Annotated in this window: 54 protein-coding genes and 1 other RNA gene (2 of these 55 running past the window's edge); 36 read left to right on the forward strand and 19 right to left on the reverse strand. The window is 65.1% G+C overall.

Going from position 1 to position 56,358, the window contains the following annotated elements; all coding sequences use genetic code 11:
- Positions 1-292, forward strand: partial view of an alpha/beta fold hydrolase gene (locus AC07PZ_RS10030; RefSeq protein WP_495294908.1) — the final stretch only. 518 nt of this gene lie to the left of the window's left edge; 292 of the gene's 810 nt are visible here — the last part of the coding sequence; its start codon lies off the left edge, out of view; its stop codon occupies positions 290-292.
- Positions 293-324: 32 nt separating this feature from the next.
- Here AC07PZ_RS10030 and AC07PZ_RS10035 read toward each other — a convergent pair whose 3' ends face one another.
- Both AC07PZ_RS10035 and AC07PZ_RS10040 read right to left on the reverse strand, forming a co-directional pair.
- Positions 325-987, reverse strand: a complete 663-nt coding sequence (locus AC07PZ_RS10035; RefSeq protein WP_495294909.1) for an NAD-dependent epimerase/dehydratase family protein — start codon at positions 985-987, stop codon at positions 325-327.
- Positions 984-1,382, reverse strand: a complete 399-nt coding sequence (locus AC07PZ_RS10040) for a thioredoxin family protein (protein ID WP_495294910.1) — start codon at positions 1,380-1,382, stop codon at positions 984-986. Before AC07PZ_RS10040 ends, AC07PZ_RS10035 begins: the two co-directional genes overlap by 4 nt.
- 111 nt (positions 1,383-1,493) lie before the next feature.
- Between AC07PZ_RS10040 and AC07PZ_RS10045 the strand changes: the two genes are divergently transcribed.
- Positions 1,494-1,838, forward strand: coding sequence for an Mpo1-like protein (locus tag AC07PZ_RS10045; protein ID WP_495294911.1), 345 nt, complete (start codon positions 1,494-1,496; stop codon positions 1,836-1,838).
- A 214-nt stretch (positions 1,839-2,052) separates the two neighbouring features.
- On the opposite strand, the gene AC07PZ_RS10050 is transcribed toward AC07PZ_RS10045, so the two are convergent.
- Complete coding sequence (locus AC07PZ_RS10050) at positions 2,053-3,282, reverse strand: YihY family inner membrane protein (protein ID WP_495294912.1); 1,230 nt, start codon at positions 3,280-3,282, stop codon at positions 2,053-2,055.
- Positions 3,283-3,445: 163 nt separating this feature from the next.
- Here AC07PZ_RS10050 and AC07PZ_RS10055 point away from each other — a divergent pair, with 163 nt between their 5' ends.
- The 8 genes from AC07PZ_RS10055 to AC07PZ_RS10090 all read left to right on the forward strand — a co-directional run bounded on the left by AC07PZ_RS10055 (position 3,446) and on the right by AC07PZ_RS10090 (position 9,040).
- Positions 3,446-3,853 (forward strand): DUF2069 domain-containing protein, encoded by a 408-nt coding sequence (locus tag AC07PZ_RS10055; RefSeq protein ID WP_495294913.1) that lies wholly within the window; start codon positions 3,446-3,448, stop codon positions 3,851-3,853.
- Positions 3,850-5,268 (forward strand): FAD-binding oxidoreductase, encoded by a 1,419-nt coding sequence (locus AC07PZ_RS10060; RefSeq protein ID WP_495294914.1) that lies wholly within the window; start codon positions 3,850-3,852, stop codon positions 5,266-5,268. Before AC07PZ_RS10055 ends, AC07PZ_RS10060 begins: the two co-directional genes overlap by 4 nt.
- Positions 5,269-5,325: 57 nt before the next feature.
- Positions 5,326-5,595, forward strand: a complete 270-nt coding sequence (locus AC07PZ_RS10065) for a type II toxin-antitoxin system CcdA family antitoxin (RefSeq protein WP_495294915.1) — start codon at positions 5,326-5,328, stop codon at positions 5,593-5,595.
- A gap of 1 nt (position 5,596) precedes the next feature.
- The gene (locus tag AC07PZ_RS10070; RefSeq protein ID WP_495294916.1) at positions 5,597-5,911 is read left to right on the forward strand and encodes a CcdB family protein; all 315 of its coding nucleotides are present in this window, start codon (positions 5,597-5,599) and stop codon (positions 5,909-5,911) included.
- A gap of 1 nt (position 5,912) precedes the next feature.
- The gene (locus AC07PZ_RS10075) at positions 5,913-6,746 is read left to right on the forward strand and encodes a thymidylate synthase (protein ID WP_495294917.1); all 834 of its coding nucleotides are present in this window, start codon (positions 5,913-5,915) and stop codon (positions 6,744-6,746) included.
- Between the two features lie 88 nt (positions 6,747-6,834).
- A complete protein-coding gene (locus AC07PZ_RS10080) occupies positions 6,835-7,320 on the forward strand; it encodes a dihydrofolate reductase (RefSeq protein WP_495294918.1) in 486 nt (161 codons plus the stop codon).
- Between the two features lie 50 nt (positions 7,321-7,370).
- Complete coding sequence (locus AC07PZ_RS10085; protein ID WP_495294919.1) at positions 7,371-7,973, forward strand: DUF4337 domain-containing protein; 603 nt, start codon at positions 7,371-7,373, stop codon at positions 7,971-7,973.
- A 32-nt stretch (positions 7,974-8,005) separates the two neighbouring features.
- Positions 8,006-9,040, forward strand: a complete 1,035-nt coding sequence (locus tag AC07PZ_RS10090) for an NAD(P)H-dependent flavin oxidoreductase (RefSeq protein WP_495294920.1) — start codon at positions 8,006-8,008, stop codon at positions 9,038-9,040.
- Positions 9,041-9,117: 77 nt separating this feature from the next.
- On the opposite strand, the gene AC07PZ_RS10095 is transcribed toward AC07PZ_RS10090, so the two are convergent.
- Positions 9,118-10,038, reverse strand: a complete 921-nt coding sequence (locus tag AC07PZ_RS10095; protein WP_495294921.1) for a PAS domain-containing protein — start codon at positions 10,036-10,038, stop codon at positions 9,118-9,120.
- 253 nt (positions 10,039-10,291) lie between these two features.
- Here AC07PZ_RS10095 and AC07PZ_RS10100 point away from each other — a divergent pair, with 253 nt between their 5' ends.
- Entirely contained in the window at positions 10,292-11,680 is a 1,389-nt protein-coding gene (locus AC07PZ_RS10100) for a GntP family permease (RefSeq protein WP_495294922.1), read from the forward strand.
- Positions 11,681-11,825: 145 nt separating this feature from the next.
- Positions 11,826-12,611, forward strand: a complete 786-nt coding sequence (gene xth, locus AC07PZ_RS10105; RefSeq protein WP_495294923.1) for an exodeoxyribonuclease III — start codon at positions 11,826-11,828, stop codon at positions 12,609-12,611.
- Positions 12,612-12,693: 82 nt separating this feature from the next.
- Here xth and ntrC read toward each other — a convergent pair whose 3' ends face one another.
- The 11 genes from ntrC to ggt all read right to left on the reverse strand — a co-directional run bounded on the left by ntrC (position 12,694) and on the right by ggt (position 24,659).
- Positions 12,694-14,256, reverse strand: coding sequence for a nitrogen regulation protein NR(I) (gene ntrC / locus AC07PZ_RS10110; RefSeq protein ID WP_495294924.1), 1,563 nt, complete (start codon positions 14,254-14,256; stop codon positions 12,694-12,696).
- A gap of 22 nt (positions 14,257-14,278) precedes the next feature.
- Complete coding sequence (gene glnL / locus AC07PZ_RS10115) at positions 14,279-15,355, reverse strand: nitrogen regulation protein NR(II) (RefSeq protein WP_495295163.1); 1,077 nt, start codon at positions 15,353-15,355, stop codon at positions 14,279-14,281.
- Between the two features lie 2 nt (positions 15,356-15,357).
- A complete protein-coding gene (locus tag AC07PZ_RS10120) occupies positions 15,358-15,861 on the reverse strand; it encodes a hypothetical protein (RefSeq protein WP_495294925.1) in 504 nt (167 codons plus the stop codon).
- Positions 15,862-16,003: 142 nt separating this feature from the next.
- Positions 16,004-17,419 (reverse strand): type I glutamate--ammonia ligase, encoded by a 1,416-nt coding sequence (glnA, locus tag AC07PZ_RS10125; protein WP_495294926.1) that lies wholly within the window; start codon positions 17,417-17,419, stop codon positions 16,004-16,006.
- A gap of 146 nt (positions 17,420-17,565) precedes the next feature.
- Positions 17,566-18,366, reverse strand: a complete 801-nt coding sequence (locus AC07PZ_RS10130) for a competence/damage-inducible protein A (RefSeq protein ID WP_495294927.1) — start codon at positions 18,364-18,366, stop codon at positions 17,566-17,568.
- The gene (locus AC07PZ_RS10135; protein ID WP_495294928.1) at positions 18,363-19,244 is read right to left on the reverse strand and encodes an EI24 domain-containing protein; all 882 of its coding nucleotides are present in this window, start codon (positions 19,242-19,244) and stop codon (positions 18,363-18,365) included. The genes AC07PZ_RS10130 and AC07PZ_RS10135 overlap by 4 nt, the downstream gene beginning before the upstream one ends.
- Positions 19,245-19,271: 27 nt before the next feature.
- Entirely contained in the window at positions 19,272-20,243 is a 972-nt protein-coding gene (locus AC07PZ_RS10140) for a sterol desaturase family protein (protein WP_495294929.1), read from the reverse strand.
- 30 nt (positions 20,244-20,273) lie between these two features.
- The gene (locus AC07PZ_RS10145; protein ID WP_495294930.1) at positions 20,274-21,104 is read right to left on the reverse strand and encodes a polysaccharide deacetylase family protein; all 831 of its coding nucleotides are present in this window, start codon (positions 21,102-21,104) and stop codon (positions 20,274-20,276) included.
- Positions 21,091-22,095 (reverse strand): YncE family protein, encoded by a 1,005-nt coding sequence (locus AC07PZ_RS10150; protein WP_495294931.1) that lies wholly within the window; start codon positions 22,093-22,095, stop codon positions 21,091-21,093. Before AC07PZ_RS10150 ends, AC07PZ_RS10145 begins: the two co-directional genes overlap by 14 nt.
- 64 nt (positions 22,096-22,159) lie before the next feature.
- The gene (locus tag AC07PZ_RS10155; RefSeq protein WP_495294932.1) at positions 22,160-22,891 is read right to left on the reverse strand and encodes a pseudouridine synthase; all 732 of its coding nucleotides are present in this window, start codon (positions 22,889-22,891) and stop codon (positions 22,160-22,162) included.
- Between the two features lie 52 nt (positions 22,892-22,943).
- Complete coding sequence (ggt, locus tag AC07PZ_RS10160; protein WP_495295164.1) at positions 22,944-24,659, reverse strand: gamma-glutamyltransferase; 1,716 nt, start codon at positions 24,657-24,659, stop codon at positions 22,944-22,946.
- A gap of 323 nt (positions 24,660-24,982) precedes the next feature.
- On the opposite strand from ggt, the gene AC07PZ_RS10165 reads away from it, so the two are divergent.
- The gene (locus AC07PZ_RS10165; RefSeq protein WP_495294933.1) at positions 24,983-25,204 is read left to right on the forward strand and encodes a hypothetical protein; all 222 of its coding nucleotides are present in this window, start codon (positions 24,983-24,985) and stop codon (positions 25,202-25,204) included.
- 168 nt (positions 25,205-25,372) lie between these two features.
- On the opposite strand, the gene ssrA is transcribed toward AC07PZ_RS10165, so the two are convergent.
- The 4 genes from ssrA to ompA form a co-directional block, all read right to left on the reverse strand.
- Positions 25,373-25,759: a transfer-messenger RNA gene (ssrA, locus tag AC07PZ_RS10170) on the reverse strand.
- 12 nt (positions 25,760-25,771) lie between these two features.
- Positions 25,772-26,446, reverse strand: coding sequence for an HAD family hydrolase (locus AC07PZ_RS10175; protein ID WP_495294934.1), 675 nt, complete (start codon positions 26,444-26,446; stop codon positions 25,772-25,774).
- Positions 26,443-27,153 carry a bifunctional 2-polyprenyl-6-hydroxyphenol methylase/3-demethylubiquinol 3-O-methyltransferase UbiG gene (ubiG, locus tag AC07PZ_RS10180; protein WP_495295165.1) on the reverse strand — a complete coding sequence of 237 codons (711 nt, stop codon included), beginning with the start codon at positions 27,151-27,153 and terminating at the stop codon, positions 26,443-26,445. The genes AC07PZ_RS10175 and ubiG overlap by 4 nt, the downstream gene beginning before the upstream one ends.
- A 120-nt stretch (positions 27,154-27,273) precedes the next feature.
- Positions 27,274-27,939, reverse strand: coding sequence for an outer membrane protein OmpA (gene ompA, locus AC07PZ_RS10185; RefSeq protein WP_495294935.1), 666 nt, complete (start codon positions 27,937-27,939; stop codon positions 27,274-27,276).
- A 224-nt stretch (positions 27,940-28,163) separates the two neighbouring features.
- Here ompA and gyrA point away from each other — a divergent pair, with 224 nt between their 5' ends.
- The 23 genes from gyrA to AC07PZ_RS10300 all read left to right on the forward strand — a co-directional run.
- A complete protein-coding gene (gene gyrA, locus AC07PZ_RS10190; RefSeq protein ID WP_495294936.1) occupies positions 28,164-30,809 on the forward strand; it encodes a DNA gyrase subunit A in 2,646 nt (881 codons plus the stop codon).
- Positions 30,802-31,392 (forward strand): DUF2059 domain-containing protein, encoded by a 591-nt coding sequence (locus AC07PZ_RS10195; RefSeq protein WP_495294937.1) that lies wholly within the window; start codon positions 30,802-30,804, stop codon positions 31,390-31,392. The genes gyrA and AC07PZ_RS10195 overlap by 8 nt, the downstream gene beginning before the upstream one ends.
- Positions 31,389-32,510 carry a 3-phosphoserine/phosphohydroxythreonine transaminase gene (serC, locus tag AC07PZ_RS10200; protein WP_495294938.1) on the forward strand — a complete coding sequence of 374 codons (1,122 nt, stop codon included), beginning with the start codon at positions 31,389-31,391 and terminating at the stop codon, positions 32,508-32,510. Before AC07PZ_RS10195 ends, serC begins: the two co-directional genes overlap by 4 nt.
- 15 nt (positions 32,511-32,525) lie before the next feature.
- Positions 32,526-33,641: a prephenate dehydratase gene (gene pheA, locus AC07PZ_RS10205; protein WP_495294939.1), complete on the forward strand. Its 1,116-nt coding sequence runs from the start codon at positions 32,526-32,528 to the stop codon at positions 33,639-33,641.
- Between the two features lie 5 nt (positions 33,642-33,646).
- Positions 33,647-34,525: a prephenate dehydrogenase gene (locus AC07PZ_RS10210; RefSeq protein ID WP_495294940.1), complete on the forward strand. Its 879-nt coding sequence runs from the start codon at positions 33,647-33,649 to the stop codon at positions 34,523-34,525.
- 4 nt (positions 34,526-34,529) lie between these two features.
- On the forward strand, positions 34,530-36,533 hold the full coding sequence (locus AC07PZ_RS10215; RefSeq protein WP_495294941.1) for a bifunctional 3-phosphoshikimate 1-carboxyvinyltransferase/cytidylate kinase: 2,004 nt from the start codon (positions 34,530-34,532) through the stop codon (positions 36,531-36,533).
- Positions 36,534-36,692: 159 nt separating this feature from the next.
- Complete coding sequence (gene rpsA / locus AC07PZ_RS10220; RefSeq protein ID WP_495294942.1) at positions 36,693-38,378, forward strand: 30S ribosomal protein S1; 1,686 nt, start codon at positions 36,693-36,695, stop codon at positions 38,376-38,378.
- Between the two features lie 71 nt (positions 38,379-38,449).
- A complete protein-coding gene (locus AC07PZ_RS10225) occupies positions 38,450-38,767 on the forward strand; it encodes an integration host factor subunit beta (RefSeq protein ID WP_495294943.1) in 318 nt (105 codons plus the stop codon).
- Between the two features lie 44 nt (positions 38,768-38,811).
- On the forward strand, positions 38,812-39,138 hold the full coding sequence (locus AC07PZ_RS10230; RefSeq protein ID WP_495294944.1) for a LapA family protein: 327 nt from the start codon (positions 38,812-38,814) through the stop codon (positions 39,136-39,138).
- The gene (lapB, locus tag AC07PZ_RS10235) at positions 39,128-40,306 is read left to right on the forward strand and encodes a lipopolysaccharide assembly protein LapB (RefSeq protein ID WP_495295166.1); all 1,179 of its coding nucleotides are present in this window, start codon (positions 39,128-39,130) and stop codon (positions 40,304-40,306) included. The genes AC07PZ_RS10230 and lapB overlap by 11 nt, the downstream gene beginning before the upstream one ends.
- A 112-nt stretch (positions 40,307-40,418) precedes the next feature.
- On the forward strand, positions 40,419-40,766 hold the full coding sequence (locus AC07PZ_RS10240; RefSeq protein ID WP_495294945.1) for a ComEA family DNA-binding protein: 348 nt from the start codon (positions 40,419-40,421) through the stop codon (positions 40,764-40,766).
- A 166-nt stretch (positions 40,767-40,932) separates the two neighbouring features.
- Positions 40,933-41,901, forward strand: a complete 969-nt coding sequence (locus AC07PZ_RS10245) for a TRAP transporter substrate-binding protein (RefSeq protein ID WP_495294946.1) — start codon at positions 40,933-40,935, stop codon at positions 41,899-41,901.
- An 88-nt stretch (positions 41,902-41,989) separates the two neighbouring features.
- Entirely contained in the window at positions 41,990-42,523 is a 534-nt protein-coding gene (locus AC07PZ_RS10250) for a TRAP transporter small permease (RefSeq protein ID WP_495295167.1), read from the forward strand.
- A gap of 73 nt (positions 42,524-42,596) precedes the next feature.
- The gene (locus tag AC07PZ_RS10255; RefSeq protein WP_495294947.1) at positions 42,597-43,910 is read left to right on the forward strand and encodes a TRAP transporter large permease; all 1,314 of its coding nucleotides are present in this window, start codon (positions 42,597-42,599) and stop codon (positions 43,908-43,910) included.
- Between the two features lie 58 nt (positions 43,911-43,968).
- The gene (gene crcB / locus AC07PZ_RS10260) at positions 43,969-44,346 is read left to right on the forward strand and encodes a fluoride efflux transporter CrcB (RefSeq protein WP_495294948.1); all 378 of its coding nucleotides are present in this window, start codon (positions 43,969-43,971) and stop codon (positions 44,344-44,346) included.
- A gap of 129 nt (positions 44,347-44,475) precedes the next feature.
- The gene (locus AC07PZ_RS10265; RefSeq protein WP_495294949.1) at positions 44,476-47,430 is read left to right on the forward strand and encodes a monovalent cation/H+ antiporter subunit A; all 2,955 of its coding nucleotides are present in this window, start codon (positions 44,476-44,478) and stop codon (positions 47,428-47,430) included.
- Positions 47,430-47,789 (forward strand): Na+/H+ antiporter subunit C, encoded by a 360-nt coding sequence (locus AC07PZ_RS10270; RefSeq protein WP_495294950.1) that lies wholly within the window; start codon positions 47,430-47,432, stop codon positions 47,787-47,789. Before AC07PZ_RS10265 ends, AC07PZ_RS10270 begins: the two co-directional genes overlap by 1 nt.
- Positions 47,786-49,468 (forward strand): monovalent cation/H+ antiporter subunit D, encoded by a 1,683-nt coding sequence (locus tag AC07PZ_RS10275; RefSeq protein WP_495294951.1) that lies wholly within the window; start codon positions 47,786-47,788, stop codon positions 49,466-49,468. The genes AC07PZ_RS10270 and AC07PZ_RS10275 overlap by 4 nt, the downstream gene beginning before the upstream one ends.
- Positions 49,468-49,959, forward strand: coding sequence for a Na+/H+ antiporter subunit E (locus AC07PZ_RS10280; protein ID WP_495295168.1), 492 nt, complete (start codon positions 49,468-49,470; stop codon positions 49,957-49,959). Before AC07PZ_RS10275 ends, AC07PZ_RS10280 begins: the two co-directional genes overlap by 1 nt.
- Positions 49,956-50,234, forward strand: coding sequence for a K+/H+ antiporter subunit F (locus AC07PZ_RS10285; protein ID WP_495294952.1), 279 nt, complete (start codon positions 49,956-49,958; stop codon positions 50,232-50,234). The genes AC07PZ_RS10280 and AC07PZ_RS10285 overlap by 4 nt, the downstream gene beginning before the upstream one ends.
- A complete protein-coding gene (gene mnhG / locus AC07PZ_RS10290; protein WP_495294953.1) occupies positions 50,231-50,608 on the forward strand; it encodes a monovalent cation/H(+) antiporter subunit G in 378 nt (125 codons plus the stop codon). The genes AC07PZ_RS10285 and mnhG overlap by 4 nt, the downstream gene beginning before the upstream one ends.
- A gap of 119 nt (positions 50,609-50,727) precedes the next feature.
- Positions 50,728-53,415: an alpha-ketoglutarate dehydrogenase gene (mdeB, locus tag AC07PZ_RS10295; RefSeq protein WP_495294954.1), complete on the forward strand. Its 2,688-nt coding sequence runs from the start codon at positions 50,728-50,730 to the stop codon at positions 53,413-53,415.
- A gap of 287 nt (positions 53,416-53,702) precedes the next feature.
- Positions 53,703-56,358 carry the 5' portion of a hypothetical protein gene (locus tag AC07PZ_RS10300; RefSeq protein ID WP_495294955.1) on the forward strand. 512 nt of this gene lie beyond the right edge of the window, so the window shows 2,656 of its 3,168 coding nt (coding positions 1-2,656); its start codon is at positions 53,703-53,705; the stop codon falls past the right edge of the window.

Consider the following 56,358-nt stretch of genomic DNA (forward strand, 5'->3'; position numbering starts at 1 on the left):
TGCGCTGATGCGGCGCGTGCTCGCCAGCAACCGCGAAGTCAACGTGTTCCACGTCGGCTTCAAGGCCTGCAACGACTATGCGAATGGCGAGGCCGCGATGGCCGCCGTGCAGTGCCCGGTGCTGTTCCTGCTCGGTGATTCCGACCAGATGACACCGCCACGCGCCGCGAAGACGCTGGTGGCGAAGGCACCCGCCTCGCGCCAGATCGTGACGGTGCCCGCCGGCCACGCGCTCATGACCGAAGCGCCCGACGCGGTGCTGTTCACGCTGCGGGATTTCCTGACGGCCTGAGGCCTGATCCCCGGGCCGATGCCCGGCGCGCGCTAACGCAGCGCGTTGATGTCGACCATTTCGACGAACGGGCTCGGCGCGCCGCGCCGTGCGATCGCGAGCATCGCCTTGCCGATCTGCTCGCTGGTCGTCAGGCCGTTGGGCGACAGCAGTCGCCACAGGCCGAGCACCGGCGCCAGCGCTACATAAGCCGCCTGGTACAGCGGCGTCTTCGAGCGCACGCCGTGCAGCGGCTGGATGATGCCGGGCCGGAACATGTAGGCCGCCTTGAAAGGCAGCTTGAGCAAGGCGTTCTCGGTCGCGCCCTTCACGCGCGCCCACATGATCGGACCGCGCTCGGTGCTGTCGCAGCCACGGCCCGTGACGAAGACGAAGGTCATCTGCGGATTGAGCCGTGCCAGCACCGTCGCCGCGGCCAGCGGCAGGTCGTACGACACGCGCTTGTAGTCGGCCTCGCTCATGCCGACCGACGACACGCCGAGGCAGAAGAAGCAGGCGTCGAAGCCGCCGAGTTGCGCCTCGACCGCGCTGTAGTCGAACATGTCCTTGACGATCAGATCCTGCAGCTTGGCATGCTGCTGGCCGCTCGCGCTGCGGCCGACGCAGAGCACGCGCTCCACGCCGGGATCGAGCAGGCATTCACGCAATACACCCTGGCCGACCATGCCGGTGGCGCCGAACAGCAGAACCTTCATCGTGGAACCTCACTGGGATCGATGGAGAAAACCTCGGGCGCACGCACGATGGCGTCGCGCAGCGCATCGACCATGTCCACAGGCGGCTGCGGCGCCGGCAGTGCTGTCAGCAGGCGCGTGAGCGTCTCGGCATGCGGCAGCAGCGGGCCGAGGAAGTGCGTGCCGGCCTCGCCGACGATCAGCAGCGTGGGAAAGGTCTCGACATCGAAGTCGTCGGCCAACGCCGCATGGTCCTCGATGTCGACCCATGCGAAGCGCAGTGCCGGATGCGCGCGCGCAATCTGCTGGAACAACGGGCGGTATTCGCGGCAGGCGCCGCACCACTCGGCGCACAGGCAGACCACCCAGGTGGCGCCGGCCGGGGCGGCGGACAGTTCAGCGGATGAAACGCGCATGGCGAAAGGTGGGATGGATGGGTGAAAACCGGGCTGGCGCCGTCGGCGGGCCGCACCTATTATGAGTCGCGCCCCGCCATCCTGCGCCGCCGGCGCCAGCAAGGAGACACGATGAACACACAGCCCCTGCACGCAGCGAATGCCGCGGTCGATCCGCGCCGTTTCACCAGCTTCGCCGAGTTCTATCCGTTCTACCTGACGGAGCATTCCAACCTCACCTGCCGACGGCTGCACTTCGTCGGCTCGACGCTGTCGCTCGCGTGCCTGGTGGCGCTGGCCGTGACCGGCCGCCCGCTGTGGCTGCTGGCGGCGCTCGTTGCCGGCTACGGCTTCGCGTGGATCGGGCACTTCGGCTTCGAGAAAAACAAGCCGGCCTCTTTCAAGCGGCCGCTCTACAGCTTCATGGGCGACTGGACGATGTACCGCGACATCTGGCTCGGCCGCGTGAAGATTTGAGTCCCCCGGCTTTTCACGCGCCTTGCGCGTGTAATTCGCCACCCCCCGAGGGGGAGGTGCGGCCGCCTTGGGGCGGCCCGGCGGCGACCGCGGAAGATTTGAGCCCCCCGGCTTTTCACGCGCCTTGCGCGTGTAATTCGCCACCCCCCGAGGGGGAGGCGCGGCCGCCTTGGGGCGGCCCGGCGGCGACCGCCTTCTGAGCGCCGTGCTGCAGCTAACGAACAGCCGGCGCGCCGAGCGCGTCGCGCAGCGAGAGCGTGTCGAGCGGGCCACGGCTCCAGATCGGCTGCAGGGCTCTGGCCCGGGGCAGCATCAGTTGCGTCATCAATGGTTCCAGCGCCGTCGTGTCGGGGTCGGCGAGCAGCACATAGCGCGGCTCGTCGCCTTCGGTCTCGGTGGCCAGCGGGGCGATCCAGTCGAGCCCGACCAGGGTGTCGAGCACGGGCGCGAGTTGCAGCGTGTCGATGCGCAGCCGCTGCACCAGCATGTCGGCCGACAAGCCGCGTGCCGGCGTGGCACGCGCCCGATGCAGGAGTTGCAGCGTCTCGATCGCCAGTTGGAAGGGCCAGCCGGCCGCGTCGCCGACGCGTGCCACGCCGGCCATCAGGCTCGGCAGGTACGCCGCGATGACGGCACCCAGCAGCACGATCACCCAGGCGACGTAGATCCATACGAGCAGGATCGGAACGGTGGCGAAGGCGCCGTAGACCACCGAATAGGTCGGCACCAGGCTGAGGTAGTAACCCAGCACGCGCTTGGCGATCTCGATGGCCGCGGCCACGAAGAACCCGCCCGCCCAGGCATGAGCCCAGCGCACCGCGGTATTCGGCACGTAGTGATACAGCGCGGCCATGCCGCCGGCCAGCAGGACGAATTCGAAGCCGTCGAACAGCGGCTTCAGGAGACTGTCGGCATCGATCACGCCGCGCGACGCGCCGAACAGGTACGACGTGGTGCTCAGGCTGACCGCGAGGATCAACGGCCCGAGCGTGATGGCAGCCCAGTAGATCAGCACGCGCTGCGCGAGCGGCCTCGGCTTGCGCACGCGCCAGATGTTGTTGAGCGTCTTGTCGATGGTCAGGATCAGCGTGATGGCCGTGACCAGCAGCACCACGAGCCCGGCGATGCCGAGCCCGCTGGCCTTGCTGGCGAACTGGTTCAGGTAGCCGAGCACCTGGCGCGCGATGTTGTCGGGGATCAGGCTGTCGATCAACCAGCGCTGCAACCGACCCTGCATCTTCGAGAACATCGGGAACACCGTGAACAGCGCCAGCGCGACGGTGAAGAAGGGCACCATCGCGATCGTGGTCGTGAAGGTCAGGCTGCTGGCCGTGAGGCCGAGCCGGTCGGCCTTGAAGCGCTCGCCGAGCACCACCGCGGTGTTGCGCCACGGGAAGCGCGAGAGGTCCTTCCACAGTTGCTGGCGATTCATGGCAAGTATCATATTGCTCCCCCCAGTCTTCGCGCACTTCGTGTCGCTTCGCCAACCCCCCTCGCCGGGGGGCGACACCGGCGGACCGGCGGAGCCGGATCCGCGGTGTCTCTGGTATTTGGCCGTGACTGTTTCATCGGTTGTCGACGGTTTGATCTGATGGGGAAAAACTGACATGACGACCTCGAACTCATCGGCCTTTTCTTCCGTTGCCACCACCCGCTGGCTTGCCGTCGGCAGCCTGGTCGGGCTGATCGTGCTCGGGCTGGCCTGGGAGATGTGGCTCGCGCCGTTGCGGCCTGGTGGCTCGTGGCTGGCGCTCAAGGTACTGCCGCTGGTCGTGCCGCTGGCCGGCCTGATGAAGAACCGGATGTACACCTACCGCTGGGTCAGCCTGATGATCTGGCTCTATTTCACCGAAGGCGTGGTGCGCGCCTGGAGCGACACCGCGGGCATCAGCCGTGCGCTGGCGCTGGCCGAGGTCGCGCTGTGCCTGCTGCTCTTCGCGGCCTGTGCCTGGCATGTGCGCCTGCGCCTGCACCTGGCCGCCGCGCAACGCCCCCTGGAGATTCCCGTACCGTGACCACACTGATCGAACAACTGCGCGCCATCGTCGGCGATGCCAATGCTCTGACCGAGGGCGACCTCACCGCCTGGGAACAGGACTGGCGCAAGCGCGCGCGCGGCAAGGCGCTGGCCGTGGTGCGGCCGGCCAACACGCAGCAGGTGGCCGACGTGGTCAAGGCCTGCGCGGCAGCAGGCGCCGCGATCGTGCCGCAGGGCGGCAACACCGGGCTCGCGGTCGGCGCGATTCCGGACGCGAGCGGCACGCAGGTGCTGCTGAGCCTGCAGCGCATGAACGCCATCCGTGCGATCGACGCCGCCAACCTCACCGTGACGGTCGAGGCCGGCTGCATCCTCCAGACGCTGCAGGAAGCGGCCGAGAAGGCCGGCTTCCTGTTCCCGCTGAGCCTGGCGGCCGAAGGCAGCTGCACGATCGGCGGCAACCTCGCAACCAACGCGGGCGGCACGCAGGTCGTGCGCTACGGCAACACACGCGATCTCTGCCTCGGCCTGGAAGTCGTCACGCCGCACGGCGAGATCTGGGAAGGCACCAGCGGCCTGCGCAAGGACAACACCGGCTACGACCTGCGCGACCTGCTGATCGGCAGCGAAGGCACGCTGGGCATCATCACCGCCGCCACGATGAAGCTTTATCCGCTGCCGGCCGCCAGGCTGACGGCCTGGGCGGCCGTGCCGTCGCTCGACCACGCGGTCACGCTGCTGGGCATGGCGCACAAGCAGCTCGGCTCGGGCCTCACCGGCTTCGAGGTGATGGGCAAGTTCGCGCTGAGCCTGGTCGCCAAGCACATGCCGCAGCTGCGCGTGCCCTTCATCGACGACGAGGCAACGCCATGGTGTGTGCTGCTCGAGAATTCCGACAGCGAGTCCGAAGACCACGCCCGGTCGCGCTTCGAGGCGCTGCTCGAAGCCGCGTTCGAAGACGGCTGCGTGACCGACGCCGTGGTGGCGGAGAACCTCACGCAGGCGAACCAGCTCTGGCATGTGCGCGAGAACATCCCGCTCGCGCAGGCCGAGGAAGGCCTGAACATCAAGCACGACATCTCGATCGCGGTGTCGCGCATTCCGGCCTTCGTCGCCGAGACCGATGCGCTGCTGCAGCGCGAGATCCCCGGCGTGCGGCTGGTCAACTTCGGCCACCTGGGCGACGGCAACCTGCACTACAACGTGCAGGCACCGGCCGAGGGCGACGCCCGTGCCTTCCTGCGCGACCAGGAAGAGCGCGTGAACACGCTGGTGTACGACGCGGTCGAGCAGTTCAACGGATCGTTCTCCGCGGAGCACGGCATCGGCGAGCTGAAGGTGCACAAGCTCGAGAAGCACAAGTCGCCGGTGGCGCTCGGCATGATGCGCGCCATCAAGCGCGGGCTCGATCCGCAGAACACCATGAATCCGGGACGCGTGCTGCGGGCGTGATGTGCACGTTGGCGTGCGCGTAAAATATGCGCACACACCATGCCCATGGAGAACGACATGCTCCGTTTTGACAACGCCCCCAAGAAAGCCACCAATCTCTCCCTCAACAGCAAGGTGCTGGAGATGGCGCGAGAGCTGGGCATGAACGTCTCGCAGACGGTCGACGGCCTGCTCGCCGAGGAAGTCAAGCGCCGTTACTGGGAGAAATGGGCAGAAGAGAACAAGGAAGGTATGGCCGCTTACAACGCACGCATCGCCAAGGATGGGTTGCCGCTGGCCAAGTACCGCAGTTTCGGACGCAGCCTGGGCGACGGCAAAAAGGATTGAAATGGCGCGCTTCGATGTGTATGCCAATCCCGACCCTGAAGAGCGCGCTGCCATCCCGTACATGCTCGATGTTCAGAGCGACTATCTCCAGGTTCTGGAGACACGTGTGGTCATCCCGCTGTTTGCCGGCGGACGTCTGAAGACGCTCGTTCGCACCTTGAATCCCGTGCTGGAGGTCGCCGGCAAGGACGTAGTCATGGACACGGCGTCCATCGGTGCCGTCCCGATTGGCGAGCTGCGCCGACCGGTCGTCAATCTGGCTCATCGACAACTCGAAATCCAGGATGCGCTCGACGCGCTTTTCGCAGGCTACTGACATGACCACCCACCCCATCCGTTCCCAGTACGAAGACTTCATGCGCCATGTCGACACGCACGGCGTGTACAAGGGCGACCGAACCGGCACCGGCACGAAGAGCGTGTTCGGCCATCAGATGCGCTTCGACCTGAACGAAGGCTTCCCGCTGGTCACGACCAAGAAGGTCCACGTGAAGTCCATCATCCAGGAGCTGCTGTGGTTCCTGACCGGCTCCAGCAACAACAACTGGCTGAAGGAGCGCGGCGTCACGATCTGGGACGAATGGGCACGCGAGGATGGCGACTTGGGCCCGGTGTACGGCGTGCAGTGGCGCAGCTGGCCGACGCCCGACGGCGGCCACATCGACCAGATCGCCGACGTGATCAAGACGCTGAAGAGCAACCCCGATTCGCGCCGCATCATCGTGAGCGCCTGGAACGTGGCGGAGCTCTCGAAGATGGCACTGATGCCTTGCCATGCCTTCTTCCAGTTCTATGTGGCGCCGCCGCAGGCCGCCGGCGAACGCGGCAAGCTGAGCTGCCAGCTGTACCAGCGCAGCGCGGACATCTTTCTGGGCGTGCCCTTCAACATCGCGAGCTATGCGCTGCTCACGCACATGGTGGCGCAGCAGTGCGATCTCGACGTCGGCGACTTCATCTGGACCGGCGGCGACTGCCACATCTACAGCAACCACGTCGAACAGGTCGCGCTGCAACTGAGCCGCGAACCGCGCCCGTACCCGACGCTGCGCATCCTGCGCCGGCCGGACTCGATCTTCGACTACGCGTACGAGGACTTCGTGTTCGATGGCTACGAGCCGCATCCCGCGATCAAGGCACCGGTGGCGGTCTGAGCATGGCCCCCGCACTCGTCACTGGCGTGTACTCGCTGACCCCCGGGTGGGCATCATTCGCCTTGGGGCGACCCTGCGGCGAACGACCATGCGCCTGAACCTGATCTACGCCCGCGCCGCCAACGGCGTGATCGGCAAGAACAACGCGCTGCCCTGGCATCTGCCGGAAGACATGGCGCACTTCAAGCGCATGACAGCCGGCTGCCCCGTGATCATGGGCCGCAAGACCTGGGATTCGCTGCCGCCGAAGTTCCGCCCGCTGCCGGGCCGAACCAACATCGTCGTCACGCGGCAAGCGGGCTGGTCGGCCGACGGCGCGCAGGTCGCGCACAGCCTGCCGGAGGCGATCACGCTCGCGCGCGATGCCGCCGAGGTATGGGTGATCGGCGGCGCGCAGATCTACGCCGAAGCGCTGCCGCACGCGCAGCGCGTGGTCGTGACCGAGATCGCACGCGATTACGAGGGCGACGCGCACGCCCCGATACTCGACGGCACCTGGCACGAGACCACCCGCGAATCGCACGTGGCGGCGTCCGGCCTGGCCTTCGGCTTCGTGACGCTCGAGCGGATTTGAATGCGGGCGGGCTTTCCGCCAGAACAAGCACAACAACAGAAGAAATCCCCATGTCAGACCACGGCTTCCACGTGCACGGCCCGCACGACCACGAACTGGAGCATGCCGCCCAAGGCGGCCACGGCAGCGAGCACCACGGCATCGCCGGCAAGAGCATGACGAACCAGATCGCCGTCTGCACCGCGATCATCGCGACGGTCGGCGCGCTCTTCTCGTACATGGGCGGCGCCACGCAAGCGAACGCCGGGCTCTACAAGAACAACGCGGCCATCAAGAAGACCGAGGCCTCGAACCAGTGGAACTACTTCCAGGCGAAGAGCACGAAACAGGCGCTGACGGAGTTCGCACGCGACGCCGCACCGGATGACCGCAAGCCCGCCTTGCAGACCAAGCTCGACCGCTACGAAAAAGAGAAGAACGAGATCCAGCTCGCCGCACAGAAGCTCGAGGCCGAAGCCACGGACTGGGACCACCAGTCCGACGCGCAGATGCACCAGCATCACCGGTGGGCACAGGCCACGACCGTGCTGCAGGTCTCGATTGCGCTGGCGGCCATTGCCCTGTTGACCAAGAAGAAGTGGCTGGAGTACGGCATGCTGGCCCTGGCCGGCGTCGGTGTGCTGGTCGGTGCGGCCGCCGCCTTCCACCTCTGACCCGGCGCCTCGTGCGCCCACTGGAGCCTTCAATGAACATCTCCGAACTCCTCGGCATCGAACTGCCGATCATCCAGGCGCCGATGGCCGGCGTGCAGGGCAGCGCGATGGCGATCGCTGTGTCCAACGCGGGCGGACTCGGTTCACTGCCCTGCGCGATGCTCACGCCCGAGTCGATGCGCGCCGAGTTGCAGGCCATCACGGCGGGGACCGCACGGCCCTACAACGTTAATTTCTTCTGCCACGTGCCGCCGACACCCGATGCTGCGCGTGACCGTCGATGGCATGACGCGCTCGCGCCCTACTACGCGGAATTCGGCATCGACGCATCGGCGATCGCGTCCGGCGCCGGACGCGCGCCGTTCAGCGATGCGGTGGCCGACGTGCTCGCCGAGTTCAAGCCGCCGGTCGTGAGCTTTCACTTCGGACTGCCCTCCCCCGCACTGCTGCAACGCGTGAAGTCGTGGGGCGCGAAGGTGCTGGCTTCGGCCACCACGGTTGCGGAGGCGCGCTGGCTTGAGGCGAACGGTGCCGACGCCATCATTGCGCAGGGCCTGGAGGCCGGCGGCCATCGGGGCATCTTCCTCAGCGACGATCTGACGACCCAGATCGGCACGATGGCGCTGCTGCCGCAGGTGCTGCGCGCCGTGCAGGTGCCGGTGATCGCGGCCGGCGGCATTGCCGACGCTCAGGGCGTCAAGGCCGCGCTGGCGCTGGGCGCGGCCGGCGTGCAGATCGGTACGAGCTACCTGCTCTGCCCGGAAGCCACCACCACCGCGCTGCATCGGGCGGCACTGAAGAGCCCGCGCGCGGAGCACACCGTGCTGACCAACCTGATCACCGGACGGCCTGCACGCGGCATCCCCAATCGCCTGATGAACGAGCTCGGACCGATCGGCGAGGCCGCACCGGCGTTTCCGCTCGCCACAGCCGCGCTCGTGCCGCTGAAGGCCGCTGCCGAAAAGCAGGGCCGCGACGATTTCTCGACGCTGTGGTCGGGCCAGAACGCATCCGGCTGCCGCGAGATCCCGGCCGCCGAACTGACGCGCCTTCTCGCAAACGCCTGAAGGTGCGACGCCAAGCCGCGGCCCGATGCCGCGCGCATCCGCTGGCGCACCGATCCGTCAGCGGATGAGTGGGTGCCTCAGCGCACCAGGTCGCGCTGCGCCAATGCGGCTTCCAGGCTGCCGATGCGCGCACGGGCCGCCGACAGACGGGCCTCCAGTTCAGCGATCCGGCTCGCCTGTTTTTCTGCGCTGCTCGCGAGCCTCCGTTTGGAGATTTCCTGCGCCGTACCGTGCAGCGCCACGACCGCGCCATGCGCGTCCCGCAACGCCGCGCCGCGCGCCTCGAGCCATCCCCGCCGCCCACTGGCATGGATGTACTCGAGCTCCAGCGTGTAGGCCTCGCCGAGGCGGATGGCGCGGCCGACCGTGCGCTCGAACCGGAGCCAGCTTTCGGGGCTGAAGCACGACGCATGCTCGCCCAGGCTGGGTGGGGCGAGCGCCGGATTGCGGCCGAAAAGCTCATAGAGCTGCATCGACCAGGTCGTCGTGTCGCTCGCCACATCGAATTCCCAGCTGCCGATCTGTCCCAGCGTCTGGGCCTGCTGCAGATCGGCTTCGCTCTGACGCAGCAAGGCGCAGGCCTTTTCGGTCTCGAGCGCCTGTTGCTGAAGCTGCGCCTTCATCTCGTGAAGGCGGCTCACATCCGTCACCTGGACGATGAAGCCGAGCACCTTGCCGTTCACGACATGCGGCAGATAGTTCACGAGACCGGGTCTTTCCGGGCGCCGCGAATCGACCGGCATGCGATCGAACTCCTGCGGAATACCCTGCAGCACACCGCGGATGTAGGGCTCGCTGCGAGCGAAGAGTTCGGGACCGAGCAGGTCGCGCAGCGAACTGTCGAACAGCTGCGAGGCCCGCACATCGAACCATCGCTCGTAGGCCTGGTTGGCAAACCGGCACTGCAGGTCGCGGCCCCAATACGACAGCATGGACGGCAGGCTCTGCACGATGGCCCACACGGGATCGTTGAAATCGATCGGCGAGTCATCGTCCATGGCAGGTTCTCCCGGTCATCTCGGTGTGGCGACGAAATCACCGCCATCGCCGGCATGCATCAGCGCTCGTTGAAATGCTACGGTAAATTTCGGCGCCGACGAAGAGCGTCCGTCACGCGCTGAAGATCGGGCACGGCGGCGCCCGGCCTGCGGCCAGCACAGGCGCATTCTTCAGATGCTATGGTGTGCGGCCGCCACGAATGAGCCCTCAGGGCCTCGTGCGGCGTTTCAAGCAACATTCGAACTGCCAAACATGAATTCAGGGGATATCGAACTGCTGGTCATTGCACTCGTCAGCGTGCTGGGACTGGTCGCACTCATCGTGTCCAAGCCCAAACTGCATCCGCTGCTGGCCCTTCTGGTCGTCTCGGCGGCCGTGGGCCTGACCACCGGCATGCCGCTGGACCGGCTCGTGCGCGCCATCTCCGACGGTGCCGGCAAGACGCTGGGAGCGGTCGGCCTGGTCGTGGCACTGGGCGCCATGCTGGGGAAGATCCTGGCGGACTCCGGCGTCACGGACAGCGTGGCCAACGCCATCGTGAGCCGCTCTTCGCGCAGGGCCCTGCCCTGGGCCATGAGCGGCGTCGCTTTCATCATCGGCATCCCCATGTTTTTCGAGGTCGGCCTGGTCGTGATGCTGCCGCTGATCTTCGGCGTGGCTCGAAAACTGGAATCCGAACAACCCGGCAGCGGATCCGCCTATGTCTACGTGGGCGTGCCGGTGATCGCCGCACTCGCGGCCATGCATGGCATGGTGCCGCCCCATCCGGGCCCGTTGACCGCCATCGCCACGCTGAAGACCAGCGTGGGCGCGACCATGCTCTACGGCTTCATCGCCGCGATCCCAGCCATCGTGCTGGCCGGCCCGGTATACGGCGCCTTCATCGCGCCTCGCCTGACCGTGCGGCCGGACGACGCCCTGGTCGCGCAGTACGCGCCGGATGCCGACCACGGCGCGGCGTCGGCACCAAAAACTTCGCCCCCCATCGGCCTCGGGCTGCTCACGGCGCTGCTGCCCGCCTTGCTGATGCTGTTCCACGCGCTGGGCGAAGTCGTGCTGGCCAAGGGCTCGCCCCTGCTGCACGTCGCCGCCTTCGTGGGCAACCCGATCATCGCCATGCTGCTCGGCGTGATCTTCGCGGTCGTGGCCTTGAAGCCCGGCCAGCCCGAGGCGGTGCGCAAGGCGCTCAGCCAGAGCGTCAAGCCCGTCGCCAACGTGCTGCTCATCATCGCGGGTGGCGGTGCATTCCAGCAGGTGCTGACCGACGCCCATGTCGGCGACGCCATCGTGCACATGAGCCATCAGCTTGCACTGTCGCCGCTGCTGCTCGGCTGGCTGATCTCGATGTTGCTGTCGGTCTCGACCGGTTCGGCCACCGTCGGCATCGTGGGTGCGGCCGGCCTGCTGGCGCCGCTCGCGGCTTCCGGCACGACCGTCAACCAGCCTTTGCTGGCCCTGTCGATCGGATGCGGCTCGCTGTTCTTCAACTACGCGAATCACGCCGGCTTCTGGCTGGTCAAGGAATCGTTCGGCATGAGCATGGGCGAGGCGACCAAGACCATCTCGGTGGTCCAGTCCATCGTCGCGGTGGTCGGGCTTGTGATGGTGCTGCTGCTGAACCTGCTGCCGCCCCTGGTTTGAACGGGCCGCCCGCCGTCGCACGAAAGAACAACGCCTGCTGGCTGCACGACCGTGACCCCTGGAACCGAGGCAAGTCCATCCCCCACGAGCCACCGCGCCAGACAGGCACCCCGAAATTGCCATGAATCAAGAGGTTAGAAGTCCTATGCGTATCGCCACCTGGAACGTCAATTCCCTTACCGCACGCCTGCAGCATGTGCTCGACTGGCTGATCGCGAATCCGGTCGATCTGCTGTGCCTGCAGGAGCTGAAGATGACCGACGACAAGTTCCCGCTGGAAGTCCTCAAGTCGGCCGGCTACGAAGCCGCGGTGTTCGGCCAGAAGACCTACAACGGCGTCGCCATCCTGAGCCTCGCGCCGACACGCGACATCGTGCGAAACATCACCGGCTTCAGCGACGAACAATCCCGCGTGATTGCGGCAACCGTCGACACGCCGGCCGGACCGCTGCGCGTGGTGAACGGCTATTTCGTCAACGGCCAGGCACCCGGCAGCGACAAGTTCGCCTACAAGCTGCAATGGCTCGACGCGCTGCGCGAATGGCTGCGCGCCGAGATGGCCGCACATCCGAACCTGGTGTTGCTGGGCGACTTCAACATTACGCCCGAGGACCGCGACAGTTTCGATCCGGTGGGCCTGCGCGAGACCATCCATCACACGAGCGAGGAACGCGCGCATTTCCAGTCGCTGATCGGCCTGGGGCTGACGGATGCCTTCCGGCTGTTCGACCAGCCCGAGAAGAGCTTCTCCTGGTGGGACTACCGCATGCTGGGCTACCAGAAGAATCGCGGGCTGCGCATCGATCACATCCTGATCAGCGCGCCGTTGGTGCCCCAGGCGACGAGCTGCGTGATCGACCGCGTTCCGCGCAAATGGGAAAAGCCCAGCGACCACGCGCCGGTCGTGCTCGAGCTGACGTTGGGCGCCTGAGTCCGGCGATTCCGGTGGCATTGCGGCGTACCCGACGACCTCCCGCGTGCTGCGGGAAGAGCGCCGGGCCGCGCGGCTACGACTATTCCAGGCCCAGTTCCTGGATCTTGCGCGTGATGGTGTTGCGGCCGATACCCAGCTTCTGAGCGGCTTCGATGCGGCGGCCGCGCGTGTTGGCCAGCGCGGTGAGGATCAGTCGCGATTCGAAGCGACGCGACAGCGCATCCCAGACATCGGTGCGGCCGGCAGCGAGCAGCGTCTGGGCTTCGAGTTCCAGGCCGATCTCCCAGCCGCCGAGCGCACCCGCCTCGATGGGAGACGAGACGACAGCTGCCGGCGACGACACCGCGGCGGCCGAAGGCGCCAGCATCGCGTCATGCTCCACCGCCGTCGCAGGCATTGCGGCAACGGGCACTGCAGCCAGCACCGGAGCGGCCGCGGCAACAGGCGCGGCTGCGGGCACTTCGCCAGGCTGCACGGCCATCACTTCGGGCGGAAGGTCCTTCGCCTCGATGAGTTGCGCCGGCGCCATGACCGTCAGCCAATGGCAGATGTTCTCCAGCTGGCGCACGTTGCCAGGGAAGCCGAAGGTCGCGAGCCGTGCCAGCGCGGCATCCGAGATCCGCTTGGGCTCGACGCCCAGCTGCTTGGCACTCTGCTGGAGGAAGTGACGGGTGAGCGCAGGCACGTCCTCGCCACGCTCGCGCAGCGCCGGCAGGCGCAGGCGGATCACGTTGAGGCGGTGGAACAAGTCTTCGCGGAAACCGCCGAGCTTGACGCGTTGCTCCAGGTCCTGGTGGGTGGCCGCGATCACGCGAACGTTGGCCTTGACCGAGTTGTGGCCGCCGACGCGATAGAAATGGCCGTCGCTCAACACGCGCAGCAGGCGCGTCTGCAGATCGAAAGGCATGTCGCCGATTTCGTCGAGGAACAACGTGCCGCCTTCGGCCTGCTCGAAGCGGCCGCGGCGCATGGTCTGGGCGCCGGTGAAGGCACCGCGCTCATGGCCGAACAGTTCGCTCTCGAGCAGATCCTTCGGGATGGCGGCCGTGTTGATGGCCACGAAGGGACCGTTGGCGCGTGGCGAGTGCTTGTGCAGCGCGCGTGCCACCAGCTCCTTGCCGGAACCCGACTCGCCGGTGATCAGCACCGTCACGTTGCTCTGCGACAGGCGGCCGATCGCGCGGAACACGTCCTGCATCGCCGGCGCCTGGCCGAGCATCTCGGGCGCGGCGGCCATGCGCTCTTCGGCCACTTCTTCGCGCTGGCTTTCGTCCACCGCACGGCGGATGAGTTCGACGGCGCGTGGCAAATCGAAAGGCTTGGGCAGGTATTCGAAGGCGCCGCCCTGGAAGGCCGAGACGGCACTGTCCAGGTCGGAAAACGCCGTCATGATGATGACGGGCAAGCCGGGGTGCTTGGCCTTGACCTTGTCGAGCAGATCGAGACCCGAGCCACCCGGCATGCGGATGTCGCTCACCAGGACCTGCGGCCCCTGCATTTCATCGTCCGCCGCCACTTCGAGGGCAGCCAGTACTTCGCGTGTATTGGTGAAACTGCGCGTAGGGAGGTCCTCGCGCAGCAACGCCTTTTCCAGCACGAAGCGGATCGATTGGTCGTCATCTACTATCCAGATCGGCTTCATGCAGCTCCTTGTCGCCTTGCTGCTATGGCAGCGGTATCAATATTTTGAAATCGGTCCGGCCCGGTACGCTGTCGCACTCGATCACGCCATGGTGCTGTTGCACGAAGGTTTGCGCGAGCGTCAGCCCCAGTCCCGTTCCACCATCCCTGCCGGACACCAACGGGTAAAAAATGCGGTCCTTGATCGCATCCGGTACACCCGGTCCGTTGTCGATGACATGCAATTCCAGTGCCAGTCGATACCACTGCTTGTTGAAGATCACCTGACGGGCGATGCGGGTCTTGAAAGTGATGCATGCGTCGCCTGCCGCGCGGCGCTCCGCCAGGGCCTGCGCGGCGTTGTGGACGATGTTCAGCGTCGCCTGGATCAGTTGCTCGCGGTCACCGCGAAACTCCGGGATCGACACGTCGAAGTCGCGCTCGATGTGCAGGTCGCGCGGGAATTCGGCCAGGATGACCGAGCGGACGCGTTCGCAGACCTCGTGGATGTTGACGTCGCCGACCACGTGCGGCCGGCGGTGCGGCGCCAGCAGCCGGTCGACCAGCGTCTGCAGCCGATCGGCCTCGTGGATGATGACCTGCGTGTATTCGATGAGGTCGCGTGACTCGACCTCCATCTGCAACAGCTGCGCCGCGCCGCGGATGCCGCCGAGCGGATTCTTGATCTCGTGCGCCAGGTTGCGGATCAGCTCCTTGTTCGCCTGCGCCTGATCGAGCAGACGCTCTTCGCGGTCCTGCCGTACCTGCTGCTCGAGCGGCGACATCTCGATGACGAACTCGCCGGCCTTGTCGCCCTGCGCCAGCGTGACCTGCACGGGCATCAGCTCGTGGTTCACGCGACGCAGGAAGGCTTCGTAGCGCAGGGTGGCGAAATCGTTGCTGCGCGCGCCATCGACGGCCGTGCGCAACACGTGCGGCTCGTGGAAGCAGGCGCCGAACTGCGAGCCTTCGAGCGTGCGCCGCGAGGTGCCGAGCGCGTCCTCGAGCGCCGCGTTGGCGAACAACAGGGTGCCATCGCTCTTGATCACGCCGATCAGCGTGGAGAGCAAGTCGAAGGTCTGAAAACGTTTGGATGCCGCTGCGGGCTTGCCGAATGCCATGGTCAAGGGGTACCGGTAGAGGGTTGCAGCCGGCCGAGTTCGCGCCGGATGCCTGCGATGTCCATGTCGTTGCGTGCGATCTCTGCCTTCATGTCGGCCACGCGGTCGAGGTACTTCTGATAGTTGCGGCCCTCGGCGCCTTGTTTCTCGGGCTCGCCGTTGTTGTAGTCGCGCTGCAGATCGGCGCGACGCGATTCGGCCTTGCGAAGCTCGGCTTCGAGGATGGAACGGGCTTCGCCGTCGCGCGAACGCTGGTCGGCGCCTTCGACCCGGGGACTGCCCGCCGGCGCCGAAGCAACGGCCGAACCCGCAGCGCCCGCGCCGGCGGGCCGCGTGCCACGGACCACCGTGACGTTGCCGCCTTCCATCACCTTGCAGCCGCGCTCCTGGGCCAGGGCCGCGTTGTTCGTGTATTCATTGCCGCAGCGCCAGACGCGCTCCTGCGCGTGAAGCGGCAGGGCCGCCATGGCAACGATGCCGGCGAACGAGAGCAAAAGAGTCTTCATGGTCCTCGAAGTCTGGAGCACAGCGCAGAAGCACGCATTCTCGTGCAACCGAAAAACAGGCCGATGTCGGGCTCTCCGGCCTCCGTGCACCAACGAAAAAGGACGGCTTGCGCCGTCCTTGCGTGTGCTGAAAAGCCTTGGCTTACAGCGAGTAGTACATGTCGAATTCGACCGGGTGCGTCGCCATGCGGAAGCGCGTGACTTCCTGCATCTTGAGGTCGATGTAGGCATCGATGTACGCGTCGGTGAACACGCCGCCCTTGGTCAGGAATGCGCGGTCCTTGTCGAGGTACTCGAGGGCCTGGTCGAGGCTGTGGCAGACGGTCGGGATCAGCGCGTCTTCTTCCGGCGGCAGATGGTAGAGGTCCTTCGTTGCAGCTTCGCCCGGATCGATCTTGTTCTCGACGCCGTCGAGGCCGGCCATCAGCAGCGCGGCGAAACCGAGGTACGGGTTCATCAGCGGATCGGGGAAGCGCGCTTCGACGCGGCGGCCCTTGGGGTTGGCGACGAACGGAATGCGGATCGAGGCCGAGCGGTTCTTGGCCGAGTAGGCCAGCTTCACCGGGGCTTCGAAGCCGGGGACCAGGCGCTTGTAGCTGTTGGTGCCGGGGTTCGTGATGGCGTTCAGCGCACGAGCGTGCTTGATGATGCCGCCGATGTAGTGCAGCGCGAATTCCGACAGGCCTGCATAGCCGTCGCCGGCGAACAGGTTCTTGCCGTCCTTCCAGACCGACTGGTGCACGTGCATGCCGGAGCCGTTGTCGCCGACGATGGGCTTGGGCATGAAGGTGGCGGTCTTGCCGTACGCGTGGGCCACGTTGTGGATCACGTACTTCTGCAGCTGGACCCAGTCGGCGCGCTGGATCAGCGTGCTGAACTTGGTGCCGAGTTCCATCTGGCCGGCGTTCGCCACTTCGTGGTGATGCACTTCGACCGGGATGCCCAGCGATTCGAGGACCAGGCACATTTCAGAGCGCATGTCCTGGAAGCTGTCGACCGGCGGCACCGGGAAGTAGCCACCCTTGACGGCGGGACGGTGGCCGCTGTTGCCGTGTTCGTATTCCTTGTCGGTGTTCCAGGAAGCTTCTTCGGAATCGATCTTCACGAAGCAGCCGGACATGTCGTTCTTCCAGCGCACGCCGTCGAACACGAAGAATTCGGGTTCCGGTCCGAAGAAGGCCGTGTCGCCCAGGCCCGAGGCCTTCATGTAGGCTTCAGCGCGCTTGGCCAGCGAGCGGGGATCGCGCTCGTAGGGCTTGCCATCGGTCGGGTCGATCACGTCGCAGGTCAGGATCAGCGTCGTTTCTTCGAAGAACGGATCGATGTTGGCGGTGTTCGGGTCGGGCATCAGCTGCATGTCCGAGGCTTCGATCCCCTTCCAGCCGGCGATCGACGAGCCGTCGAACGCATGGCCCGAGGTGAACTTGTCTTCGTCGAAATGGGAGACCGGCACGGTGACGTGCTGTTCCTTGCCACGGGTGTCGGTGAAGCGGAAGTCGACGAACTTGACCTCGTTTTCCTTGACGAGCTTCAGTACATCGGCGACGGTCTTTGCCATCAGTTTCTCCTGGTTGGATGGGTTGTTAGGATTACGAAGGGGTGGAATGCAGTTTCTGTGCCATTGAAGGCAGAGGCGAATGTCGCACGGCAGCGCACACTATCACCAAAACAAAGCGTCAATTCTTCAATTTGGTGCTTGTATTTTTATCGCACCAATTCAGGGCCAAGACGAACATCGAAGGTGCGCAGACCCGCCAGCAAATCGACGTACGCGGCGTTCATCGCGTCACGGGCGCCCTTCACGCCGAGTTCGATGTGACGGCCGTGCTGGGGGTGGTCGACGCTGGGCAGGCTGAACACCTTCACGCCCGGATGCGCCTTCTCGATGGCTTCCATCAAAGGCGTCAGCGTGGCTTCCATGCCCCCATAGACGATCACGGATTTCTCCGCTGCGGCGCCGAGCGCGAACAAGGGCGCATAGCGCGCGTCGAGCACCGATTCGATCATCGGCCATGCCATCACGGGAAAGCCCGGAACGAAATGCACGTCGTCGATGCTGAACCCGGGAATCTTGTTGTACGGATTGCGGATGATTTCGGCACCAACCGGGAACACGCCCATGTTGAGCCGGTGCACGTTGTCGGGCCGATCGGGCTCGTAGACGGTGCCCTGCTCGCGCGCGGTGTCCTGCATGCGCTCACGGATCAGCAGCTCCGCCTCGGGATGGAGCGCAAGGGGCCGGGCGAGTGCGGCCGCTGCGCACTGGCGCGTGTGGTCGTCGGGCGTGGCGCCGATGCCGCCGGTGGAAAAGACGATGTCGCCCGAAGCAAAGGCCCGTGCCAGCGCAGCCGTGATGCGCGCCGGCACATCGCCGACGTACTCCGCCCAGTCCAGTTGAAGGCCGCGCGCTGCGAGCAGCTCGATGACCTTGGGCATGTGCTTGTCGACGCGCTTGCCGGACAGGATTTCGTCACCGACGACGATGAGGCCAAAGGCACGGGTCATGGATTTTCCCAGTGGGATGAAGCCGTGCGGTCCGGAATGGCCGCCTCGGCGAGGGTGGTTGAAACAGCCGGAACCAGGGCCGCGCGCTGGGCACGCAACTGCGCCAGCGCCTCCAGGCAATAGTGCGCGAACCAGAGTGCGGAGAAGGCGAAGACGAGCGTGTAGATCCAGATGGCAAGCGGCACGAGCACGAAGAACGCAGCGACGAACAGCAGCCCCGACGCCCAGATGACACTCGGCGCAGCGCCGAGATAGCCACACAGCACGCCAATGCACAACAGAGGCAATCGGTGCGCGCGCAGCACAGCCGAGCGCTCCTCGGCGTTGGCATGCTCGGCCAGCGCGTCGAAGCTCATCACCCGGTAAGTCAGCCAACCCCAGATCAGCGGCGGAAGGATCAACACCAGCGGCGGAATGAGCCACAGCGGCATCGACACGACCAGGGCCAGCAACGCCAGCACCGTGAGCCCGATCGACCGCGCGACGCTCCAGAACACCGAAACACCCTTGCCGCGCTGCAGGCCGGCAAAGCGCCGCTCGGCCACCAGCCGCGTGAGCGCCGGTGCCATCAGCCCTGCCACGATCAACAGAGAAACGACGACGATCACCGGCGTGGCCGCGAACACCACGACCAACGGCGCCAGCACCTCGGTCATGTGGGTCGAGAACAACCCGCCGATCCATCCCCAGAAGCTGGCCAGCAAGGGCCAGGCGTCGAGCGCAGCGCGTGTGCGGGCAACGCTCGGCGCCCAATAGAAGTAACCCAGTCCGGCCGCAAGCAGCGCCATCAGCAACAGCGGCGCCAACGACAGCATGATCACCCGCGGGCGCAGGCAGTACGCGGCGGCACGCCAGAAGGAGTCGAGAAGAAGACGCATCGGTACCGAGAATAACGCCCGGCGATGTCAGCGTCGGCCGGCCAGCCGCATCAGGCCCCGCCATTGCTGCGACCAGAAGCCGCGGCCATAGTCGCGAAGACGCCCTTGTGCATCGGGCTCGACCTGGTCGCGAATGCCGGTCGGGTCGTAGCGCGGCTCGAAATTCACCGTGCGAAACAGCATGTCCCACCACGGAAGCAGCACGCCGAAGTTATGGCCACCCAGTGTCGATGCGCCCTTCGACTCGTGGCCGAGGCCGATGCTGTGATGCAGCCGATGGAAACGCGGGCTGATCCACAGCCGTTCGCCGATGGCACCGAAGCCGACGCGCAGGTTGGCATGCTGCAGGCTCTCGCTGAGCTGCATCAGCGCGACCAGCGCGATGAACTGACCGGGCGCCACGCCAATCAGTTGCGCGACGATCACGATGATCGTGTCGTGGATGGCATCGTCCAGCAGATGATTTCGGTTGTCGCTCCACATCGTCATCTGACGCTGCGAGTGGTGCAGCGAGTGGAGCCCCCACCACCATCCGAAGTGATGCTGCCCGCGATGGATCAGGTATTCGACGAAGTCGAGCACCACGAGGTACACGGCGAACGCCACCCATGGCACGTCGGTGACGCCCGGCCACAGTTCGTCAAGGTGAAGCGAACCCCAGCCGTGGCTGCGCAGCAGGCCCAACGTGTCGTCGAACACCGGCTGCAGCAGGAAGAACATGCCGAGCCGGAACAGCCCGAGCCGATGGATCAGCGTGTAGAGAACATCGGTGCGGATGGCGCGCCTGTCGACCACCGGCTCGGCGGGCCGCCAGCGCTGGAGCGGCCCGATGACCGCGACGAGAATCGCGATCTGGATCAGCCCGACGAGCACCCAGCCCGTCGCGTCGAACGCCTCCTCGACCCAGCCGCCGAGGCCGACTGCGTACACCAGCGGCTGCACGACGGCCTCGAACAGCCATTGCTGCGCGCTCACGAAAATATCGGTCAGCCACTCCATGGCAGGCGGTGTCTATGCGTTCTTTGAAACTCAGGGATGCGATGCGATCCAGCCTTGATAGGCCGGATGCTGCCGCAGCGTCTCGAAGCAGAAGCCCTTGGCCTTCAAGCCCACGATCAGCGGTTCGAGCACCGCAGGCGCCCAGGGTTCCTTGCGTGACCAGATGCCGAGGTGTGCAAGCAGCACATCGCCCGACTTGATGTGATCGAGCGCCTGCTGCAACAGACGCGCATTGCTGAAAGTCTCGCTGGGCAACTCGTCGCCCAGAAATCCGGCCGGCGACCAGCCCGCATGCGCATAGCCGCAAGCGCGCGCGGCGGCGAGCAGATTCGGCGATGTCTTGCCGCCAGGCGCACGGAACAACGGCAACGGCTTCTTGCCCGTGATCTGCGCGAGCCGATCGCTCGACTGCCGGATCTCGGCGCAGTACTGCGATGCACTCCACGAGAAAGTGCGTCCGGCTTGCGGGCCAGCCGACGGCTGGATGCGGAAGCGGGGCTCGCCGCCTTTTGCAGTGGGCTCGTCGCCGCGCCAATAGACATGGTCGTAGGTGTGCGACGCGAATTCGTTGCCTTCGGCCGCGCGCGCCTTCCACCAGGGCGCCCAGTGATCGTCCAGGCTGTTGCCGTCGGTCTGCGTCCGTTCTGCGGCAGCGAAGAAAGTCACCCGCACGTTCTGGCGATGCAGCACATCCGCGATCAGCGGTGCAACGCCCATGTGGCCGGTGTCGATGGTCAGGTACACCGGCTTGGCGCAAGCGCCTTCGGCCTGCGCGCCTGCCGGCAACCATGCCAGCGCCAGCAGCGCCGTCAGGGCGACGCCCGCCCGGCCGCGACCCTTGGTGACCTCAGCGCGGGGCATGCTCGAGCGTCCATACGCCGTGCGGCGAGCGCCCGACGTTCACGGTGCGAACCACGGCCTTGGCACCCGCCAGGTCGACCACGCTGAGCCGCTTGGCCCAGCGCGAGGTGACGAAAAGCGTCTTGCCATCGGCGGACAGGTCCATGCAGTCCGGGCCACCCGGCACCGGATAGCTCTCGATGACCTTGAGCGTGCGCAAGTCGATGCGGCTGATGGTGTTGGCGACGCGATTGCTCACGAACACGGTCTGGCCGTCACCACCTGAGCGGAACGCATGCGCGCCCTTGCCCGTGAGAATCTTGCCGACCGCCACCGGTTTCTCGCCCGCCACGTCGAACACCTGCACACCGTCGCTGCCCGTCAGGCCGACCAGCAGCGTGCGATCGTTGTGGACACCGAAGATATCTGCCGGCATCGCACCCGTGGGCGTGCGCCAGCGGATCTTCTGCGTGGCCAGATCGATGGCGACCAGTTCGTCGCTGTCCTGCATCGTCACATAGGCCACAGTGCTCGCCGCATCGATCCAGATATGGCTGGGCGTCTTGCCCGTCATCACGCGGCTGGCCAGTTTGAGGTCCTTGCCGTCCCAGCGGTAGATGTCGACGTGGTTCAGGCGGTTGCCGGCGGTGACGAACCACTTCATGTCACGCGAGAACTGCAACTGGTATGGATCGATGATGCCGTAGACCACGCGCTGGACCGCAGCCGTCCGCGGGTCGAGGAAAGTCAGTGAATCGCCGGCCGAATTGGCCACGATGACCGACTTTTCGTCCGGCGTCATGTACAGGTGATGCGGCTCCTTGCCGGTCGGAATGCGTTGTTTCTCGGTCCAGCTGACCGGGTCGATCACGCTGACCGTCGCATCGAGCGAGTTGAGGACGAAGAGCGGAGGCCTTTGCTCGGCCACCGCAGGCAGGACGAAGGCCGCAAGGGCGAGCAGGATGGCCGCACAGCGGCCGATCGATGAAGAAGGAGCTTGAGTAGCTTGCAAAAGGAGAGTTCCGTGACGGCGAGCAATGGGGACTTTAACGCCCGACCCTGGCGGTCGGCTGACCTCAGCGCGCGGTTCGCAGCGCATCCACCTGTTCGGCGGTGAGCCAGCGCCATTGCCCCGGCGCAAGGTCGTCCGGCAGGCTCAACCCGCCGATGCGCGACCGATGCAATGCCTCGACACGATTGCCGACTGCCGCGACCATGCGCTTGACCTGATGGTACTTGCCCTCGGTCAGCGTCAGCCGCAACTGGAGCTCGCCGGTCGCCTCGCAAGCGGCTGCGCGTACGGGCTTGGGATCATCGTCGAGCACGACACCGGCCAGCAACCGGTCGACCTGCGATGCATCGACCGGATGCTTGGTCGTCACGTCGTAGACCTTCGGCACATGGTGCTTGGGCGAGCCCATGCGATGGATGAACTGGCCGTCATCGGTCAGCAACAACAGCCCCGTCGTGTCTTGATCGAGCCTGCCGATCGCCTGCACACCCTGCACCGCACCCTTGTTGGGCCGCAGCCGCAGCGGTGACGGCAACAGCGTGTAGATGCTGGGATAAGTCGAAGGCTTCTGCGAGCACTCCGTCCCGGCCGGCTTGTGGAGCAGCAGGTACGCTTTCTCGTGGTATTCCCACGCCGTGCCCTGCACCGTGAACCGCAACCCTTCGGCGACGGCCACCTCGGCCGCCGGGTCGCCGATCGCATTCCCTTCGACGGTGACCCAGCCCTGCTGAACCAGTCCCGCACAGACGCGTCGCGTGCCAAAGCCCTGGGTATAGAGAATTTCCTGAAGCTGCATAGAAAACGGGAAGTCTGCCAGTCCAGCTGGCATGTTGAGAATCGGACCTTGCCTAGTATCCCAGCGCCAGCCCGGTGTTGCGCCGTGGATCGTTGGCGCCGTAGTAGCGATTGCGCCCCACCGGCCGGCCTTCCAGCGACGGCGCGCCAATGATGATCGCAGCCAGGTGATTCGCCGGCTGCGCGTCCCCGAACTTGTGGCCCATGCCGAGCAACAGCTTGCGTGTGTCGGGGCTCACCGTGTAAGGCTCCAGATTGGTCACGCCCGGCTGCCACTGCTGGTGGAAGCGCGGCGCATCGACAGCCTCCTGCACATTCATTCCATAGTCGACGGCGTTCAGGATCGTCAACAGCACCGCCGTGATGATGCGGCTGCCGCCCGGTGTGCCCAGCACCATCACCGGCTTGCCATCCTTCGACAGGATGGTGGGACTCATGGAACTGAGCGGCCGCTTGCCAGGCGCAATCGCATTGGCTTCCCCCTGGATCAGTCCGTAGAGGTTCGGAACGCCGGGCTTGGATGTGAAATCATCCATCTCGTTGTTGAGCAAGACGCCTGTACCCGCCGCCATCACGCGCGCGCCGAACCAGTCGTTGAGGGTATACGTCACCGACGCCGCATTGCCCCATCGATCGACGATCGAATAGTGCGTCGTGTTGCTTCCCTCGTGCGGCCCGACGCCAGGCTTGAGCTCATCTGAGATCGCGGCCTTCTGCGGATCGATCGCCGCCCGAATCCGCGCGGCGTAAGCCTTGTCCAGCAGGCGGCTCACCGGATTGGTGACGAAGTCGGGGTCGCCGAGGTAGGTGTTGCGGTCGATGTAGGCATGCCGCATGGCTTCGATCTGGTAATGCGTGCCCTCAGCGGAGCGATAGCCCAGGTCGCGCAACGGATAGCCTTCCAGGATATTGAGGATCTCACAGACGATCACGCCACCGGAACTGGGCGGCGGAGCGGAAATCACCCGGTAACCACGGTAATCGCATTCGATCGGCGCCAACTCGCGCGTGGCATACAGGTCGAGATCGGCCTGCGTGAGGATCCCGCGACCCGCACGACTCGAGGCGACCATCGCAGCGCCGATCGAACCCTTGTAGAAGCCATCCGGCCCGCTCCGAGCGATCGCCCGCAGCGTGTTGGCCAGGTCCTTCTGCACCAGGCGTTCGCCCACATCGAAGGCCTTGCCCTTGTTCAGAAGGATCGCGCTGCTGGGGGCATCCTTTGCGAAATCGGACGTTGCAGTGGCCAGCATGTCGACATCGCCCTGTTCAAGCACGAAGCCTCCGTCCGCCAATGCGATGGCTGGCGCCATGAGCTGCTTTCGCGGCATCGTCCCATATCGGGTTCTTGCGAATTCGAGGCCCGAGACGGTGCCAGGTACACCGACCGCCAGATACCCCCGCGTACTGAGTCCCTTGACCACATTGCCATCTGCCCCGAGGTACATGTCCGGCGTCGCCGCCAAAGGAGCTTTCTCACGGAAATCGAGGAATGTCTTGCGCCCATCGGCCAGCTGAAGCGTCATGAAACCGCCACCGCCAAGGTTGCCTGCGGCTGGGTAGACGACGGCGAGCGCATAGCCGACGGCGACCGCGGCATCCACAGCGTTGCCACCCGCCTTTAACACGCTGACGCCGACACGTGTAGCAAGATGTTGAGCGGTGACAACCATTCCGTGCTGGGCAGCGACGGGTGCCTGTGACGCAGCGTGCAGCAGAGGGGTGAAGCCCAGCAGCGTGCTCAAAGCGACGCCGAAAAACCGACGCATCTCGAAAATCGGGGCCAACTTGAGCTTCAAACGTGAAAAAGTCGACATTTCTTCTTGCCTGGGATTGACCCATTTCCAGCGGAGCGCCTGCGTTGCGGGCGACCACTCGTCGAGTCAGAGTATTACCAAAGTAGTCATCTATTGCCGCCACGGGTAGCATGCCCTTCGTCGTAGACGTGATGCAACGATCTCAGGCTGACGTGCAATTTGTCACAAACTTCTACATAATCGAAGGCGCTGGTAGATTTGCTCAGCGAAACCACCTCAACCGGACGATGGTAAACATCATGCTTCTGTCGACTTGTACCTGTGGACTCAAACACATGGAACGTGCGCCCCGCGCTTTGTGGATGCGCATGATCCCCTTCCTGCGCCTCTACCGATGCAGCGTTTGCGGCAAGCAATCGCTGCTGCCGAAGCAAAAGGTGGAAAACGCACTTCGCCAAAGGCTGTCGGTGAGCTACATAGCGCCGTCGACACAGCCCTCCATGGAGTCGAAGAGCAAGGCAGGATCGCGCGCCAAGACAGAGCCCGTCGGCCTCTGATATCAAAGCGCCGCTACCGGGGAGGCGTTGCCTGACGACCCGGATCGCGTGCGATTTCCAGCGATCCACGTGCGAAATCGGTGCGACTCGCCTGCCAAAACAGGATCATCCGAACCCGAAAAGCAAAGAGCCCGCCGGTGGTCTCCCATTGGCAGGCTCTATCTTGATTGGTGGAGCTGGGGGGATTTGAACCCCCGTCCGCAAGCCATCTTCGCGCAGTTCTACATGTTTAGCGATCTGATTTGAATCTCACTTCCGGAATCGCGCAGTCGCACGCTACACCGGACGCCAGCACCCTATTTTCTCGTTTCGACTCAAGGTACCCGAATCGAAACCAGCCCATGTAATTATCTTTGCAGCCGGGAGGCTTCAGATTGCTCTGTCACCCCCTTGCCCAGCCCATCGGCCTGCTGTTGCAAAGCTCACCGGCAATTAAGCGGCGAGTGCGAAACGTTCGTCGTTTGCAGTTAGTTTGTTTGAATCTGTTTTACGAGCGCATTCAGCTCGACATGCCCCGCTGCGATTCCGAACCCACGTCGAAACCAGTGCAGCCCCAAGAGGTCCATTTTAGGCTGATTCCAGCCATTTCAAGAGATCAAGCGGTGAACTGATCGACGTGTCTGCCTGCCAGAGGGCTGCATCCGCCTGCGCCCCCATATAGCCATAGGTCGCGGCAACCGTCCACATGCCGGCCGCACGACCCGCGACGATGTCGCGCTCGTCATCGCCAACATAGATACAGTGTCGTGGCTCGACACCCATACGCCGAGCCGCCTCGAACAATGGCTCGGGATGCGGCTTGGCATGCGGCGTCGTGTCGCCGCTCACGATCGCACCTGCTGAAGCAAACAAGGGCATCGCGTTTGTAAGTGGCTCAGTGAATCTCGACGACTTGTTGGTCACTACACCCCACGGCAGTCCACGTGCAACGAGTGCTTCCAGCAATAGCCCCACGCCATCGAAGACACGGGTGTCGAGGAGCATCCGCGATTCGTAATTCACAAAAAACTCTTCACGCATGGAAGGGAACTCGGGCGAATCGGGCGTCAGCCCAAAAGCGATGCCGAGCATGCCCCGCGCCCCAGCACCCGCCATATGACGGTAAGAGCTGATAGGCAGGGACTCCAGGCCCCGATCGGTGCGCATCTTGTCGGCAGCAGCACCAAGGTCAGGCGCGCTGTCTATCAGTGTGCCGTCGAGATCGAACAAAACTGCCGCAACAGCCTTTCCACGTACCGTCACGCTGGCTTCCTGAATGCAAACATGTAGTTGACGCTGGTGTCATCGCTGAGCCAATACCGACGCGTCAACGGGTTGTGCTCCATGCCACGTGTATGCCGGAGGTCGAGTGATGCATCGCGCCCATAGGCAGCAAGCTCGCTCGGCCTGATCATTTTTTGGTACTCATGTGTACCGCGAGGCAGCAGTCCCAACACATACTCCGCACCGACGATTGCAAAAAGAAATGCCTTCGGATTTCGGTTGATCGTCGAGAAAAACACCCATCCACCCGGCTTCACAAGTTCTGCACAAGCCTTCACCACGGAACCGGGAGCGGGCACGTGTTCGAGCATCTCCATGCACGTCACGACATCGAAGCTTTCAGGCTGCTCTGCCGCCAGCGCTTCAACGCTCACTTCGCGATACTTGACTCCACGCGTACCAGCCTCGAGCGCATGCAACTGCGCGACCTTGAGAGCTTTGCTGGCGAGATCGATCCCGAGCACATCGGCGCCCTTGCGAGCCATGGAGTCGGCCAGGATGCCGCCGCCACACCCGACATCCAGCACGCGGCAAGACGCGATCGGCGCAATGCCATTGAGCCAGTCCAATCGCAGCGGATTGATTTCATGCAACGGCCGGAATTCGCTTTCCAAATCCCACCACCGGTGAGCAAGTTCGGAGAATTTGGCGAGTTCGGCCGGATCAGCATTCACGGTATCAGTCATTTTTCGATTGTCGCTGCATGCGCCCATGTCAGCCATCGATTGTGGGATACGGATCAATGGCAATAAAGCGCCAATAAAAAAAGCCCCGCTAAGCGGGGCTTTTTTGCAGACTCTTTCGAATCAACGGTTGGCGCGGGTACCGACCACTTCGATTTCCACGCGACGGTTCTTGGCACGGCCTTCGGCGGTCTTGTTGTCAGCCACTGGCTGCTTCTCGCCCTTGCCTTCGGTGTAGACGCGATTGCGTTCGATGCCCTTGGTCACCAGGTAAGCCTTGACAGCTTCAGCACGGCGAACCGACAGACGCTGGTTGTAGGCATCGGAGCCGATCGAGTCGGTGTGACCGACAGCGATGATGACTTCGAGGTTGACGTCACGGATCTTCGAAACCAGATCGTCAAGCTTGGCGCGGCCTTCAGGCTTCAGCACAGACTTGTCGAAGTCGAAGAACGCATCAGCAGCGAAGGTCACCTTCGAAGCTGCGGGCGGTGCGGGCGGTGCGACAGGAGCCGGAGCCGGGGTCGGAGCGATCACAGCAGGCGCGGGAGCGGCAGCAGCGCGAACCAGAGCGCCGTCGCAACCAGCAGCAGCGGTAGCAGGCGTCCAGTTGGCATCGCGCCAGCACAGTTCGTTCGTGCCGTTCTTCCAGACCAGCTCACCCGTTGCGTTTTGCCAGTTGTCGATGACGGGGCCGCCATTCGCTGCGGTGACACGGGTCTGCGCGCCGGCGGCAGTGGCGAGCGCAGCGACTGCAAACATCATCGCCACTTTATTCAGTTTCTTCATGGTTCTCCTCTTGGGGAAAAAGCCGCAGCCGCGCTGCGAATCAAGGACGCTTTAAGTGACCACCACCCAAAACGTTGAGACGATTGTGCCATAGGGTCTTTCGCAAACAGGGCGCCAAGAAGGCCGCAAACGTAGGACGGAAGCGGAATACGGGCCTTGTGTTGCTCAAGTGCGACACCGTCAACGGCGTAAAATTTCGCCTCCTTGCTGTCTGTCTGCCGCTCATGACCTCTTTCGCCAAAGAAACCCTGCCCATCAGTCTCGAAGAGGAAATGCGCCGAAGCTATCTCGATTACGCCATGAGCGTGATCGTCGGTCGCGCGCTGCCCGACGCACGCGATGGACTGAAGCCGGTCCACCGGCGTGTGCTTTATGCGATGCATGAGCTCAACAACGACTGGAACCGGCCATACAAGAAGTCCGCCCGTATCGTCGGGGACGTGATCGGCAAGTACCACCCACACGGCGACCAGTCGGTCTACGACACCATCGTGCGGATGGCGCAGAACTTCTCGATGCGACACATGCTGGTTGACGGCCAGGGCAATTTCGGCTCAGTCGACGGCGACATGGCCGCGGCGATGCGTTACACGGAAATTCGACTTGCGAAGATCGCCCACGAAATGCTGGCCGATATCGACAAGGAAACGATCGACTTCCAGGACAACTACGACGGGTCCGAAAGAGAACCGGCCGTCTTGCCGAGCAAGCTGCCAAACCTGCTCGTCAATGGTGCAGGAGGAATCGCGGTCGGCATGGCGACCAACATCCCTCCCCATAACCTGAACGAAGTGGTGGACGCATGCCTGCACATGCTGCGCCATCCGGAAGCAACGATCGACGATCTGATGGAGATCGTACCGGCCCCCGACTTCCCGACGGCCGGGATCATCTACGGGATCAATGGCATCAAGGACGGCTACCGCACCGGTCGGGGCAAGGTCGTGATGCGCGCCAAGTGCCACTTCGAGGACATCGACCGTGGGCAGCGCCAGGCGATCATCGTTGATGAGCTGCCCTACCAGGTCAACAAGAAGACCCTGCAGGAGCGCATGGCCGAGCTCGTGCATGAGAAGAAGATCGAAGGCATCAGCCACATCCAGGACGAGTCCGACAAATCGGGCATGCGGCTCGTGATCGAACTCAAGCGCGGTGAAGTGCCCGAGGTCGTGCTGAACAACCTGTACAAGCAGACCCAGCTGCAGGACACCTTCGGCATCAACATGGTCGCGTTGATCGATGGTCAACCGAAGCTGTGCAGCCTGAAGGATCTGATCGAAGTCTTCCTCACGCACCGCCGCGAAGTGGTCACGCGTCGCACGGTGTTCACGCTGCGCAAGGCGCGCGAGCGCGGTCATGTGCTCGAAGGCCTCGCGGTGGCACTGGCGAACATCGACGAGTTCATCTCGATCATCCGCAATGCACCCACGCCGCCAGTGGCCAAGGCCGAGCTGATGACGCGCAGCTGGGACAGCAAACTGGTGCGCGAAATGCTCACCCGCACGCGCGCCGATGGCGGCACGATCAACGCTGACGACTATCGCCCGGACGGCCTCGAGGCAGAGTTCGGGATGGGCGCCGACGGCCTGTACCGCCTGTCGGAAACGCAGGCCCAGGAAATCCTGCAGATGCGCCTCCAGCGCCTGACGGGCCTGGAGCAGGACAAGATCGTCGCCGAATACAAGGAAGTGATGGCCGAGATCGACGATCTGCTGGACATCCTCGCCAAGCCGGAACGCGTGTCGATCATCATCGGCGACGAGCTGACCACCATCAAGACCGAATTCGGCCAGACCAAACTGGGCGCGCGTCGCAGTCAGATCGAGCACAGCGCCTTCGACCTGTCGACCGAGGACCTGATCACGCCGACCGACATGGTCGTGACACTTTCGCACAGCGGCTACATCAAGAGCCAGCCGCTGTCGGAGTACCGGGCCCAGAAGCGCGGTGGCCGCGGCAAGCAGGCGACCGCGACGAAGGAAGACGATTGGATCGACCAGCTCTTCATCGCCAACACGCACGACTACATCCTGTGCTTTTCCAACCGCGGCCGGCTCTACTGGCTCAAGGTGTGGGAGGTTCCAGCGGGCTCGCGCGGTTCACGCGGCCGCCCGATCGTCAACATGTTCCCACTGCAGGAAGGCGAGAAGATCAACGTGGTGCTTCCGCTGACAGGCGAGAAGCGCAGCTTCCCGGCCGATCAGTACGTCTTCATGGCGACTTCGATGGGCACGGTCAAGAAGACCGCGCTCGACGAATTCAGCAACCCTCGCAAGGCCGGCATCATTGCCGTCGACCTGGATGCGGGTGACTATCTGGTCGGCGCAGCACTGACCGACGGCAAGCACGACGTGATGCTGTTCAGCGACAACGGCAAGGCCGTCCGCTTCGACGAGAACGACGTGCGCCCGATGGGTCGCAATGCACGCGGCGTGCGCGGCATGATGCTGGAAGATGGTCAGGGCGTCATCGCCATGCTCGTCGCCGAAGACGAGGCGCAAAGCGTGCTCACCGCGACCGAGAACGGTTACGGAAAACGCACAAGCATTACCGAGTACACGCGTCATGGCCGCGGAACCAAAGGCATGATTGCGATTCAACAGAGTGAGCGCAACGGCAAGGTCGTGGCTGCCACGCTGGTGCATGCCGACGACGAGATCATGCTGATCACAGACAAGGGCGTACTGGTGCGGACGCGCGTTTCCGAAATCCGTGAACTGGGTCGCGCCACGCAAGGCGTGACCCTGATCGGCCTCGACGAAGGCGCCAAGCTCAGCGGGCTCCAACGCATCGTCGAGAACGACGCCAACGTCGACATCGAGCCCGACAACGACACATCCACATCTTCAACGGAGAATCCCAGTGAATAAGAAAATCAAGCTCGCGTTCGTGACTGCGGCGATGGCCGCCAGTTCGTTTGCGATGGCACAGGACAAGGCCGCTTTGGTCAAGCAGTTCCTCGACATGCAGCGCCCCGGTATCGAAGCACTTGCACGCGGCCTGGTCGAACAATCCAGCGCCCCGATCGCCCAGGCCGGCTCGCAATACCTGCAGACGCAGGTGCCGGCAGAAAAGCGTGAAAGCGCGGCCAAGGCTGCCGACGCCGAGCTGAAGAAGTATTTCGACGAAACCTATCCCGTCGTGCGCGACAAGGCAGTGCAACTCGCACCGACCACCATCGGCCCGCTGATGGATCAGACCTTCAGCGAAGACGAATTGCGCCAGTTGCTGGCCTGGATCAGCTCCCCGCTGAGCAAGAAGTACCAGGATCTGAATCCCAAGATGCAGACCGCATTGACGGAGAAGCTCGTGGCCGAAACGCGTGCATCCGTCGAGCCGAAGATGCGTGCCCTGGACGCCAGCGTGGCTCAGGCGCTGGGCGCCCCGGCTGCGCCGCCTGACCAGCCCGCCCCCAAGGCTGCCGCGCCTGCCAAGGCGCCCGCCAAGAAGTGACGACGCGCGCGGGACAACGCCCGTACAACTTCTCCGCCGGTCCCGCCGCCATGCCCGAAGCCGTGCTGCAACGCGCGGCCAGCGAAATGCTCGACTGGCATGGCAGCGGCATGGGCGTGATGGAGATGAGCCACCGTGGCAAGGAGTTCGGCCAGATCGCCACGCAGGCGGAAGCCGACCTGCGCACGTTGTTGGCCGTGCCGGACAACTTCCATATCCTGTTCATGCAAGGCGGCGGGCTCGGCGAAAACGCGATCGTTCCGTTGAACCTGTCACGTGGCACGGTCGCGGACTTCGTCATCACCGGCAGCTGGAGCATCAAGTCGCAGAAGGAAGCGCAGCGCTATTGCGAGACGCGCATCGTTGCGAGCAACGTCGCGGACAAGCACACGTCACTGCCCGAAGCGGCAAGCTGGAAGTTGTCCGCCGATGCGTCCTATGTGCACGTGTGCAGCAACGAGACGATCAACGGCATCGAATTCCAGGAATTGCCCGATCTGGCTGCGCTTGGCAGCACGGCGCCACTGGTGATCGATTTCTCGTCGCATGTGGCCTCGCGCCCGGTCGACTGGACACGCGTCGGTCTCGCGTTCGGTGGTGCCCAGAAGAACCTCGGCCCGGCCGGACTCACGATCGTGGTCGTGCGTGACGACCTGCTCGGCCGCGCCCTCGACATCTGCCCGAGCGCCTTCAACTATAAGACCGTTGCCGACAACCAGTCGATGTACAACACGCCGCCGACCTGGGGTATCTACATGGCGGGGTTGACCTTCCAGTGGTTGCTACAGCAGACCGAAGGCGAAGCGACCGGCATCGCGGCGATGGAGCAACGCAACATCGCCAAGGCCCGGCTGCTGTACGACTTCATCGACACGTCCGCGCTGTACGAGAACCGCATTGCGGCCGACTGCCGGTCGCGGATGAACGTGCCGTTCTTCCTTCGCGACGAGAGCCGCAACGAAGCCTTTCTTGCCGGCGCACGCGAAGCCGGGCTGCTGCAGCTCAAGGGACACAAGTCCGTGGGCGGCATGCGCGCCAGCATCTACAACGCGATGCCCCTCGAAGGCGTCCAGGCGCTGGTGACCTACATGCGAGAATTCGAGCGATCGCATGCCTAGTAGCGCGACCGAACGATGACCGCACCAGCCTCCACTCCCCCGAACGATCCTTCCCAAAGCCTGAGCGATCTGCGCACGCAGATCGACTCGCTCGACCAGCGTCTGCTCGACCTCTTGAACCAGCGCGCCCGCGTTGCCGAACAGGTCGGCGAAGTCAAGAAGCGCGAGGGCACCCCCTTCTTCCGCCCTGATCGCGTGGCCCAGGTCATTGCGAAGATGCAGCAGAGCAACACGGGTCCGCTGAAGGACCTTCATGTCTCGGCCATCTGGCGCGAAATCATGTCGGCCTGCCTGGCACTCGAGTCGCCGCAGCGCGTCGCCGTGCTCGGACCGGAAGGCACGTTCTGCGAGCAGGCGGCCATCGAGTACTTCGGCGGTGCAGCCGACCTGATCTACTGCGCCAGCTTCGACGAAGTGTTCCACGCGACCGCCGCCGGCAGCGCGCAGTACGGCGTCGTGGGCGTAGAGAATTCGACCGAAGGCGTGGTGACGCGCTCACTCGACCTGTTCCTCCACTCGCCTGCGCATGTCGTCGGTGAAGTGAGCCTGCTGGTGCGCCACCATCTGCTGCGCACCGTCAATTCGCTCGAAGGCGTGGAGGCGGTGCTCGCTCATCCGCAGGCGCTCGCGCAATGCCAGACCTGGTTGTCCAAGCATTTGCCGAACGCCGAGCGGCGCGCGGTGTCGAGCAATGCTGAAGGTGCCCGGCTCGCCGCCGAGAATCCGGCCTGGGCCGCGCTGTCCGGCGACCGCGCTGCCACACGCTTCGGCCTGCACATCGTGTCCCACGCGGTACAGGACGACTCGTACAACCGCACACGCTTTGCCGTCATCTGCCTGCCGCAGACGCTGGCAATGCCGCCAGCCACCGGCCGCGACTGCACCAGTCTCGTGGTGTCGGTTCCCAACCGGCCCGGCGCGGTGCACGACCTGCTCGTGCCGCTGAAGGCCAACAAGGTCTCGATGACGCGTTTCGAGTCGCGCCCGGCGCGCACCGGCCAGTGGGAGTACTACTTCTACATCGACCTCGACGGTCATCCGTCGCAGCCCCACGTCGCGGCGGCACTGGCGGAACTGCGCACACTGTGCGCGTTCTACAAGGTGCTGGGCGCCTATCCGGTCACCTCCTGACCGCGATGTTCAACCAACTGGGTCTGATCGGCTGCGGGCTGATGGGCGGCTCCTTCGCCCTGGCACTCAAGCGCGCCAAGCTGGTCAAGCGGGTGGTCGGCTACAGCAAGTCGCCGTCGACCACCGAACATGCGCAGCAGCTTGGCGTGATCGATGAGGCGGCGTCATCGGCATTGCTCGCCGTATCGGGCGCCGACCTGGTGCTGGTCGCGGTGCCGGTGGCCGCCTCGGAAGCCACCTTTGCCGCCATCCGCGCCGGCATCTCGGCCGAGACGCTGGTGATGGACGTCGGCTCCACCAAGTCGGACGTGATCGAAGCCGCCCGGCGCGGCCTGCAGACGCAGTTCGGCAGTTTCGTACCGGCCCACCCGATCGCAGGCAAGGAACTCTCGGGTGTCGAGCACGCCGATGCGGCGCTGTACAGCGGCCGGCAAGTCGTGCTCACGCCGGTAGAGACCACCCGACTCGCCAACATCCAGCGCGCGGCAACACTTTGGTCGGCCATCGGCGCCCAGGTGCTCACGATGACGCCGCAAGCGCACGACAGCGCCTTCGCCGCAGTGAGCCATCTGCCGCATCTGCTGGCCTTCGCATTCGCCAACGGCATAGCGTCACAGCCTGACGGACAGCGATTCCTCGAACTCGCCGGCCCCGGCTTCCGTGACTTCACGCGCATCGCAGCGAGCGATCCGACGATGTGGCGCGATGTGCTGCTTGCCAACCGCGAACAGGTGCTGTTGCAGGCCCGGGCCTTCCGGCAGGCGCTCGACGCACTCGAGGCGATGATGCAAGCAGGTGAATCGACAGCGCTCAAGGACGCGATCGCCTCGGCCAGCGGCCTTCGATCGCAATGGAAGATGGGCTCCGGCTCGACCACCGGCTGACGCGATGTTCTCCTCTCCTTTCCTCGACATTCCCGCGCTTGCATCGGCTGGCGGCACCGTTCAACTGCCGGGCTCCAAGAGCATCTCGAACCGCGTCCTGCTGCTGGCCGCGCTCGCGAGCGGCATGACCACCGTTCACGACCTGCTGGATTCCGACGACACGCGCGTCATGCTCGATGCACTTCGCGCCCTGGGTTGCAACATCGAACGGTCGGGCAGCAGCCTGCGCATCGAAGGTCTCGGCGGACGGGCTCACGCAACGCAGGCCGATCTGTTCCTCGGCAACGCGGGCACCGCGATGCGCCCGTTGACCGCAGCGCTCGCGCTGATGGGCGGTGACTTCGAACTGCGCGGCATTCCGCGCATGCACGAGCGACCGATCGGCGACCTGGTCGACGCGCTCACGCAGCTCGGCTGCCACATCGACTACCTCGGCAATCCCGGGTACCCGCCGCTGCGCATCCATCCGGTCAAACACGGCGCACTCGCGCTCGACAAACCGATCCGCGTTCGCGGCGACGTATCCAGCCAATTCCTGACGGCGCTGCTGCTGGCGCTGCCGCTGGCCGCAAAGGCCGACATCGTGATCGAGGTCGTCGGCGAGCTGATCTCCCGCCCCTACATCGAGATCACGCTGAACCTGCTGGCGCGCTTCGGCATCGCCGTGCGGCGCGATGGCTGGGAGCGATTCACGATCCCAGCCGGCAGCCAGTACCGCTCGCCGGGCGAGATCCACATCGAGGCCGATGCGTCGTCGGCCAGCTACTTCATTGCACTCGGTTCCATCGCGGCCGATCCATCGGGCCATGGCATCCGCATCGAAGGCGTCGGTGCGGATTCGATCCAGGGCGACATCCGCTTCATCGAAGCTGCCGAGCAGATGGGTGCCCGAATCGACAGCGGTGCCAACTGGCTTCAGGTGCGCCGCGGTGCCTGGCCGTTGAAGGCGATCGACCTCGACGCCAACCACATCCCCGATGCGGCCATGACGCTCGCGGTCATGGCGCTCTACGCCGACGGCCCTAGCACGCTGCGCAACATCGCAAGCTGGCGGGTCAAGGAAACCGATCGCATCGACGCGATGGCCAACGAGCTGCGCAAGCTCGGCGCCGCCGTGGAATCCGGACCGGATTTCATCCGCGTGCACCCACTGGCGGTTGGCCATTGGCGGGCGGCATCGATCAAGACGTACGACGACCACCGGGTCGCGATGTGCTTCTCGCTGGCGGCCTTCAATCCGGACGCCATCGCGGTGCGCATCCTCGAGCCGCATTGCGTCGCGAAGACCTTCCCGGATTACTTCGAGACGCTCTTCTCGGTGGTGGAGGCAGCCGATATTCCCGTGATCTGCATCGACGGCCCCACCGCCTCGGGCAAGGGCACGCTCGCCGTCGAGATCGCGCACGCGCTGGGCTACCGCTACCTCGATTCGGGCTCGCTGTACCGCGTGACTGGCCTGGTCGCCCGTCGCCAGGGCCTGACACCGGAGCCCGAGAACGAAGCGCGAATCGCCGAGCTCGCCGAGCACCTGCCGCTGGAATTCCGCCAGGGCAAGGTCCTTCTGGACGGCGAAGACGTGAGCGACGCCATCCGCGCCGAAGCGGCTGGCCTCGACGCCTCGCGCGTTTCCGCGCTGCCCGCCGTGCGCGCGGCCCTGCTCGCGCTGCAGAAGCGCTTCCGCAGCCTGCCCGGCCTGGTCGCCGACGGACGCGACATGGGCACCGTCATCTTCCCGGACTCGAAGCTCAAGGTCTTCCTGACGGCCAGCGCCGGCCAGCGCGCCGAGCGCCGCTATAAGCAGTTGATTTCTAAAGGGATTTCAACTACACTCGACGATCTTCGCGCCGACCTGGAAGCACGCGACGCCCGGGACTCCTCCCGCAGCGTGGCGCCTCTCAAACCCGCGCAGGATGCTCGCCTCCTCGACAACTCCAGCCTTTCGATCGTTCAGTCGGTCGACCAGGTTCTGTCGTGGTGGCAGCAGACGCAGCCGTTCGGGTCCGCCTGAGCAGCTCTTCGCTCCGGCAAGTCCCCACCGCGCGACAGCGCATCGGCCTGCCGGTTTGTTCAACTCAACCCGGGCCGACAAGCCCACAACCGCCGTCTCCAGACCCTACGCAGTCGCAATGGTGTGCCTGCAAACCCTGCATGACGGAAGGAAAACACAATGTCTGAATCTTTTGCCGACCTATTCGAAGAGTCCCTGAAGCGTTCCGAAATGCGCAGCGGCGAGGTCATCACCGCCGAAGTCGTGCGTGTCGAACACAACCACGTCGTCGTGAACGCCGGACTGAAGTCCGAAGCGTACGTGCCGATCGAGGAGTTCAAGAACGACAAGGGTGAACTCGAAGTTCAGGCCGGCGATTTCGTTTCCGTTGCCATCGGCAGCGTCGAAAACGGCTACGGCGACACCATCCTCTCGCGCGACACCGCCAAGCGTCTGGCTTCGTGGCTCGCACTCGAGAAGGCCCTGGAATCCGGCGACTTCGTGACCGGCACCACCAGCGGCAAGGTCAAGGGCGGCCTGACCGTTCTGGTCAACGGCATCCGCGCATTCCTGCCGGGCTCGCTGATCGACACGCGTCCGATCAAGGACCTGACCCCGTACGAAAACAAGACCCTGGAATTCAAGGTCATCAAGCTCGACCGCAAGCGCAACAACGTCGTGCTGTCGCGTCGTGCCGTGGTCGAAGCCAGCATGGGCGAAGAACGCGCCAAGCTGATGGAAACGCTGAAGGAAGGCGCTGTCGTCCGCGGCGTCGTGAAGAACATCACCGAATACGGTGCGTTCGTCGACCTCGGCGGCATCGATGGCCTGCTGCACATCACCGACATGGCATGGCGCCGTGTCCGCCACCCGAGCGAAGTCGTTCAGGCCGGCCAGGAAATCACCGCCAAGATCCTCAAGTTCGACACCGAAAAGAACCGTGTCTCGCTGGGTCTGAAGCAAATGGGTGACGACCCGTGGATGGGCGTTTCGCGCCGCTACCCGCAATCGACCCGCCTGTTCGGCAAGGTCACGAACATCGCCGACTACGGCGCGTTCGTCGAACTCGAACCCGGCATCGAAGGCCTGGTGCACGTCTCCGAAATGGACTGGACCAACAAGAACATCGCTCCGAACAAGATCGTCTCGCTGGGCGACGAAGTCGAAGTCATGGTCCTCGAGATCGACGAAGACAAGCGCCGCATCAGCCTTGGCATGAAGCAGTGCAAGGCCAACCCGTGGCAAGAGTTCGCGCAGAACACCAAGCGCGGCGACCGCGTCAAGGGCCCGATCAAGTCGATCACCGACTTCGGCGTGTTCGTGGGTCTGGCTGCCGGCATCGACGGCCTGGTTCACCTGTCCGACCTCTCGTGGAACGAAGCCGGCGAAGCCGCGGTTCGCAACTACAAGAAGGGCCAGGAAGTCGAGGCTCTGGTGCTCGCAGTCGACGTCGACCGCGAACGCATCAGCCTGGGCATCAAGCAGCTCGACAGCGATCCGTTCACCACGTTCACGACCGTGAACGACAAGGGACAGATCGTCACGGGCAAGGTCAAGACCGTGGACGCTCGCGGTGCTGAGATCGACCTCGGCGAAGACATCCTCGGCTACCTGCGCGCCAGCGAAATCTCCCGCGATCGCGTGGAAGATGCACGCAACGTGCTGAAGGAAGGCGACGAAGTCACGGCCGTGGTGATCAACGTGGATCGCAAGACCCGCAACATCCAGCTGTCGATCAAGCAGAAGGACATGGCCGACGAGCAAGGCGCCATGGCCAACCTGCAGCAACAGTCGTCGCGCGAAAACGCCGGCACGACCAGCCTGGGCGCCCTGCTGCGCGCCAAGCTGGACAACAGCGACAAGTAAAGTCTTGTCAGGAGACAGGGCCGGCCGAGAGGCCGCCCTGTCTTTTTTTTCGTCTACGTGTTTTCGCCACCATGACCCGCTCAGACCTTGTCGAAGAACTTGCAGCCCGCTTTGCGCAACTGACCCACCGCGATGCCGAATACGCCGTCAAGACCATTCTTGACGCGATGAGCGACGCGATGGTGCGCGGCCACCGCATCGAGATCCGCGGCTTCGGCAGCTTCTCGGTGAATCGGCGGCCGCCACGCATCGGACGCAATCCGCGCTCGGGTGCCAGCGTGCAGATTCCTGAAAAGCGCGTGCCGCATTTCAAGCCGGGCAAGGCTTTGCGCGAGGCCGTCGATGCCCGGACCGCAGAGCTGGATTCGCGTAAAGACGGCAAGAACTGAAGCACGCGCCTCGGCCTAGAATCCCTGGGCCAACGGGGACGCGCATGAAATACCTCCTCTGGCTGCTCAAGGCAGCCATTTTTTTTACCCTCTTCGCCTTCGCGCTGAACAACCAGCAGGACGCGACCGTCTACTTCTTCTTCGGGACCTACTGGCGCGCACCGCTGGTGCTGGTGGTATTGGCCGGCTTCACCGGCGGTGTGGTCGTTGGCGCATTGGGTATGCTGCCGGGCTGGTGGCGGCATCGAAGCGCCGCTACGCAACGTCCCGCCGCAGCGCAGATTCCCACCGCTGCGCCCACAACCACGCCCACCCCCGCAGCGACCCTCGCTGCCACCGATCTTCCCGCCGTTCGACAGCATGGACTTTGACTTCACGTGGCTGCTTCTCGGCCTTCCTATCGCATTCGTTCTTGGCTGGCTCGCCTCGCGCTTCGACATCCGCCAGCTGAGACTTGAAAACCGCCAGGCACCCAAGGCGTATTTCCGCGGCCTGAACTTCCTGCTCAACGAGCAGCAGGATCAGGCGATCGATGCGTTCATCGAGGCCGTGCAGAACGATCCGGACACGCAGGAACTGCACTTCGCGCTCGGCAACCTGTTTCGCCGTCGCGGCGAGTACCAGCGCGCCGTGCGCGTCCACGAGCACCTACTGGGTCGCGGCGACCTCACCCGGAACGACCGGGACCGCGCACAACATGCGCTGGCCAAGGACTTCCTCAGTGCCGGATTGCTGGACCGTGCAGAAACGGCGCTGCAGAAACTCGAAGGCACCCGCTTCGAGAACGAAGCACGCCTTTCCCTGCTCGCGATCTACGAGCGTTCGCGCGAATGGGTGCAGGCGGCCGAGATCGCTCAGAAGCTCGACGATGCCGAGCAAGCCAGCTACGAAGCGCGACGCGCGCATCACCTCTGCGAACAGGCGTCGGAACAGTTGGCGGCAGGCGACATCGCGGGCGCTGCCCAGTTGCTGCGGCGCGCCGTCGAAGCGGCACCCGACGCGCCACGCCCGGCCATCGACACCGCTGCCCTGCAACTGCGCAATGGTGAAGCAGGGGCGGCATTCAACACGCTCGTCGGATTGAGCGAACGCGCGCCCCTCGCCCTGCCGCTCTATGCGGCCATGCTGCAACAGACGGCCATCGGCGCGCAGCGCCGCGACGATGGCCTGGCGCTGCTTCAGCGACGCTACGCGGACGCACCATCGATCGATGTGCTCGAAGCCATCATCGCGCTCGGTGGAACGCCAACCCCGGCAGGAGACGCACCGCCCGCCGAAGGACTGACGCCGCGCGATGGCTATATCGCGCACCTGTCGCATCAACCGTCGCTCGTTGCCGCCTCGCGCTGGCTGGCCGGCGAGCGCTTCGAACATGAGCAGTTCCATCCGCAGGTTCAGCGCGCGATCGATCAGGCGACGCGCCCATTGATGCGGTATCGCTGCGCGGCCTGTGGCTTCGAGGCGCATCAGCACTTCTGGCATTGCCCTGGCTGCCAGGCCTGGGACAGCTATCCGCCACGACGCGTCGAAGAACTCTGAACTCCTCTGACAGAGAGATCGAAAAGCAAGCGGAAGCCGATAGGCTCGTCGCGCGCGCCGGGAACACCGGAGCGCATCGCTACTTTTCAATCCAATATCCAGAGGGAGTTTCATGTTCAAGAAAATTCTGGCAGTGACGGCCATGCTGTTTGCGGTCGCATCGTTCGCCGCCGTCGACGCCAACAAGGGCACCGTGGCCGAGCTCGATGGACTCAAGGGCGTCGGTCCTGCGATGTCCAAGCGCATCGTCGACGCACGGCAACAGTCAGCGTTCAAAGACTGGACCGACTTGATGACCCGCGTGAAGGGCGTCAAGGAAAAGGCGGCGGCGAAACTGTCGGCCGAAGGCCTGACGGTCAACGGCGAGAGCTACAAAGGTGCAGCGCCTGCAGCCAAGCCAGCGAAATTTGCGAAGGCAGATGCCAAGGCCGACGCATCGACCAAGCCAGTGAAGCCCTGACAGCGCCGGGTCGATCCACCCGCCATCAAAAGCCGTCCTCCAGGACGGCTTTTTGCATTTTGGCGACCCGCCTGCTCAGGGTAATCATTGAAAGCGGATTGAAAGATGGCCTGATATTTGCACGTATGCTGCCGTCGCCCAACCTTTTCCTCATTCTGGAGAGCCCATGAATCACAAGTTCTGCATCGCCCTCGCAGGCCTCGCTTTCGGTTCCGCCGCCTTCGCCCAAACCAAGTGGGATCTCCCGACCGCCTACCCGGCCACGAACTACCACACCGAGAACATCGCCCAGTTCGCCAAGGACGTGGACGCGGCCACTGGCGGCAAGGTCAAGATCACCGTGCATGCCAACGCGTCGCTCTTCAAGGCGCCTGAAATCAAGCGCGCGGTGCAGAGCGGGCAGGCCCAAGCAGGAGAAATCCTGCTCGCGAACTTCGCCAACGAGAACCCGATCTACGCGCTCGACGGCGTTCCCTTTCTTGCGACGACCTATCCGCAAGCCAGGAAGCTGTATGCAACGTCCAAGCCCACCATGGAGAAGATGCTCGCCGCGCAGGGCATCAAGGTGCTCTTCATGGTGCCTTGGGCACCGCAAGGCATCTATGTGAAAAAGGAGATCGGCTCGGTCGCCGATCTGCGAGGCGTGAAATGGCGCGCCTACAGCCCGGCGACGGCCAAGATCGCCGAACTGATCGGTGCCCAGCCGGTGCAGATCCAGCAGGCCGAACTCAGCGCCGCCATGGCAACCGGCGTGATCGAGAGCTACATGAGTTCCGGCTCGACCGGCTACGACACCAAGACCTACGAAAGCATCAAGAACTTCTACGACACCCAGGCGTGGATTCCGAAGAACGCGATCCTGGTCAACGCCAAGTCCTTCGATGCACTGGATGCACCGACACAGGCCGCCGTGCTCAAGGCCGCGGCCGAAGCCGAAACCCGCGGCTGGAAGGTCGCGGAAGAGAAGAACGAGGAATACAAGCGCCTGCTGACCGACCGCGGCATGAAGATCCACAAGCCGTCGGCCAAGCTCGACGCCGACATGCGCCAGGTGGGCGGCATCATGCAGGCCGACTGGCTCAAGGTTGCGGGTGCCGACGGTGCAGCGATCGTCGATGCCTACAAGAAGCCATGACGAGATCCTCACGCTCATCGCCCCGTGCCTCGCAGCCCAGGGCCGGGTACGCCGTGATGCGCACGATCCACCAGCCGGAGACCTGACCGTGCGCCGCTTCCTCGACCGCCTCTACGACGGCGCAGGCGCGCTCGGCGCGCTCTGCGTGTTCCTGATCTTCGTGCTGATGATCCTGGCCGGCGTCGGCCGGCAGATGAACTGGCATGTGAGCGGCCTCAACGACGTGGTCGCCTGGCTCTGCGCCGCGGCCGCCTTCTTTGCCATGGCGCACGCATTCCGGCATGGCGACTTCGTGCGCGTCACGCTGCTGCTGGACGTGTCCAGCCCCAGGGTGAGGCGCGCACTCGATGTGAGCTGCCTGCTGATCGCTTCGGTGTCGGTCGCTTACCTCACCTATGCCGCCACCAGCTTCACCTGGGAAAGCTACGAGTTCGCCGAAATGGCGACCGGGCTGGTCGTGATCCCGATCTGGATTCCGCAGTCGACCTTCGTGATCGGCTGCTGGCTGCTGCTGATCGCGATGATCGACGAGATGGTGGGCGTGGTGCGCGGCGAGAAGCCCAGCTACCAGCGCGCCGTCGAGGAACGCCATGCCGCTGGCGACTTCTCGTCGGATGTATGACTCACCCCCGACGCGCTTGCGACGCCGCGGGTGCACCTGAACCAGGTTGCACGACGCGTGATGGAACACCGAAATGATCGAAACCCTCCTGATGGGCGCACTGCTGCTCGTCATCATGCTGGTGCTGCTCGCGGGCGGCGTCTGGATCGCGATGACCCTGGCCATCGTCGGCTGGGTGGGCCAGGCCTTCTTCACCAACACGCTGCCGGCCAAGAACCTCTTCTCCTCCTTCTGGGAAAGCAACGCGAGCTGGGAACTGGCCGCGCTGCCGCTCTTCATCTGGATGGGCGAGATCCTGTTCCGCACCAAGCTCAGCGAGGAGATGTTCGAGGGCCTGCGCCCCTGGCTGAACCGCGTGCCCGGCCGGCTGATGCACACCACCATCATCGGCTGCGGCGTGTTCGGTTCGGTGTCGGGCTCCTCGGCCGCCACCTGCGCGACCATCGCCAAGGTGGCGCTGCCGGAGCTCACGCGCCGCGGCTATGACGAGAAGCTGGCCATCGGTTCGCTGGCGACGGCCGGCACACTGGGCATCCTGATACCGCCATCGATCACGATGGTCGTGTACGCGGTGGCAGCCGACGCGTCGATCATCCGGATCTTTCTCGCCGGCTTCCTGCCGGGCTTCCTGCTGATGCTGCTGTTCTCCGGCTACATCGCCTGGTGGAGCCTGCGCAATCCGACCAAGGTGCCGCCGGCCGACCCGCCGACCACCTTCATGGAGAAGATCCGCCTGTCGGGCAATCTGATCCCGTGCGCGCTGCTGATCGTCTTCATCGTCTGGGTCCTGGTCGCCGGCTGGGCCACGGCCACCGAATGCGCGGCCTTCGGCGTGCTGGGCTCGCTGGCGATTGCGGCATGGGGCCGCAGCCTGAGCTGGAAGAACTTCAAGGACGCGCTGATGGGCGCGACGCGCACCAGTTGCATGATCATGTTCATCCTGGCCGGTGCAGCTTTCCTGACCAAGACCATGGCCTTCACCGGCATCCCGCGCGAGCTAGCGGAATGGGTCGACAGCATGCACCTGTCGCCCTATGCGCTGATCGGTGCGCTGGTGGTGGTGTACCTGATCCTCGGCACCGCACTCGACGGCATCTCGATGATCGTGCTGACCAGCGCGGTGGTGCTGCCGATGATCCAGAAAGCGGGTTTCGACCTGATCTGGTTCGGCATCTTCATCGTGCTGCTGGTCGAGATCGCGGAGGTGACGCCGCCGGTGGGCTTCAACCTGTTCGTGCTGCAGAACATGACGGGCAAGGACAGCAACGTGATCGCCAGGGCGGCCATTCCCTTCTTCTTCTGCCTGGTGGTGTGCATCGCGCTGATCACGCTGTTCCCGGGCATCGTGACCATCCTGCCGGACGTGATGATGGGCGCAGAGAAGTAGAGGTGCGGCACGCTCGAGCGTGCCGCGACGGCATCGAACGCCTCGCCATAATCGCCCGATGCTGCTCAACGTCCTGGTCATCTGTGCGGCCGCCTGCGTCGGCGCCCTGCTTCGCTGGGGCCTCGCGCTCTGGCTCAATCCGGGCGGCCTGCTGCCCTGGGGCACGCTGGCGGTCAACCTGATCGGCGGCTACCTCATCGGCGTCTCGATCGCCGTCTTCAATCAGTTGCCGGACATCGACCCGGCCTGGCGCCTCATGGTCATCACCGGCTTTCTCGGCACGCTGACCACCTTTTCCAGCTTCTCGGCCGAAGTGGTCGGCATGCTGATGGGCGGTCGGCCCGGCCTGGCGCTCGCCACCCTGGCGCTGCACCTGGGTGGATCGCTGTGCCTGACCTGGCTGGGCTTCCGCACGGTCCAGGCCTTCACGGGCTGAGAACACCGCGCTCGCCGAAGCGCGTGCTGGCGAGCCTGCGCGCATGTGCAGGCATCCGCATCAAACCCGGCGCAATGCTGCGGTTTCTGCGGACATCGATTCGCAACCCGGTCTATAGAATCGGCCGCAATGCCCCTTGTCCTTCTCGTCGCACTCCCCTTCATCGCCAGCGTGCTTGCCGCCTTTCTGCCGGCCAACGCACGCAACAGGGAGTCGACGCTGGCAGGATTGGTCGCACTGGGATGCGCCATCCAGGCGGCGCTCTTCTTTCCGCGGCTCGCCCATGGCAACGTGATCCGCTACGAGGTCGAATGGCTGCCCGCCTTCGGCCTCAACCTCGTGTTCCGCATGGACGGCTTCGCCTGGCTGTTCTGCATGCTCGTGCTGGGCATCGGAACGCTGGTGGTGCTGTACGCGCGCTACTACATGTCGGCGTCCGACCCGGTGCCGCGCTTCTTCGCCTTCTTCCTGGCGTTCATGGGCGCCATGATGGGCGTGGTGCTCTCCGGCAACCTGATCCAGATGGTGCTGTTCTGGGAGCTCACCAGCCTGTTCTCCTTCCTGCTGATCGGCTACTGGCATCACCGCCGCGACGCGCGGCGCGGCGCGCGCATGGCGCTCACGGTGACGGGCGCCGGCGGGCTCTGCCTGCTGGCCGGCGTGCTGATCCTCGGGCGCATCGTCGGCAGCTACGAGCTCGACGTGCTGCTGGCATCGGGCGACGTGGTGCGCGCCCATCCGCTCTACACCACCGCGCTGGTGCTGGTGCTGCTGGGCGCCTTCACCAAGAGCGCGCAGTTCCCCTTCCATTTCTGGCTGCCGCGTGCCATGGCCGCACCGACGCCGGTGTCGGCGTACCTTCATTCGGCCACGATGGTGAAGCTCGGCGTGTTCCTCATGGCGCGCCTGTGGCCCGTGCTCTCGGGCACCGAGCAATGGTTCTGGCTGGTCGGCGGCGCAGGGGCGCTCACGCTGCTGCTGGGCGGCTACGTCGCGATGTTCCAGCGCGACCTGAAGGCGCTGCTCGCCTATTCGACGATTTCGCACCTCGGCCTCATCACGCTGCTGCTGGGCCTGAACAGCCCGGTCGCCGCAGTGGCCGCCGTCTTCCATGTGATGAACCACGCGACCTTCAAGGCATCGCTGTTCATGGCGGCCGGCATCATCGACCACGAGACCGGCACGCGCGACATCCGCAAGCTCAGCGGACTGATGCGGCTGATGCCGATCACCGGCACGCTCGCCATCATCGCCAGCGCGTCGATGGCCGGCGTGCCGCTGCTCAACGGCTTCCTGTCGAAGGAGATGTTCTTCGCCGAGACGGTCTTCATCCAGTCCACGCCCTGGGTCGACTTCACGCTGCCGCTGATCGCCACGCTGGCCGGCGTGTTCAGCGTGGCCTATTCGGCGCGCTTCGTGTTCGACGTGTTCTTCGGCCCGCCATGTGGCGACGAGGTGCCCAGGCATCCGCACGAGCCGCCGCACTGGATGCGCGTGCCGGTCGAGATCCTGGTGCTGATCTGCCTGGTGGTCGGCATTGCGCCGGCATGGTCCGTCGGGCCGATGCTGGCGGCTTCCGCCGCGCCCGTCGTCGGCGGCGTGCTGCCCGAATACAGCCTGGCCGTCTGGCACGGGTTCAATCTGCCCCTGTTGATGAGCATGGTGGCGCTGGTCGGCGGCGGCGTGCTCTATCTGGCCCAGCGCCGCGGCCGTGCGCGAGGGCGGCTCGAACACACGCCGCTGCTGCACGTGTTCGACGGTCAACGCATCTTCGAGAACCTGCTGGCGCGCCTGAGCGAAGCGGGTCGCCGCAGCCGCCGCCTGCTCGGCACGCGCCGCATGCAGTCGCAACTGCTGCTGCTCGTGCTGGTCGCCGTGATCGGTGCCGGCACCTCGCTGTGGATCGCCCCCGCCTCGCTCGGCCTGCGCGAGCCGATCCCGTTCTCGCCGATGTTCGCGATGACCTGGCTGATCGGCGGCACCTGTGCACTGGCTGCGGCCTGGCAGGCCAAGTTCCATCGGCTCGCTTCCATGATGCTGGCCGCGGCGTCGGGCCTGGTCTGCTGCATCACCTACATCTGGTTCTCGGCGCCCGACCTTGCGCTGACCCAGCTCGTGGTGGAGGCCGTCACGACCGTCCTGATCCTGCTCGGCCTGCGCTGGCTGCCGATGCGCAAGGCGGCGGTACAGCCTGCGGCCACGCGGCTGAGGCCCTGGGGACGGCGTGGCCGCGACCTGCTGGTCGCCGCGATCGCGGGCAGCGGTCTCGCGGCGCTGGCCTGGACCATGATGACGCGCCGCTTCAACGACAGCATCTCCCCCTTCTTTCTCGACCGCGCGCTCAGCGAAGGTGGCGGCACCAACGTCGTCAACGTGATGCTGGTCGACTTCCGCGGCTTCGACACCTTCGGTGAGATCACCGTGCTCGGCGTCGTTGCGCTCACGGTCTACGCGCTGCTGCGCCGTTTCCGGCCCGCGCCCGAAGCGATGGCGCTCCCGTCGCAGCAGCGCCTGCAGGTCGACGACGGCAGCAGCGACCTGCTGAATCCACGGCGCGCCAAGGACACCGCCATCGGCTACCTCATGGTGCCGGCCGTGCTGGTGCGGCTGCTGCTGCCGCTGTCGGTGCTGGTGTCGGTGTACTTCTTCATGCGCGGCCACAACGCACCGGGTGGCGGCTTCGTCGCCGGCCTGGTGATGTCGGTGGCACTCGTGCTCCAGTTCATCGTGTCGGGTACCGAATGGGTCGAGGAACATCTGCGCATCTACCCGCGGCGCTGGATCGCGATCGGCCTGCTGTTCGCGCTGGCGACCGGCGGCGGTGCCGTGCTGTTCGGCTACCCGTTCCTGACCACGCACACGGCGCACCTGCATCTGCCGGTGATCGGCGACGTGCACATACCCAGCGCCATGTTCTTCGACATGGGCGTGTTCTCGCTGGTGCTCGGCGCCACGATGCTGATCCTCACGGCGCTGGCCCACCAGTCCGTCCGCAGCCACCGCTGGGCGGAAGAGCAGAAGGCACGCGAGGCCGAGAAGGCATCCGTCGAATCCGGCGAGCCGGCCACGGAGGGCGCACGCTGATGGAAATCGTGCTCGCACTCGCCATCGGCGTGCTGACCAGTTCCGGCGTCTACCTGCTGCTGCGCCCGCGCACCTTCCAGGTGATCATGGGCCTCACGCTGATCTCCTATGCCGTCAATCTCTTCATCTTCAGCATGGGCCGGCTCAAGGTCGACAGCGAGCCCGTGCTCACCGCAGGCATCCGGGCCACGCTGGCCAACACCGCCGACCCGATGCCCCAGGCCCTGGTGCTCACGGCGATCGTGATCGGCTTCGCGATGACGGCGTTGTTCCTGGTCGTGATGCTGGCCTCGCGCGGCCTGTCCGGCACCGACCACGTGGACGGCGAAGAGCAGAACACCGGGGAGGACGGCCGATGACCGAACTCTTCCATCTGCTCGACCGCCTACTCGACTTCACGATGCCGCATCTGATCGCGGTACCGATCGTCGTGCCCATGCTCACCGCCGCGCTGATGCTGCTGCTCGGCGAACAGCGGCGCCGCGCCAAGGCCGCGCTCGCGGTGGTGTCGGGGCTGGTCGGCCTGCTTGCGGCGCTCGCGCTGCTGCGCTGGGTGAATGCGGTCGACACCGGCAGCGGGCCGGGTTCGATCGGCGTGTATCTGCCCGGCAACTGGCGCGCGCCCTTCGGCATCGTGCTGGTCGCCGACCGCCTCTCCACGCTGATGCTGGCGCTCACCGGCGTGATCGCCTTCGCCTCGTCGATCTATTCGACGTCGCGCTGGGACAAGGCCGGCGTGCATTTCCATCCGCTGCTGCAGCTGCAACTGATGGGGCTCAACGGTGCCTTCCTCACCGGCGACCTGTTCAACCTGTTCGTGTTCTTCGAGGTCATGCTGGCCGCGTCGTACGGTTTGCTGCTGCATGGCTCGGGCAGGCTGCGCGTGCAGGCGGGGCTGCACTACATCGCGATCAATCTCGCGGCCTCGTCGCTGTTCCTGATCGGTGCGGCGCTGCTCTACGGCGTGACCGGCACGCTCAACATGGCCGACCTGGGCATGCGCATCGCGCAGCTCGATCCGGGCGACCGCGGGTTGGTGCACGCGGCCGCCGCCATCCTCGCGACCGCCTTCTTCGCCAAGGCCGGCGCCTGGCCGCTCAACTTCTGGCTGGTGCCGGCGTACAGCGCCGCCGTCTCGCCGGTCAGCGCGGTGTTCGCGCTGCTGACCAAGCTCGGCATCTACACCATCCTGCGGCTCTGGAGCCTGCTGTTCGCGCCGGACACGGGCGTGTCCGCCCAGTTCGGCCAGACCGCGCTGGTCGCCGCCGGCATGGCCACGCTGTTCGTCGGCGCGCTCGGCATCGTCGGCACGCAGCGGCTGTCGAACCTGGCGGGTTACAGCGTGCTGATCTCGGCCGGCACGCTGCTCACCGCCGTCGGCCTGGGGCAGCCCGCCGTCTGGGCCGGTGCGCTCTACTACCTGCTGAGTTCGACGCTGGCCGTCAGCGCCTTCTTCCTGCTGATCGACATGATCGAACGCTGGCGCAACGCGGGCGCCAGCATCGCGGCGCACGAATCGGCGGGCAACGCGCCCTTCCTGTCCGAAGACCTCACTTCCTCCGACGACGTGAACCTCGACGACGAACAGCAGGCGCTCTATGGCCGCGCCATTCCCGCAGGCGTCGCCTTCCTCGGCCTGGCCTTCATGGGCTGCACGCTGCTGCTGGCCGGCCTGCCGCCGCTGTCCGGCTTCGTCGGCAAGTTCACGATGCTGTCGGGCCTGCTGGACGCGCCCACCGTCAGCACGGCCAGCTGGGTGTTCATGGCGCTGCTGATCGTCTCGGGCTTCTTCACGCTGGTCGCGCTGAGCCGCACCGGCATCCGCCACTTCTGGACGCAGCCGCTGAGCACGATGCCCGCGTTGCGCATGCTCGAGGTGCTGCCGGTGGCCGCGCTGCTGCTCGCGGCCGTGGCGTTGACCATCGCCGCCGAGCCGGTGATGCAGCATGCGACCGACACCGCCGAAGGGTTGTTCCACCCAGCCGACTACCGGGACGCCGTGATGCATGCGCAGCAGAAGCCGGGAGCGGCACGATGATGAAACGCTGGCTGCCATCGCCGCCGCTGTCGGCCGCACTCTTCGTCGTCTGGGTGCTGCTCAACCAGTCGCTCGACGCCGCGACGCTGCTGTCCGCCGCCGTGCTGTCGGTCGTCGTTCCGCTGATCACCAAGGGGCTGCGTCCTGCGACCGTGCGCATGCGCCGCCCCGGCGTGGCGCTGCGGCTCGCGTTCCGCGTGCTCTACGACCTGTCGCATTCGGCATTCACCGTCGCCCGGCTGCTGCTGACCCGGCGTACCCGCGACATCGCCGCCGGCTTCGTCCAGGTGCCGCTCGACATGCGCGACCCGAATGCGCTGGCCACGCTGGCGATGGTCTGCTGCCTGACGCCCGGCACCGCGTGGGCCGAGGTGTCCTTCGACCGCAGCACCCTGCTGATCCATGTGTTCGACCTGGCCGACGAGCAGGCCTTCATCGCCATGATCAAGACCCGCTACGAACGCCCGCTGATGGAGATCTTCGAAGCATGACGCCGATCCTGTTCTGGGCGCTCAAGGGTGCGCTGTTCCTGCTGGCCGTCGCGATGCTGTGCGCCGTGACACGGCTGCTGATCGGCCCGACCGCGCAAGACCGCGTGATGGCGCTCGACTGCCTCTACATCAACGGCATGCTGATGATGCTGGTGCTCGGCATCGTCTACGCCAGCAACGTCTACTTCGAGGCCGCCATGCTGATCGCGCTGTTCGGCTTCGTCGGCTCGACGGCGCTCGCCAAGTTCCTGCTGCGCGGAGAGGTGATCGAATGAACGATTTCATCGTGGGCCCGCTGCCGCTCTGGGCCGAGATCCTCACGGCCATCTTCGCCGTGCTGGGTGCCGCGTTCGCGGCCATCGGCTCCTTCGGCCTGGTCCGGTTGCCGACCTTCTTCCGCCGCATCCATGCGCCCACGCTCGGCGCCACGGCCGGCGTGTGGTGCATGACCGCGGCAACCATCGTCTACTTCTCGGTGCAGGGCAACAACCTGTTCCTGCATGCGGTGCTGATCACGCTGTTCGTGGCGCTGACGGCGCCGGTCACCACCATCTTCCTGATGCGCGCGGCGTTGTTCCGCGAACGCCAGAAAGGCGGCGACGTGCCGCCGGCAGCGCCGTCGACGCCGGCTTCGCAGCCGCGCGAATAGCCACCCGACGAGCGCGATCTCAGGGGGACAGCCAGCAGGCGTCGTCTGGGGCACACTGCAGTGAAGACTGCCGCCGCATGGCACATGCGCCGGCCTTTGACATCACGAGGAGACCGCCCATGAATGCCCTCACATCGAGCGCTCATTTCCAGCCCGAGGAACAGGCGCTGGCCGCCGATCTCGACCCCAGCGAAACCGCCGAGTGGCGCGATGCCTTCGCCGCACTGGTCGCGACCCACGGCGCAGCCCGCGCGCGATGGATGCTCGACGAGCTGGCCCGCGTCGCACGCGAGCAGCGCATCGGCTGGCAGCCCGAGCTCTGCACGCCATACGTCAACACCATTCCGGTCGATGCGCAGCCCGCCTTTCCGGGCGACCTGGCGATCGAGGAGCGCCTGGCGTCACTGATGCGCTGGAACGCACTCGCCATGGTGGTGCGGGCCAACCACTCGTACGGCGAACTGGGCGGCCACATCGCGAGCTATGCGAGTGCGGCGGATCTGTTCGAAGTCGGCTTCAACCATTTCTTCCACGCACGCACCGGTGCCGGCGAGGCACGGCATGGCGGCGACCTCGTCTTCTTCCAGCCGCACAGCTCGCCCGGTGTCTATGCGCGCGCCTTCCTCGAAGGCCGGCTCAGCGAAGACGACCTGACCCACTACCGGCAGGAGCTCAGCGCGCCAGCATTCACCCAGGGCAGCGGCGCGCGCGGCCTCACCAGCTACCCGCATCCCTACCTGATGCCCGACTTCTGGCAGTTCCCGACCGGTTCCATGGGCATCGGGCCGATCAGCTCGATCTATCACGCGCGCTTCATGCGCTACCTCACCGACCGCCAGCTGCAGGACTGCAACGGACGCAAGGTCTGGGGCGTGTTCGGCGACGGCGAGATGGACGAGCCCGAATCGATGAGCGCGCTCACGCTGGCAGCGCGCGAGAAGCTCGACAACCTGGTCTGGGTCGTCAACTGCAACCTACAGCGCCTGGACGGCCCGGTGCGCGGCAACGGCCGCATCATCGACGAGCTCGAGAAGCTGTTCTCGGGTGCCGGCTGGAACGTCATCAAGCTCGTGTGGGGCAGCGACTGGGACGGCCTGTTCGCACGCGACACCGGCGGCGCGCTGGCCCGGGCCTTCGCGCACACGGTCGACGGCCAGATGCAGACCTTCGCGGCCAAGGACGGCCGCTACAACCGCGACACCTTCTTCGGCCAGAACGAAGCGCTCGCCAAGCTGGCGCAAGGCATGACCGACGAGCAGATCGATCGCCTGAAGCGCGGCGGCCACGACCTCGTGAAGATCCACGCCGCCTACGCCGCAGCTTCCGCGCACCGCGGCCAGCCGACCGTGATCCTGGCGCACACCAAGAAGGGCTACGGCATGGGCGCGGGCCAGGGCAAGATGACGACGCACTCGCACAAGAAGTTCGAAGACGCCGACCTGATCGAATTCCGCAACCGGTTCAACCTGCCGCTCAGCGACGCGCAGGCGACCTCGCTGGCCTTCCTGAAGCCGTCCGAAGACAGCGCGGAGATGCAGTACCTCCAGGCGCATCGGGCGGCGCTCGGCGGCTCGATGCCGCGCCGCGAGACCGCATGCGACGTGGTCGCCAAGCCCGAGCTCGCGGCCTATGCGCAGTTCGCGGTGGCGGCCGAAGGCAAGGAAATGAGCACGACGATGGCCTTCGTGCGCATGCTGGGCAACCTGCTGAAGGACAAGGTGCTCGGCCCGCGCGTGGTGCCGATCGTGGCCGACGAGGCGCGCACCTTCGGCATGGCCAACCTGTTCAAGCAGGTCGGCATCTATTCGAGCGTGGGGCAGCGCTATGCGCCGGAAGACATCGGCTCGGTGCTCTCCTACCGCGAGGCGACGGACGGCCAGATCCTGGAGGAAGGCATCAGCGAGGCCGGTGCCATCGCCAGCTGGACCGCAGCGGCCACCAGCTACAGCGTACACGGGCTGGCGATGCTGCCCTTCTACATCTACTACTCGATGTTCGGCTTCCAGCGCGTGGGCGACCAGATCTGGGCCGCCGCCGACCAGCGCCCGCGCGGCTTCCTGCTGGGCGCGACCTCGGGGCGCACGACGCTGGGCGGCGAAGGCCTGCAGCACCAGGACGGCAGCAGCCACCTGATCGCCGCGACCATCCCCAACTGCAAGGCCTACGACCCGGGCTTTGCGGGCGAGATGGCGGTGATCGTCGACGCGGGCATCCGCGAGATGGTGGTCGAGCAGAAGGACGTCTTCTACTACGTCACGCTGATGAACGAGAACTACGCGCAGCCCAGCCTGCCCGCCGGTGCCGAGGCGGACGTGCTGTGCGGCTGCTACCGCTACGACGGCTGGAAGGACACCGCCGCGGATGCCGCCGGCAACGCTGCGCCGCGTCCGAAGGTCACGCTGCTCGGGTCCGGCGCGATCCTCACCGAGGTCGTCAAGGCGGCACGCCAGCTGGCCACCGAGGGCATCGATGCGGAGGTCTTCAGCGTGACCAGCTGGAGCGAGCTCGCGCGCGACGGGCAGGCCTGCGAGCAGCGCCTGATGAACGGCGACACGGATGCCGCCAACGCAGCGGACGTGCCCTTCATCGCGCAGCAGCTCGGGCGCAGCGCCGGGCCGATCGTGGCAGCCACCGACTATGTGCGTTCGGTGCCGGAGAGCGTGCGCGCCTTCCTGCCGCCCGGCCGGCGCTACCTGACGCTGGGCACCGACGGCTTCGGCCGCAGCGACACGCGCTCGGCGCTGCGGCGCTTCTTCGGCGTGGATGCCGACAGCATCGTGCGGGCCGCGAAGCACGCGCTTCGTTGAACCATCAAAGGCGAATGTTTCGGGATTCACGCCCGATTCGTTTGAACTTGCGCGTCTTCGCGTGTGCCGCAAGACGCAGATCCTCGATGGGGATACTGGATGAGCGGTTCCATTCCAACTCATCCTTACAGAGGGTATGCGAACCTTGAAGGCGATGACGGAGACAAACCAGCAGGTGAAATGAGCCGGACGAGACTGCAACACGCAGTGCCGCAGGTGCACACGGACTGCGATGCAACCGGTTACCTCACGTCCACTGCAGGGCGCCTCGTTGCCACAAGGCATCCATGCAGACGCACATGACCAATGGCTCGATTCCAATCGACGGCACACGATCCCAGTCGATCATCCATCGCGATCCGACAGCTCCGTCCGACGTCAGCTCGCCCGGCAAGCCGATCACCCACAGCAGTCGGTCCGGTTCGACGGATTCGATTTACGTCCCCGCGACCACCGACCGCAGGCTCGATTCGACGAACACGTCGGGCCCCACGGCCTTCGGGCCCGACGGAACCGTCGCCACGGAGGCGCTCGGTGCCGTGATCAATGCCTTGGCGCATCACGCCTGGCCCACGTCCCGCTTCTTCCTGAATCTCTGTCCGGCGATATGCAAGGCGCTGGGCGACATGGGTGTGCATGTCCGGGTCCGGCACATCGCGGACCGGAATCTCGAGCGGAGCCACACGTACGGCCCCTCGGACAGCGACAACACACCCAGCATCCGAGTCACGATCAACGAGATCGATGGCCAGCAAAGAATATCGGTCGAGGACAGGTTCGCAAGAAACATCCACACCCAGTCGACCTTCGATTGCGAGAAGTTTCTGGAGGCTTGCCATAAAGCCGTAGACCGCGCCTACAAGCTGGCGGGGAACGTCGCGCCGGCCGGGTGCACGGCAACCAGCATCCGACAGGATTCGATCGAGAACGTCCGAGCCAATCCCGGCAACTATCTCTACAACGACGATGAGGATTCGAATGCCTTCATCCGGGAGGCTTTGCAGCGTCCTCGGGTCGATGCGCGCGCAGACGCGCGGCGGGGCACGGAAGTGACTTTTGCAACGGTGAACGAACTTGCCACGCCGGGCATGCTTCGACAGAACTACCTGAACAAGAGACGACTCGATCGCGATGCCCGAGACGACACGACGAGTCAAAGAACCGGCCTGTCCCATGTGAGCCGCGTGACCCAGCAATCCGCAGCGACTCAACATCGCGTCTTTGCCAGCGCGACCAGAAACGACGAGGCAGACATCCAAAGCCAGAACCAGGTGGAACAGTCTCCACTGGACGCGGCGGGCCAGCCGGGTATCGCTTCGCCGTTCGACGAGAACGAGCCCTTCGGTGGCGACGTACCACCCTATTGCCCGGTACCGGACGGGATCAATGCGCCACCCCGCTTCTATGACCTGCAGGAGTTGCAGGAAACCGTGGCGGCACACAACGAACGGCCGATCGACATGGATGCGATCGCGGCGCTGTTCAATGAGGTACGGCATTACGGTCCGGCCTTCCACCAGGGCAGCGGGCACGCTGCCGTGACTGATCACCACACGCTGATGCAGCGCGTGACCGACGACGTGGAGAACCGATTCTTCCGCGCATTGGGCTTCGACGAGAAGACCGTCGATCAGATGTACAGCTCGGCATTCAAAACAGGGATGCTGAACCCTCTCGGCTCCCTGCCGGGCATGCTTTGCCAGTATGTCGTGGCACCCACGGTTTCGCCGGACGGGGGCCGTTGGGCTTCACTCGGGCTGTCCGCCTTCGTCGCCATGTTGAATCCCTTCCTCACCGGCGTGCTTCAGACCGCGGTGGTGGAAACGCTGGCAAAGGCGCGCTCGAGCGGTGGTCTCACGATCGAACAATCGAAGAACATCAACGACAAGAAGTGGCTGGCGAACATTGCCAAGGAACTGGGCACCGCGACACAGACCTACCTGGAACACATCGCAGCACTCCAGCAGCGCTTCGACGAGGTCGCGCAGAAGTACGGCATACCGCCCGATGACGCGGCCCCGCAGGCAGCCATGGCGGCCTTGCTCGCAGCGGCCACGCCGCAGGAGAGCACCGATCTCGCGAATCTGGCAGCAGCCGCCAAGACGGCGGAAGCCACGCTTCACAAGGTGACCGAAGAGGTCTTCTCGTCGCAGTCGTCGCTCAAGAAGCAGTTCTGGGGCAACTTCTGCCAGGGCTTCATCCGGACGATCCGGGCACCGGGCAACGCCGCCTTCAATCTCCTGAAGGGCGACCAGGCCAAGGCAGTTGTCCAGACCATGGCACCGGGCGCGACCACGACCAGCGCGGTACAAGGGCTCACGACAGCGACAACTGCATGGGCAGGGCGCGCGCAAAAAGCCTCGGACTGGGCGATCTACGGCGCGCAGGTTGCGACCGCCTTGTCGCTGTTCGGAGCCCAGATGTTCGGCGCGGGAATCGACGAACGCGCCAAGCAGAAGTACGCGATGAAGGCCAACATCGCCACCGGCAACCTGCTCACCGCCGCAGGAAAGCAGCGTTGGCTTGCAGGCCAATCCATCCGGGCGCAGGACGTGGACGCAGACGCGGTCAAGGGAACCGTGCTGACGCCGCCACAGAGCCTGGCCAAGCAGGTGTTGGGCGTCGTCGAGTTCAGGGTGAAAGAAGCGCAGGCGCTCTGCGAGAAGTACGAAGCCAAGACAACCCCGCCACGCTACGCGGTGCGCACGGTCACACCTCGCACGCTGGAGGAAGGACGCGATGCGCCGAGCTATCTGACGGATCAGGAATACGCGGACTACGAGGCGGCGAAGGCTGCGCTTCCCGAGATGAAGGCCGATCTCGCGCTCATGAAAAAAGGCCTGTATGGCGAGCTGAAGCCCGACGGCTTTGCCGGATCGCTGCTCCTCGGCCATCCGGAAGCCTATTTCAGCAAGCTGCTGTCCAGCCTGATCCGAAACAAGT

It is taken from the genome of Variovorax sp. GW821-FHT10B04, assembly GCF_059415645.1.

What these genes read in the sequence shown, in the direction of transcription:
- AC07PZ_RS10035 (WP_495294909.1), bottom strand. Translation starts at nt 987, where the DNA reads ATGAAGGTTCTGCTGTTCGGCGCCACCGGCATGGTCGGCCAGGGTGTA.
- AC07PZ_RS10040 (WP_495294910.1), bottom strand. Translation starts at nt 1,382, where the DNA reads ATGCGCGTTTCATCCGCTGAACTGTCCGCCGCCCCGGCCGGCGCCACC.
- AC07PZ_RS10045 (WP_495294911.1), top strand. Translation starts at nt 1,494, where the DNA reads ATGAACACACAGCCCCTGCACGCAGCGAATGCCGCGGTCGATCCGCGC.
- AC07PZ_RS10050 (WP_495294912.1), bottom strand. Translation starts at nt 3,282, where the DNA reads ATGATACTTGCCATGAATCGCCAGCAACTGTGGAAGGACCTCTCGCGC.
- AC07PZ_RS10055 (WP_495294913.1), top strand. Translation starts at nt 3,446, where the DNA reads ATGACGACCTCGAACTCATCGGCCTTTTCTTCCGTTGCCACCACCCGC.
- AC07PZ_RS10065 (WP_495294915.1), top strand. Translation starts at nt 5,326, where the DNA reads ATGCTCCGTTTTGACAACGCCCCCAAGAAAGCCACCAATCTCTCCCTC.
- AC07PZ_RS10070 (WP_495294916.1), top strand. Translation starts at nt 5,597, where the DNA reads ATGGCGCGCTTCGATGTGTATGCCAATCCCGACCCTGAAGAGCGCGCT.
- AC07PZ_RS10075 (WP_495294917.1), top strand. Translation starts at nt 5,913, where the DNA reads ATGACCACCCACCCCATCCGTTCCCAGTACGAAGACTTCATGCGCCAT.
- AC07PZ_RS10080 (WP_495294918.1), top strand. Translation starts at nt 6,835, where the DNA reads ATGCGCCTGAACCTGATCTACGCCCGCGCCGCCAACGGCGTGATCGGC.
- AC07PZ_RS10085 (WP_495294919.1), top strand. Translation starts at nt 7,371, where the DNA reads ATGTCAGACCACGGCTTCCACGTGCACGGCCCGCACGACCACGAACTG.
- AC07PZ_RS10090 (WP_495294920.1), top strand. Translation starts at nt 8,006, where the DNA reads ATGAACATCTCCGAACTCCTCGGCATCGAACTGCCGATCATCCAGGCG.
- AC07PZ_RS10095 (WP_495294921.1), bottom strand. Translation starts at nt 10,038, where the DNA reads ATGGACGATGACTCGCCGATCGATTTCAACGATCCCGTGTGGGCCATC.
- AC07PZ_RS10100 (WP_495294922.1), top strand. Translation starts at nt 10,292, where the DNA reads ATGAATTCAGGGGATATCGAACTGCTGGTCATTGCACTCGTCAGCGTG.
- xth (WP_495294923.1), top strand. Translation starts at nt 11,826, where the DNA reads ATGCGTATCGCCACCTGGAACGTCAATTCCCTTACCGCACGCCTGCAG.
- ntrC (WP_495294924.1), bottom strand. Translation starts at nt 14,256, where the DNA reads ATGAAGCCGATCTGGATAGTAGATGACGACCAATCGATCCGCTTCGTG.
- glnL (WP_495295163.1), bottom strand. Translation starts at nt 15,355, where the DNA reads ATGGCATTCGGCAAGCCCGCAGCGGCATCCAAACGTTTTCAGACCTTC.
- AC07PZ_RS10120 (WP_495294925.1), bottom strand. Translation starts at nt 15,861, where the DNA reads ATGAAGACTCTTTTGCTCTCGTTCGCCGGCATCGTTGCCATGGCGGCC.
- glnA (WP_495294926.1), bottom strand. Translation starts at nt 17,419, where the DNA reads ATGGCAAAGACCGTCGCCGATGTACTGAAGCTCGTCAAGGAAAACGAG.
- AC07PZ_RS10130 (WP_495294927.1), bottom strand. Translation starts at nt 18,366, where the DNA reads ATGACCCGTGCCTTTGGCCTCATCGTCGTCGGTGACGAAATCCTGTCC.
- AC07PZ_RS10135 (WP_495294928.1), bottom strand. Translation starts at nt 19,244, where the DNA reads ATGCGTCTTCTTCTCGACTCCTTCTGGCGTGCCGCCGCGTACTGCCTG.
- AC07PZ_RS10140 (WP_495294929.1), bottom strand. Translation starts at nt 20,243, where the DNA reads ATGGAGTGGCTGACCGATATTTTCGTGAGCGCGCAGCAATGGCTGTTC.
- AC07PZ_RS10145 (WP_495294930.1), bottom strand. Translation starts at nt 21,104, where the DNA reads ATGCCCCGCGCTGAGGTCACCAAGGGTCGCGGCCGGGCGGGCGTCGCC.
- AC07PZ_RS10155 (WP_495294932.1), bottom strand. Translation starts at nt 22,891, where the DNA reads ATGCAGCTTCAGGAAATTCTCTATACCCAGGGCTTTGGCACGCGACGC.
- ggt (WP_495295164.1), bottom strand. Translation starts at nt 24,659, where the DNA reads ATGCGTCGGTTTTTCGGCGTCGCTTTGAGCACGCTGCTGGGCTTCACC.
- AC07PZ_RS10165 (WP_495294933.1), top strand. Translation starts at nt 24,983, where the DNA reads ATGGAACGTGCGCCCCGCGCTTTGTGGATGCGCATGATCCCCTTCCTG.
- ubiG (WP_495295165.1), bottom strand. Translation starts at nt 27,153, where the DNA reads ATGACTGATACCGTGAATGCTGATCCGGCCGAACTCGCCAAATTCTCC.
- ompA (WP_495294935.1), bottom strand. Translation starts at nt 27,939, where the DNA reads ATGAAGAAACTGAATAAAGTGGCGATGATGTTTGCAGTCGCTGCGCTC.
- gyrA (WP_495294936.1), top strand. Translation starts at nt 28,164, where the DNA reads ATGACCTCTTTCGCCAAAGAAACCCTGCCCATCAGTCTCGAAGAGGAA.
- pheA (WP_495294939.1), top strand. Translation starts at nt 32,526, where the DNA reads ATGACCGCACCAGCCTCCACTCCCCCGAACGATCCTTCCCAAAGCCTG.
- AC07PZ_RS10210 (WP_495294940.1), top strand. Translation starts at nt 33,647, where the DNA reads ATGTTCAACCAACTGGGTCTGATCGGCTGCGGGCTGATGGGCGGCTCC.
- AC07PZ_RS10215 (WP_495294941.1), top strand. Translation starts at nt 34,530, where the DNA reads ATGTTCTCCTCTCCTTTCCTCGACATTCCCGCGCTTGCATCGGCTGGC.
- rpsA (WP_495294942.1), top strand. Translation starts at nt 36,693, where the DNA reads ATGTCTGAATCTTTTGCCGACCTATTCGAAGAGTCCCTGAAGCGTTCC.
- AC07PZ_RS10225 (WP_495294943.1), top strand. Translation starts at nt 38,450, where the DNA reads ATGACCCGCTCAGACCTTGTCGAAGAACTTGCAGCCCGCTTTGCGCAA.
- AC07PZ_RS10230 (WP_495294944.1), top strand. Translation starts at nt 38,812, where the DNA reads ATGAAATACCTCCTCTGGCTGCTCAAGGCAGCCATTTTTTTTACCCTC.
- lapB (WP_495295166.1), top strand. Translation starts at nt 39,128, where the DNA reads ATGGACTTTGACTTCACGTGGCTGCTTCTCGGCCTTCCTATCGCATTC.
- AC07PZ_RS10240 (WP_495294945.1), top strand. Translation starts at nt 40,419, where the DNA reads ATGTTCAAGAAAATTCTGGCAGTGACGGCCATGCTGTTTGCGGTCGCA.
- AC07PZ_RS10245 (WP_495294946.1), top strand. Translation starts at nt 40,933, where the DNA reads ATGAATCACAAGTTCTGCATCGCCCTCGCAGGCCTCGCTTTCGGTTCC.
- AC07PZ_RS10255 (WP_495294947.1), top strand. Translation starts at nt 42,597, where the DNA reads ATGATCGAAACCCTCCTGATGGGCGCACTGCTGCTCGTCATCATGCTG.
- crcB (WP_495294948.1), top strand. Translation starts at nt 43,969, where the DNA reads ATGCTGCTCAACGTCCTGGTCATCTGTGCGGCCGCCTGCGTCGGCGCC.
- AC07PZ_RS10265 (WP_495294949.1), top strand. Translation starts at nt 44,476, where the DNA reads ATGCCCCTTGTCCTTCTCGTCGCACTCCCCTTCATCGCCAGCGTGCTT.
- AC07PZ_RS10270 (WP_495294950.1), top strand. Translation starts at nt 47,430, where the DNA reads ATGGAAATCGTGCTCGCACTCGCCATCGGCGTGCTGACCAGTTCCGGC.
- AC07PZ_RS10275 (WP_495294951.1), top strand. Translation starts at nt 47,786, where the DNA reads ATGACCGAACTCTTCCATCTGCTCGACCGCCTACTCGACTTCACGATG.
- AC07PZ_RS10280 (WP_495295168.1), top strand. Translation starts at nt 49,468, where the DNA reads ATGAAACGCTGGCTGCCATCGCCGCCGCTGTCGGCCGCACTCTTCGTC.
- AC07PZ_RS10285 (WP_495294952.1), top strand. Translation starts at nt 49,956, where the DNA reads ATGACGCCGATCCTGTTCTGGGCGCTCAAGGGTGCGCTGTTCCTGCTG.
- mnhG (WP_495294953.1), top strand. Translation starts at nt 50,231, where the DNA reads ATGAACGATTTCATCGTGGGCCCGCTGCCGCTCTGGGCCGAGATCCTC.
- mdeB (WP_495294954.1), top strand. Translation starts at nt 50,728, where the DNA reads ATGAATGCCCTCACATCGAGCGCTCATTTCCAGCCCGAGGAACAGGCG.